Here is a 57,671-nt window from a genome sequence, read left to right as displayed (position 1 = left end):
TAGGTTATAAAATTAAACTTATAGGCCAAGGTAAATTCGAAGATGGTCAAGTTGTAGCAAGCGTAAAACCGACTTTATTACCGAACAGCCATCAAATGTCTCATGTAGAAGACGAGTATAATGCTATTTACGTTATTGGTGATGCAGTAGGAGATACTATGTTCTATGGTAAAGGTGCAGGCAGTTTAGCAACTGGAAGTGCAGTTGTATCTGACTTATTGAATGTTTCGCTACAGTTTGAATCAGACTTACACACATTGCCACCACACTTTGAACTAAAAACTGAGGCAACTAAAGAGATTGTAGAAGATGATGTCGTGAAATTCCCTCTGAAAAATAGTCACTTTATCATTGTAGAAAGTAATAAAGATGAAGATCAATTAAGAGAAGATATTAAATCAATAATAGATTTCCATAGAAGTGTTAAAGTAGAACAAAGAACTGAAAATACTTATGGCATTGTTATTAGAGGTATAGATGAATTACCAACTGAAAAACTTAAAGAAAATGGGTTAAATATTTTAAAATATTATCCAATCGAAGGAGACCAATAGTATGGGAAGATGGCAAGGACTTATTCATAAATATAAAGAATATTTACCAGTAAATGAAAATACACCAGAATTAACATTAAATGAAGGTAATACACCATTAATTCATTTACCTTATTTATCAGAGCAATTAAACATTAATCTATATGCTAAATTCGAAGGCTTGAATCCAACTGGCTCGTTTAAAGACAGAGGTATGGTTATGGCAGTTGCTAAGGCTAAAGAAGAAGGTAAGAAAATTGTTATTTGTGCTTCTACTGGAAATACTTCTGCTTCAGCTGCTGCGTATGCAGCAAGAGCTGGTATGAAAGCGATTGTTGTAATACCTGAAGGCAAAATAGCTTTAGGTAAGCTAGCACAAGCAGTTATGTATGGTGCAGAAATCGTTTCAATTAAAGGAAACTTTGACGAAGCTTTAAATATCGTAAAAAAGGTTGCGGAAAAAGGCGAAATTGCTTTAGTTAACTCGGTTAATCCATATAGAATTGAAGGTCAAAAAACAAGTGCGTTTGAAATCGTAGAACAGTTAGATGGTAAAGCGCCAGATACTTTTGCTATTCCAGTTGGAAACGCGGGAAATATCACTGCATATTGGAAAGGTTTCAAAGAATTTGATAATTTGAATCAATCTGGATTACCGGTAATGTGTGGTTTCCAAGCAGAGGGTGCATCACCGATAGTTCAAGGTAAAGTTGTTAAAAATCCTGAAACTGTCGCTACTGCTATCAGAATTGGAAATCCTGCAAGTTGGAAAATGGCAGAAGAGGCGAGAGATGAGTCAAATGGTTTGATTGATAGTGTTACAGATGAAGAAATTTTAAAAGCTTATAAATTAATGACTAGTAAAGAAGGCGTGTTTAGCGAACCAGCAAGTAACGCATCAATTGCAGGTTTATTGAAATTACATGAACAAGGAAAATTAAAACCAAATCAAACTGTAGTTGCCATATTAACTGGTAATGGATTGAAAGATCCAGATACAGCGATTGATTTATTGGATTCACCAATCACACCACTAGAGAATGACGAACAATCTATTATTGATTATATCGAGAGTGCTTTACGATGAAGAAATTACAACTCAAAGTACCAGCATCAACAGCAAATTTAGGAGTTGGGTTTGATTCTATAGGGATGGCTTTAGATAAATACTTAGAAGTTGAAGCAAGCGTATCAGTAGATCAGCAATGGCACTTTGAGCACATTGGACCTCATTTAACAGGTTTACCTGAAGATGAAACACATTATATTACTCAAATTGCACAACAAGCAGCAAATAAATTCAATCAAAAAGTACCTCCACTTCGATTGAAAATGTATAGTGATATACCATTAGCAAGAGGTTTAGGGAGTTCCGCTTCAGCATTAGTAACAGGTCTCTTTTTGGCGAACCATTTTGCAAACTTAAAACTATCTAAATATGAATTGCTTCAATTGGCAACAGAAATCGAAGGACATCCTGATAATGTTGCACCGACTATATATGGTGGCTTAGTCTTAGGTGTTTATGATCCAGAAGAAAACCAAACCGATGTATCTTATATTGATATTCCAAAAGTGGATGTCATAGCGACGATACCGTCTTATGAATTATCTACCGAAAAAGCTAGAAAAGTATTACCAGAGAATTTAGCATTAAAAGATGCAGTAAAATATAGTGCAATTAGTAATACAATGATTAGTGCTTTAATTCAACATAATTATGAACTAGCTGGAAAAATGATGATGAAAGATGGTTTTCATGAGCCTTATAGACAATATTTAATTCCGGACTTTGAAGATATTAAGACAATAGCATTAGAACACGGAGCTTATGCCACAGTTATTAGTGGTGCGGGCCCAACAGTATTAACACTTATTAAAAAAGAACTCAGTGGTAAATTAGTGCGTACATTACAAGAAAAATTTAAAGATTGTGAGTCAGAGCTTGTAACAATCAATAGATTTGGCGTAAAACAAACAACAATTAATTTATAAAATAAAGATGATGCTTACATTCTTCTTATGGTAGAATGTAAGCATCATTGCATTTAAGGAGATAGTTATGACATATAAATACATAGTTATGGATATGGATGATACATTGTTAACTTCAGAAAATAAAATTAGTGAAGAAACACATGCATATTTATTAAAAAAACAACAAGAAGGCATGAAAATTATACTTGCTTCTGGTAGACCAACAGCAGGTATGACAAAGCATGCAGAATCTTTAAATTTGAAACAAAATGGTGGATATATTGTAAGTTATAATGGTGCAATTATTACAGATGCAGCAACAAATGAAGTTGTCTTTAAACAGACGATAGATAAAGAAAATGCACATAAAATTATAGATTTTTGTAGAGAAAATAATTTCTTCAGTTTAACATATATCAATGATGAAATCGTTTATGATTCTACACATGAATATATGAATATTGAAAGTGAATTAACAGGCTTGCCGATGGTATCGGTATCAGATTTAAAAGAAGTCATTACTGAAGATGTACCTAAAGTTATGGGAATAGATTACGAAGAAAATATCTCAAAAGCTAATCAGTCTCTAAATGGACAATTTAACGATCATATTTCTTCAACTACAAGTAAACCTTATTTCTTAGAGTTTATGAATAATGAAGTATCTAAAGGAAAATCACTTCAAAAGCTTTTTGATAAAATAGAAGCGGATTTTTCAGAAGTTATTGCATTCGGAGATAGTTTAAATGACTCAGATATGTTAGAGAAAGCAGCTATTGGTGTTGCTATGGGTAATGCTAATTATACAATTAAAGAACTTGCAGACGTTGTAACTGATGACCATGATAATAATGGTATCGTGACAGCTTTAGAAAAATTACTTAAGTCATAAGCATAATTAAAAGCCGTGAAATAGGATGGAATATCCACACTTCACGGCTTTTTTATGTCTAATAAAGTCTATCCTCGTTAAAAGCAATAGAAGTCATTTCAATAACTAAAATTGATTTTGCACCTAGTATTTTCAACTGTTGAACTAAATCATCTATTTCTGTTTTGTGTCTCAATCTCTCAACTAATACAATGATTTGATCATATTGATCTATTTCTAAGTTATATAAATAATGAGTGATTGATCTCTCTAAAGGAGACATGAAGCTAATTTTTTTGTTTGAATGGTTCAGTGTACTTGAATCAAAATTAAAACGTGTTGTACCTTGAACTTTTACTTCCTTCCCAGGTAAATATCTAGCAATTTGCAGAGGTACATATAGAAATTCTCCAATGCCGATAATCATTTTAGATGAATCATCTAATAAATCACCGAGTAACTCGCCCATACGTTGGAATAATTCTTCAGAAATTTGTTGTTCTCTACCGTTTAAAGTAAATCTACCTGTTGAAATAAAGTATGGATTATCATGGATTGTTCCATTACGTAACATATTTTGAGCTTTAACGATAAAGTAATCATTTATAATATGTCTTAACGAATAATATTGTACTTTTGTTTCATGGTGGTTATTTTTTAATAGTTCATTATGAGTAAGTTGATGCGTAACATTTTGTATATCTTGGACTTCTACATCGAAAGACATTAATGAAATGATATTAATCTTGATATTTAAAGATTTTTCCAAACTAGAAAATGATTCTTTAACACTTTGTGATCTTAAATCGATAGGTGTTAATACCGTAAACATTTGTCTAGATGGATATTTTTTATGAATTTTCATAATTAGATTAATTACTGAATGACCATTTAACAAATGATTATCTATAATGGCAATCCTCTCATCATTATCAAAAAAGTCTTTATCTTTAGTATAGAAAAACAGTCTTTCTTGTGTATCAACAATATCACTATGATCAAGTAAAGGTGGGTGAGAGATCACTTTATCTCTTGTAGAAGCCAAGAACATAACATCATCTTCAAATAAACTAAATATAGAATGTCCGAGATTAACTGCACGCTCACTCAACCCTAAAAATCGAGTAGGTGGGTAATGTCCAAGTTTGTTCGTTTCTACTAAATTTAATGCTTGAATCATCTTACCTCTGTTTTGACTATTAATAGCACTTGCAACAGTCTCCATCCTTTCATCAGTTTCACCGGTTAAGGCTTCATGATATAAAAATCCTAATAATAAACCGACTAATAATGGATGTTCTGGATACAATGCTCTTGAATATCCTAAACAGGGAGATACAGGGATATAAGGAAACTCTGAATGTTCTTCTTGGGTCATGGCTAGCATTTCATCTATTTCGAACTGAAATCGATTATCTATTACTTTAACCTCTACTTGCTTTTCGTTATCTAGAGGGAAAACTTTACTCTGTTGAGACATGAAATAACTCCTTTATTTGCTCGTATGCGTCCATTCACGACTAAATTTTTTTCTTTTTATATGTGCATAAACTTGATCGGCAGCATAATCTTGATTTGTATAAACTGTAATATCATAGAAAACTTGATTTTCTTCAAAAGGTTCATTTAAGTATAAATCTTTTAAATGATCGAATAAGGACTGCATTTGTTCTCTTGTCAAACTCGTATATTCTCTTAAAGTCTTTTTTATGAGTTGAGAATCAGAATCAAATGCACTTTGCACCACAATAACAAAGCGTTCATCTTGTTTAAGTACATCATCAAATAAATTAGTTTGTCCAGTCATTGTTTCACCTTCTTAATGAGTTATTAATTATTTATGTTTATTATACTATATATAATGGAATAAGAAAAAGTTACAATTGTTTTTGTATAAAAAAATACTACCAACAATGTAAATACATTGTTGGTAGTATTAACTCATTATTTATCATAGTTGTGTTTTGATAAATCGATATCTTCTAATTTAATAACTTTAGTTTTTGTTATGAATTTATGGATGAAATAAACAACAACGCCAAGTATGATAGGTAAGAATGATTCAATTAAAATAGGGATATTTAAATTGATGATACTATCAAATGATTGTCCAATTAGTAAGAATGCAATAACTGAAATAACAATAATAGGGCCTAAAGGATATAAAGGTGCTTTATATTCTAAAGTTTCAGTTTCTGATTTACCTTGTTTTCGTATAGCCATTCTTAAACGAACGTGACTGATGATGCTCATTAACCAAACTAATGTAACAAGTGCACCAAGCATATTTAATAATCTATAGTAACCGTCAGCATTTAACGTTGCATATACGATTGATAAGAATATTAAAACGATTGTGACACATAGTGACACAAATGGCATGTTATGTTTATTTAATTTACTAAATACTTTTGGTGCTTGTTTATGTTTTGATAAAGAATAAAGCAAACGACTTGTAGCATATAATCCTGAATTACCAGCTGATATTAAAGCAGTTAGTATGACAGCATTAATAATAGAAGCGGCAAATGCGATACCAACTCTATCAAATACAATTGTAAAAGGACTTTGTGTTACTGTATTATCTTTGTTTAATAACAATGGATCTGTATAAGGTATTATTGCTGCTATTACTGCAATTGCTAGAATATAGAATAATAATATTCTCCAGAACACTTGTCTAATAGCTTTAGGCATAGATTCTTTAGGATTTTCAGACTCACCAGCAGTAACTGCAACAACTTCAGTACCACCAAAGCTGAATCCAGCAACAAGTAATACGCCTAAGAAACCAGATATACCATTAACAAAAGGTGCTTCTTTGTATGTGTAGTTCGTTAAACCTAAAGGCTCATTACCACCTAAAATACCAAAGATGATTAGCACACCGACAATTAAGAAGATGATTATTGTTGCAACTTTGATAAAACTTAACCAATATTCAGCTTCACCAAATGCTTTAACAGTAAATATATTTAATAAGAACAATATAACTATAAAAATCATACTCCATACAAATGGATCAATACTGTCAAATATATTCCAATATGTAATAATTTTAGCAGCTGTTAATATATCCACACTAGACACTAGTGCCCAAATAATCCAATATAACCAACCAACTGTAAAACCTGCAGAAGGGTCTATGAATCTACTAGAATAAGCACTAAACGATCCTGAAACTGGATAAAATGTAGCAAGCTCCCCAATAGCAGTCATTAAGAAATATAGCATCACACCTATAATTGCATATGCTATTAACGCACCGGCAGGACCAGCTTGTGTAATGACAGCACCACTAGCCATAAATAGACCTGTACCGATAGAACCACCGATAGCTATCATTGAAATGTGTCTAGTCTTTAAACCACGTTTCATTTCTTCCATATAAATCACCATACTTTCTACTTCACTATTAACTTATTTTAAATATAAGTAATATTTTATTATCTATTCAGAAAATAAGCAATGAAAATTTTATTACATAAATGCTTTAAAGCATTAAATTAAAGGAATAATAAAAAAGTCACTCCAAATTAATGAAGTGACTTTTAATGTCGTATATCTTATTATAAATAAGAAATTATTTTGTTTCGCGATGTAAAGTATGACGACCTAATCTTGGACTATATTTTTTTAATTCAATACGTTCTGGATTTGTACGTTTATTTTTAGTAGAAATATAGTTTCTGTCGCCTGTTTCAGTACATGCTAACGTGATATTTACACGCATGTTCATCAGCCTTTCTGTATAGTAATCATTACGTTTTATAATAATATCATAAAATATAATGCTTAGCAATAGAATTACTCTATGAAATAGGGACATCAGATTGTTATAATAAAATAAATATAAATAAGGAGACTTTTATGAAAAATAAATCGAAAATAGCAATAGTATTATGTGTTACTGTCTTATTTCTAGCAGCTTGTGGATCTAAATCAAACAGTAATGATAAATTAAAAATTTATGCGACTAACTTTCCTTACGAGAGTTTTACTAAACAAATAGGTGGAGAATATGTAGATGTTGAGTCTATCTATCCAAGTGGTACTGATTTACATAATTACGAACCCACTCAAAAAGAAATGTTAAATATCGCAAAAAGTGATTTATTTGTATATTCTTCAGATGAGTTGGATCCAGTAGCTAAAAAAATTAGCTCTACAATAAAACAAGGCGACCACAAATTACAAACTATTCCTAATTTAGAGGAAAGTGAAATATTAGAACACCATCATGAAGATGGAGAAGAACATGAGCATGAACATGATGCAACACATAATGAAGAAAATGAACATGACCCGCATATATGGCTTGATCCAATTGCCAATAAAGAAGCGGCTAAATCTATTAAAGATAAATTAGTTAAAATAGATGCATCGCACAAAGAAACTTATGAAAAGAATTACAAGAAGCTAATAACAGATATCGATAAAATCGATAAAGAAATGAAAGAAATCACAAAAGATACGAAGCGAGATACTGTATTTATTTCTCATGACTCTCTTGGATATTTAGCAAATCGTTATCATTTTAAACAAACAGGTGTAACTGGAATGAATAATGAAGAACCTAGTCAAAAAGAACTTCTAAATATAATAAAAGAGATTAATAAATCAAAATCTCCATATATATTATATGAACAAAATGTAAGTTCTAAAGTAACAGATATTATAAAGAAAGATACTGATAGTAAACCACTTAAGTTTCATAATTTAGAAGTATTAACTAAAGAAGAAGCAAAAGATAAAAACATCACTTATCAATCTTTAATGGAAGAAAATATCAAGAATTTAGATAAAGCTCTTAATAATTAATAAATATAATCTTATTTCGTTTACTTTTTCATGTTAACCATGTATAGTAACTAATGGATTATTATTAATAGTTTTGAAAGAGGTCATTGATATGAAAATTTTTGATTATGAAGACGTACAATTAATACCAAACAAATGTATAGTAGAAAGTCGCTCTGAATGTGATACTACTGTTAAATTTGGGCCGAAAACATTTAAACTACCAGTTGTACCTGCTAATATGCAAACAGTGATGAATGAAGAACTAGCTGAATGGTTTGCTAGTAATGATTATTTTTATATCATGCATCGCTTTGATGAAAAAGCACGTATTCCATTTATTAAAAAAATGCAAAGTAAAAACTTATTTGCATCTATCTCAGTAGGTGTTAAAAAAGATGAGTATGATTTTATAGAAGAATTAGCAAATGAAAATTTAATTCCTGAATATATGACAATAGATATTGCACACGGTCACTCTGAGCAAGTTATTAGAATGATTAAGCACATTAAACAACATATTCCAGAAACATTTGTAATTGCTGGTAATGTTGGAACGCCAGAAGGTGTTCGTGAACTAGAAAATGCTGGAGCAGATGCAACTAAAGTTGGTATCGGGCCTGGTAGAGTCTGTATAACAAAAATTAAAACTGGATTTGGAACTGGTGGCTGGCAATTAGCTGCTATTAACCATTGTAGTAAAGCTGCAAGAAAACCAATTATTGCTGATGGTGGAATCAGAACAAATGGTGATATTGCAAAATCAATTAGATTTGGTGCTAGTATGGTTATGGTAGGTTCACTATTTGCTGCACACGAAGAATCTCCAGGTGAAACTGTTGAACTTGAAGGCAAATTATACAAAGAATACTTTGGAAGTGCTTCAGAATTCCAAAAAGGTGAGCGTAAAAACGTAGAAGGTAAAAAAATGTTTGTCGAGCATAAAGGATCATTAAAAGATACTTTAATTGAAATCGAACAAGATTTACAAAGTTCTATCTCGTATGCAGGTGGCAAAGACTTACAATCTATCACTAAAGTAGACTATGTGATTGTACGAAATTCAATATTCAACGGTGACCGCGACTAAAAATAGGCGAGGTGGACTACTTGAAAAAAGTATTTTACTTATTCATATTGTTATTGATTATAACCTTAATCAAGCCAGTCCCTGAATCAGATTTATCAAAACAAATTCAACAAAAAGTGATGAATGTTCAACAAGGACTTGAAGATGAACAAACTACTAAGAAAGTTGAACTAAAGACGCCGAAAGAACAAGAATTTGCGATTAATAATATTCAAATCAATCAAACGAAAAGCGAAGTTGAAAAGAAACTTGGCAAACCAAAACGGGTAACCGTTAATGAATATAATGAGAAATGGCATGCATATCATGACCAATACAATGGATTTGTGATGGTCAGTTATGACGATGACAAAGTAACAGGATTATATACAAACCAAGACTTAATAACATCTCAAAAAGGTATAACGAGTAAAATGAAAAAGAATAAAGTTCGTTCAATTCTCGGTGAACCTTTAGATGAGATTCAAAAAGATAAAGTTAAGTTAGTTCAAAATGATCCTGATTATGATGTTTTCAAATTTGATAACATTTATACGACCATATTTTATGATAAGCATCAAGACAATCAAATTAAAGGAATAATGCAAGTAGCTTCGTCAACTGAAGATAAGCGTACAAATCAGTATCATACTGCTTCAGATGAATATAAGGGTGCATTAGAACTACAAAATTTTGATATAGTCAATGCAGAGCGCGTTCAATTTGATTTACCGACATTATCTTATAATGAAAATGTAAGTCATACTGCTCGTAAGCATAGTACAGATATGGTGGATAACGACTATTTTGATCATACGAATAAACAAGGTTTATCTCCATTTGATAGATTAGACAATGATGGTTTTGATTATGTAACTGCAGGTGAAAACTTAGCATATGGTCAAATAAGCAGTGTTTATGCCCATCATGGACTAATGAACTCATTGGGACACAGAAAGAACATTTTAAATAAAGATTATAAAGAGTTAGGAGTAGGTGTCGATATTGGCGAAGATTTACAGCCTTATTGGACTGAAAACTATATTACTCAACAGTAGAAAATAGATAAGCAAAGTGCATTGTCTAAACAACTTTGATATAATAACGATATAAAAATTATTTCATATTTCCTTAAATGTTTTACACATGTTGTTTCTAATAATTTGATTGGTGGAATAACATATAAAGGGGAAGTTTAACATGGAAAATAAAGAAATAAATAATAAAGATATTGACGTTTTAGATCGTGTCAAAGAATTATTAAATAAAAAAGATGTTTCATAAAAAGATTTTTATAATAAAAATAAAAGCTCAAATAATCAAATAAAGGGAATATGATATAAAAAAAGCTGTGATGCAAGTGCATCACAGCTTTTTTACATTTCTCTAAACAATCCTACTACTTTACCTAAGACACTTACATTGTCTAAGTAAATTGGTTCCATTGTACTGTTCTCAGGTTGAAGTCTATAACGTGATTCTTCTTTGTAGAAGCGTTTAACGGTAGCTTCATCATCTTCAGTCATCGCGACGATGATATCCCCATTCTCAGCAATTGTTTGGCTTCGCACGATTACTTTATCTCCATCAAGAATACCTGCTTCTATCATACTGTCCCCAATAACATCTAATATAAAGATATTGCTATTATGTGTTGATGTAAAGTGAGCAGGTAGCGGGAAATATTCTTCAACGTTCTCAACTGCTGTAATAGGTATACCAGCAGTTACTTTACCTATGACCGGAACATGAATGGTGTTCTCTTGGTTAATGTTCTCTCCTACAGTCTCGGTAATCTCGATTGCACGAGGTTTAGTAGGGTCACGTTTAATATATCCCTTTTCTTCTAATCTAGATAAATGGCCATGTACAGTGGAACTTGAAGCAAGTCCGACAGCTAAACCAATTTCACGAACACTAGGCGGATAACCTTTTGTTTGTACTATATGTTTAATGAATTGATATATTTCAGATTGACGTTTAGTTAATTCTTTCATAGTCGCACGCTCCTAATATTGATTTAAATTTATTATAGCACATACGTTTCCTTCGAACAAACATTTGTTCGTATTTTCATTGACTACGAACAGTTGTTCTGTTAATATAAAAATACAAACAAACGTTCTAGGAGGAAGTAGTTATGACAGTAACAATTAAGAAGACAGTTTTAGTATATTTAGCAGTGTTCTTGATGACTCTATTAATAGGATATTTATACTTAGCTCAGTCTAATGCTGTTTATTCAACAGAACAGACGTACGAAATGACTGATCACAAAATCAAACAACAAGATAACCAACAACCAAATAATATAGATGCAGAACCAAATCATATAAGTAAATCTAAAGCTATGGTAGGTTCGATAGATTAATCGTTAAAATATGAGCAAATCCATTTGGATTTGCTCGTTTTTTTTGTTATCTTTTAATTAAATGGAAAGTGGTGATAAAATGTTAAGTAAAGAAAAGATTGAAAGAATTAATGAGCTAGCAAATAAAAAGAAAACAAGTGGACTTTCTGAACAAGAAGCAAAAGAACAAACAAAACTTCGTGCAGAATATTTACAAGCTTTTAGAGGTAACTTTAAAGATACGATTGAAAGCACAAAAGTTATCGATCCAGAAGGTAAAGATGTAACACCTGAAAAATTAAAAGAAATCCAAAAGAAAAATAATATAAGAAATTAGTTAAAATGAGTAATAATAATTAATATTCCGAATATTATGATGTATAATGATAATGGATAACAGAATAAAGGAGACTATAATATATGTTTAATGAAAAAGATCAACTAGCAGTAGATTCAATCCGTGCATTAAGTATCGATGCTATCGAAGCAGCTAACTCAGGACATCCTGGATTACCAATGGGTGCTGCACCAATGGCATATACTTTATGGACAAAGCATTTAAACTTTAATCCACAATCAAAAAACTATTTTAATAGAGACCGCTTTGTATTATCTGCAGGTCACGGTTCAGCGTTACTATATAGTTTATTACATCTTTCTGGTAGCTTAGAACTTGAAGAAGTAAAAAACTTTAGACAATGGGATTCAAAAACACCTGGACACCCAGAGTTTAATCATACAGATGGTGTAGAAGTTACAACTGGACCTCTTGGACAAGGATTTGCAATGAGTGTTGGTATGGCTATGGCTGAAAAACACTTAGCAGGCAAATTCAACCAAGATAATTATGAAGTTGTTGATCACTACACATATGTTTTAGCTAGTGATGGTGACTTAATGGAGGGTATCTCTCACGAGGCAGCTTCATTAGCAGGTCATTTAAACCTTGATAAATTAATCACTTTATACGACTCTAACGATATTTCATTAGATGGTGATTTAGATAAAGCTTTCTCAGAAAATGTTAAAAATAGATTCGAATCTTACGGTTGGAGTTACATCTTAGTTGAAGACGGTAATGACTTAGAAGCTATTGATAAAGCTATAACTGAGTCTAAATCATTAGAAGGTCCTACGTTAATTGAAGTAAAAACTGTAATCGGTTACGGAGCTCCTAACAAAGCAGGTACAAACGGTGCTCACGGTGCGCCACTTGGTGAAGAAGAACGTGAATTGGCATTGAAAGCATACGGTTTAGATCCATCTAAACGTTTCAACGTACCTCAAGAAGTATATGATATTTTCAGCAATACAATGTTAACTCGTGCAAATGAGCATGAAACAAAATGGAATGAATTAGTTGAAGAGTATGCTAAAGCTAACCCAGAATTAGGCGAAGCATTCAAACAAGCAATTTCTAATGAACTTCCAGAAGACTATGCTAAAGACTTACCTGTATATGAAGCTGGAAACAGTAGTGCTACACGTGCTGATTCAGGTGATATCATTCAAGCATTAAGTAAATCTGTACCAGCATTCTTTGGTGGTTCAGCAGATTTAGCGTCATCTAACAAATCAAACGTTAAAGATGAGCCAGACTTTAATGATGAAACACCAGAAGGACGTAACATTTGGTTTGGTGTTCGTGAATTCGGTATGGCAGCAGCAGTAAATGGTATGGCAGCGCATGGCGGTGTTAAACCTTATGGTGCGACATTCTTCGTATTCAGTGACTACTTAAAACCAGCACTTCGTCTATCAGCTATCATGGGTGTTCCTTCAACATTTGTATTTACGCATGATTCAATTGCTGTTGGGGAAGATGGTCCTACACATGAACCAGTTGAACAATTATCAGGTTTAAGAGCTATTCCAAACTTAAATGTTATTCGTCCAGCAGATGGAAATGAAACAAGAGTTGCTTGGAAAATTGCTTTAGAATCTAAATCAACACCTACAGCATTAGTATTAACGCGTCAAAACTTAAAAGCTTTAGATGTTAAAGAAGCTGAAGTAGAAGAAGGCGTTCGTAAAGGTGGATATATTGTTTACCGTTCTGAAATAGAACCTGAATATCTATTATTAGCTTCTGGTTCTGAAGTATCTCTAGCAGTAGATGCAGCTAAAGATATTGAAGCTCAAGGTAAAGGCGTTCAAGTTGTATCATTACCAAACTGGCATGCATTTGATCAACAAGACCCTGAATATAAAGCTACTGTTTTACCTCCAACATTAAGAAAACGTGTTGCAATCGAAATGGCATCATCATTAGGTTGGCACAAATATGTTGGCATAGAAGGTAAAGTAATTAGTATTGATAGATTCGGTGCTAGTGCGCCTGGAGACTTAGTAGTTGAAAAATACGGTTTCACTAAAGAAAACGTATTAAACACAGTATTAAGTTTCTAATTTAAACTGAACAGTCCGAGACATATATAAATGTCTTGGACTGTTTTATTCCTAGTCATCTTTGCCGGGGTGGGCTGTGAAATCTTTTTAGCAAAATGAGATTTCTGTCCCGCTCCCTTTTTAATTTTGAAACATTAAGTTTCATCTTGATAAAATCTTTTTAATTTAGTAAACTTTTAGAGGATACAGAAAGTGGGTGAAATAATGGCAACATGGTTAGCAATACTATTAATCATCGTGGCATTAATCGGTGGGATTGCTCTAGGATTCTTCCTTGCGCGTAAATATATGATGGATTACTTGAAAAAGAATCCACCTATCAATGAGGAAATGTTACGAATGATGATGATGCAAATGGGTCAAAAACCATCTCAAAAGAAAATAAACCAAATGATGACAATGATGAACAAAAACATGGATCAAAAAATCAAGTAGTTTATATACATTGATGTTAAAGGGATTGCGACACTTCTTGAAAGTGATGTGGTCCCTTTTTATTTGTTAAACTTAGTATAATTAAACCTTAGTTTTAATAACTTTTCACTTATTGTTCAAAATAAATCGTTTTAATGACGCATAAATTTGATAAAATGGAAATAATAGTGAGGGGGGATATAATGGAATTAACAGTTTTTGTTGCTTTTGGTGCAGGTATATTAAGTTTTGTTTCTCCTTGCGTTCTACCTATATATCCTGCTTTTGTGTCATACATTACAGGTATGAGTTACGATGATTTAAAAAATAAAGGGCTAAGTCGTAATGCAATATTACATACTATTATCTTTTTGTTAGGATTTAGTTTAATCTATATGATTTTAGGTATGGGCATAGGATACATATCTGGCTTGTTTATAAATTATCAAACATTAATAAGACAAGTAGGAGCAATCATCATTATTGTGTTTGGATTAATCATTTTAGGTGTATTCCAGCCACAATTTTTAATGAAAGATAGAAAAATTAATTTTAAAGCAAAGCCTTCAGGTTTTATTGGTACGTTTTTAATTGGTATGGCTTTTGCAGCTGGGTGGACGCCGTGTAACGGGCCGATTATAGCTGCGATTGGAACGTTAGCAGCAACAAATTCATCCCAAGCGATGTTATATATGCTACTGTATGTACTTGGATTTAGCATTCCATTTTTCGTATTAACTTTCTTTATAACAAAATTACAAATAATTAGGAAGTACAATGTTGCTATCATGAAGTTTGGTGGTATAATTATGATAATTATGGGAATTTTATTGTTCTTTGATTTATTAACTGACATAACAATATTTTTCCAATCTTTGGGTTTGGAATAAACACAAATGATATATAGAACTTAAAGGGGTTTTAATCATGTATTTGCTTTTTTCAGTATTTATAGCAGCTTTAATGAGCTTAGCCGTTATAGTTGTAAGAATGAAAGCACAAAATTATCCAACAAATACTAGAAAGATTATATTACCACCATTTTTTATGGCTACTGGAGCACTTATGTACGTAGTGCCTTATTTCAGACTAACAGGTGCTGAAATAATTGAATCGATCATTGTAGGTCTTTTCTTTTCATTATTTCTCATATTCACATCCAACTTTGAAATTAAACGTTCTGAAATATATATGAAACGTTCAAAATTATTTCCAGTAATTCTTATTTTTTTATTGATTATAAGAACTGTAGGCAAGTTTGTATTGAGTGATTCAATCGATCCGGGCCAATTAGCTGGTATGTTTTTCTTATTGGCATTTAGTATGATTGTTCCTTGGAGAATATCTATGTACTTTAAATATAAGAAATTACGTAATCAAATAAGTGTTGTAAAATAAAAACAACGCACTACTCATTTATTGAGTGTGCGTTGTTTTTGCATTTGAAATTTCTTCTGCATGATCAAATATGGAAAACTTGTTTTTTTCATCGTCTGCTAATTCGAACAATGGCAAATATGGTGTATAATCGATATTAAGTTCTGTTAGCTTTTTCTTCATAAATTTGTGATCTCGTTTAGGTGTAGCAACGATATATCCCCTCATGATATGATCGAGTTCAATCGAAGTAGCATGTTCTTCTAGCGCGATTTTAGATACACGTCCACCGATTTTCTCTTTAGCAACGTCTCTAAAAAGATCTGGTACTGGAGACACTAATTCGTTTAATAATGATCTTGCTTCATCATTCCATAAAGGCAAGGCTTTGTGGATATAGTAATCTTGCCAATCGAGTTCACTCATGCCATCATCTTTAGGCATGCGCTTTAAGAATTTTCGAAACATAAAGAATCCGCCAATAGCAAGTAACGAAATAAAAACTATGCACCATAAGATAATAAAGAATATAAATACGTTACTCAATGAAATCACTCCTTATGACTAGTATAAATGAAGCAAATAAACCTGTCTAACAAATATTTTGAAAGGTGATAGAATATGAAAATTTTACATACAGCTGATTGGCATATAGGGAAAACTATAAACGGCCAGTCATTATTAGAAGACCAAAAATATGTATTAGAACAATTATACGAAGCAGTAAAAGAACATAAACCGGATGTTGTAATCATAAGTGGGGATTTATATGATTTACATTATCCAAGTAAAGATGCAATGGTCGTGTTGGAAGATGCGTTATCTAAGATTAATTTAGAATTAAATACGCCAATAATCGCTATAAGTGGTAACCATGATGGGAAAGAAAGATTGAATTACGGTGAAAAATGGTTTGCTAAGTCAGGATTAAAGATTATGACAGATTATCATGACATGTTTAAACCAGTGGAAATGAATGATATCCATATATACGTTATGCCGTATTTCACGCCTGCTGATATAAGGCAAGCATTTGGCAATAAAGACATACATACACACCAAGAAGCTACTGATTATATCGTTAAACATATGGAAGAAGTGATGGATGACAGTAAAACGAATATACTCGTAGGACATTTATTCGTAGCTGGAGGAGAATCAAGTGATTCTGAAAGACCACTATCAATAGGGACGATTGAAACAGTTAGCGCTCAAACTTTTAAGTCTTTTGATACTGTTATGCTAGGACATTTGCATCATCCATTTGCCATTCAATCAGATTATATATTTTATTCAGGCTCGTTAATGCAATATTCATTCTCTGAACAGAACCAAGCTAAAGGCTATAGGTTGTTTGAATATAGCGAGAGTAGTTTTGAGCAAAACTTTATACCACTAACACCTAAACGTTCTTTTCATGTTGTTCAAGCGTCTTATGAAGATGTTATACATGAAAATATTACAATTCAAAATCAGGAAGACTATTTTCATTTTAAATTGACGAATATGGATCATGTAACGGATCCACTTATGAAGATACGTGCTATATATCCAAATACATTACAAATATCTAGACAAGATTATGAAGTGAAAGAAGATGAAATTCAATTAGATGTTCATGCTTTAAGTGATATAGAAATCATAAAGTCATTTTATAGTCATGTAACAGATGAGGAGTTATCTGGTATTAAAGAAGAAAAGGTTGTTCAATTACTTGAAAAAGCAATCAATAAAGGAGTTGATGAATAATGAGACCCCTTACTTTAAACATGCAATACTTTGGACCGTTTATTAATGAAACGATAGAGTTTAACCATTTATCAAAATCTCAACTCTTTTTAATAAGTGGTAAAACAGGTTCTGGGAAAACGATGATATTTGATGCTATGGTATATGCTTTGTATGGAGAGACATCGACCCAATCAAGAGATAAAGTGGATTTAAGAAGTCACTTTGCAGATCCTAAATTACCGAGTAAAGTGCAATTTGAATTTAAAATTAAAAATGAATCATATTTAGTGGTTAGAACAATTAAATATATAAAAGAAGGAAATAAGAATCCAACAAATTCTACTGTGGAAGTGTATAAAGAAGTAGACGGCGAATGGTCTTTACAGACGAGTACGATAAATGAAAGTAATCAATATTTGAATGATATATTGCATATGAACGTTAAACAATTTAGACAAATTTTAATATTACCTCAAGGGGAGTTTAAGCAATTTTTAATTTCAAATAGTACAGAGAAGAGAAGTATCTTAAGAACATTATTTGATAGTGATCGTTTCGAAGCATTGCAAGAACAATTAGGAGAAGAGATGAAGAAAGAAATTGCTTTAATAGAAAGTCATTATCAGCAAATTTCTCAATGCTTATCTGATTTACATGACTTCGATCATGAAACATTAAAAGAACTAAAAGATATAGAAGGCCATCGCTATAAGAAAGTGGAAAATGCATTAGTACAGTATGAAGAAATAGGTAAAGAAAAATTAGACTATCAGTTGAAAGAATTAAAAGAACAAGAAACAATTGTTAAAAATTTAGAAAAGAAATATGAAGAAAAGAAGATCATTAAACAAAACTTTGATACATTACAAGAAAAACAACATGAGTTAAATATGCTTAACGAACAAGTTGAGCATATTAATAACTTAAGAGAACAATTAAGTTATTTAAAAACAGTACAAAATATTACGCATCAGTATAATCAGTTAAAAGAGAAACAAATTAACAAGAAAGAAACTGAGAAGCAACACGAAGAATTAAAAACTGAAAAGCAAGAAGTTCACAGTCAATTTGAATTTTATAACAACAAGTTAAGTAAAAAGCTTGAAAGCCAAGAGGACATTAATAAGCAAAGAGCATTTATTAATAAGACAAATCATATCTATACAAGCATAGAACAGTATTATGATAGTAAAGAACATTTACCTGAAGCGAAAAAACAACTAGAGAAGTTAAAAAAAGAGATAACTCAGAAGACAAATTCGATTACAACAATGCAAGAATCTTTAAAAAATATAAATGCAGATGATGAAGCAGAACAAAATAAATTAAAACAGCAAGAATCTTTAAAACTTGAATTACAGCAATTAGAAAATATACAAAATCAATTTCAAGAAAAGGAAACACTAATTTCAACTCAGAAAGAAATTAAATCAAAACTAGTTGAGTTAGAACAACAACAAAAGAATATTGAACAAAGTATGAAAGAGTCAGATGCATTTGAAGTGTTAACAGTAGAAGATGAAATACTGAAAATTCAAAAGCATGTGCATGAAGGTGATGCTTGTCCTATATGTGGTTCCAACATAGAGAACTTAAACGGTGATATAGATTTTGATTCATTAAGAAAAGAAAAAGAAGAACAGCATGAAATTAAACTAATGCATCAAAAAATTTCTAATGATATTGTCGTATATAAGGAAAGACAAAACAATACAGAATCACAGCTTAAGAAATTAAATGATATTGAATCAGTTTCGGATAAAATACAATCTGTAAACGATGATTTAGAAAAAATACAAAAAGAAATTGCGGACTTGAGAGATAGTAGACAACGTAGCCAAAAAATGAAACAAGAAATGCACGATTTAGAAAAAGAGTTATCTCAAGATGAAATAAATAGTAATAGTATTCAAAATGAAATCAAGAATTATGAACATAACATGGATTATTTTAATAAAGAAACTCAATTTGAATCTATAGAAGACTTTAGTAAACAATTTAAATCGTTTGAAAATGAAATTAAAAGTTATGATCAAGAATTAGAAACATTACAGTCTCGAGTAAATGAATATAAAGAGAAGTTGTATCAAATAGAGAACAAACTAAGTTCTATTAGCGAAAGAAGGCAAATGCTTGAAGAACAAGTAGCATCTATTAAGTCATATTTAGAAAGTGAAATGGATAAGCAACAAATAGAGTCATACGAACAATTAGATAAACTTATATTAAGTGTGAATAAAATTGATGAGTATGAAGTTGAAGTAACAGAATTTGATAAGAAATATATTAAGTTAGAAGCGGATGTAAAAGAATTAACTGAAAAAGTTAAAGATTGTGATGTACCAAATTTAGAAGACATCATTTCTCAATTAAATGCTGCTAAAGAATTAGAAGCAGAAATGACGAAATTAAACACACAATTACAATTAAAAGTTGATCAAAATAAAGACAAACGAGACGCTATTCAAAAGATAATAGCCAAAATAGAACGAGATTTACAAGAACAAGAAGAAATGATTGAACTATCTAGAGTGATGAACGGTAAGAATAGTGAGAAATTGTCATTAGAAAACTACGTACTCATTTACTATTTAAACCATATATTAGATAGCGCAAATCAACAATTTGTTAAAATGACCAACAATCGTTATCAACTTGTACGTAAAAAAGAAAAGTCTATGGGGTTAAGCGGATTAGAAATAGAAGTGTTCGATAGATTTTCTAATAGAACGAGACATATAACGTCGTTATCAGGTGGAGAAACGTTCCAAGCGTCACTATCTTTAGCAATAGGATTATCTAATATAGTGCAGCAAGAAGCGGGTGCTGTGCACTTAGAATCAATGTTTATAGATGAAGGATTTGGAACGTTAGATGCAGAAACATTAGAAACAGCGCTGGATACACTCGTCAATATACAAATGTCTGGAAGGTTAGTAGGCATCATTTCCCACGTTTCAGAATTAAAAACTAGAATCCCAACCATTTTAAATGTAAATAAAAATGGATTTTTAAGCACAACCTCTTTTACGGTTAACTAAAAGACACAGCAAAGACATAAATTAATGAAAATATGTGTTTAAGTTGTAAATTTAATTTGATATATTTTAATTAATAGCAAATTTTGGGAGTGTTTAGATGAAAAAGGGAATATTTATTGGCTTACTCGCTACCATAATTTTGATAGTTAGTGCTTGTAGTAACAATGCAATAGAACCCGAGAGTCAGTATGGCAACAAATTGCAATCTTTTAACGTCACTGATCAAAATGGCGATAAATTTTCACAAAAAGATATGAAAGGTAAAGTATACATAGCCGATTTTATATTTACTGATTGTGAAACAGTTTGTCCACCAATGACATATAATATGAGTACAGTAATTGACCAATTAGAAAAAGATGGTGTGAAAGATTATGGCGTAATCAGTTTTAGTGTAGATCCTGATAACGATACACCTAAAAAATTAAAAGATTATATTAAACAATATAATGTACCTGATGGAAAATGGACCCTAGTAACGAATTATGACTTTAAATTTATTAAGCAATATGCAGAAGATAATTTTAAATCAATTGTAGCGCCGCCACCAAAAGGTAGTAACCAAGTAACACACGGTACAAGTTTCTATTTAGTTGATCAGAATGGAAAAATTATTAAAACATATAGTGGTCAAGATGCTGGGGATAAGAAATTCCCTAAATCAGAAATCGTAGCTGATGTTAAGACATTAGTTGAAGAAGGCCCAATTGAAGATTAAAGTTCATATTTAAATAAACCCCTAAATCGTTAGTAATATTAAGATTTAGGGGTTTTTATTTTTGGAATCTATAAATTGAAGGATAACGTTATTGACACGTTTTGAGAGAAGTGACAACAAGAGTAGTGTTATTGACACGTTTTGAGAGAACTGACAACAAGGATAGCGTTATTGACACGTTTTGAGAGAACTGACAACAAGGATAGCGTTATTGACACGTTTGAAGAGAAGTGACAACAAGAGTAGTGTTATTGACACGTTTTGTAAGAAAAGGAAATAAAGAAGAGGCTGAGACACAATAAAAATGGTCTCAGCCTCAAATGGTATATGTAAAACTTACTTTTCACGTAAAGCGTCGCGAATTTCTGTAAGTAATACAGTTTGTTCGTCGATTTCTTCCTCTTCTTCACCTTTTCTCATAACAGTATTTGCAATTTTAATAAAGATGAATAAAGCGAATGCCACGATTATAAAATCAATAATCGATTGAATAAATAAACCGTACTTAATACCCATTAATGACCATTTTTCAGCAAAGTCTACTTCACCAAAAATAAGACCAATTAATGGCATGATTACGTTCTCTACTAAAGATGTAACAATTTTGTTAAAGGCTGCACCAATAACAACGGCGATTGCTAAATCTAAAACATTACCTTGTAAAGCAAAATCTTTAAATTCTTTTAATAATGACATATTAAACACCTCCTCGTCGTCATAATAATACCTTAAACACGCAAAAATTGAAATAGTGAATTTGATTTAAAACTTGATATTTGGTAAAGTATTGAAGTTGCTGTTTTGTTAAAATTATTTTTTAAATTTATTAGGTTAAAAATAATTTAAACGGGAATAAACAATTATGAGTTTGTATTTGAAAGGAGTAGTGCGATGTCGAACGTACATAAATATCCAAATGGTAGAAAAATATCAAATGTGTTTACATTTAGTGCAATAGTAGTAGGAATTATCGTAGCACTCGGTGCTATTTTTCCAACTCAATTTGGCGGTATAACTGCTGATATCAGTGCTTGGATATCTAAATACTTTGGTTGGTATTATATGATTATTACTATATTGATGGTATTTTTCTGTGTATTTATTATTTTTAGCCCAATAGGTAAACTGAAATTAGGTAAACCACAAGATAAACCTGAATTTAATACAATTTCATGGTTTACTATGTTATTTAGTGCTGGTATGGGTATCGGTTTAGTATTCTATGGTGCTGCTGAACCTATGTCACACTTTATCTCACCACCAACAGCTAGTCCGGAAAGTAAAGCTGCAATGACAGAATCAATGAGATCTACATTTTTACATTGGGGCTTTCATGCATGGGCAATTTATGGAGTAGTAGCATTAGCGTTAGCTTATGCTCAGTTTAGAAAAGGTGAGCCAGGTCTATTATCTAAAACGCTTAGACCTTTATTAGGTGACAAAGTAGATGGGCCAATCGGAACATTTATAGATGTGTTATCAGTATTCGCTACAGTAGTAGGGGTTGCTGTTTCACTAGGTATGGGTGCTTTACAAATTAATGGTGGTTTAGAATACTTATTCGGTGTTCCAAACAATATCGTAGTGCAAGGTGTTATCATCATTATTGTAACTGTCTTATTCCTTGCAAGTGCATGGAGTGGTCTAAGTAAAGGTATTCAATATTTAAGTAATTTAAACCTTATTTTAGCAAGTATATTACTTATTGTTACTTTAATTATCGGTCCTACTATTTTAATTTTAAATATGTTTACATCATCAACTGGAGCTCTATTTGATAGTTTCTTATTTAATGGTTTCGATATTGCACCATTAAATGAGCAAAAGAGTGCGTGGTTAAATGATTGGACACTTTATTATTGGGGCTGGTGGATGAGTTGGAGTCCATTCGTAGGTATATTCATAGCACGTGTATCTCGTGGACGTTCAATTCGTGAATTTATTTTAGGCGTTATGTTAGTACCAACAATCGTCAGCTTCATTTGGTTCAGTGTATTTGGAGTTACAGGTATTGAAGTTGGTAAGAAAACACCTGAAATATTTAAAATGACAACTGAAACACAATTGTTTGGAGTATTTAATGAATTGCCTATGGGCATGCTTTTGTCGCTTGTTTCCTTGGCATTAATTTGTATATTCTTTATTACTTCAGCCGATTCAGCTACATTCGTTTTAGGTATGCAAACAACTTATGGTTCATTAGAGCCAGCTGGTAGAATTAAAATTGTTTGGGGTGTAGCTCAATCATTAATCGCATTTGTGTTGCTATTCTCTGGTGGTGACACTGGGTTAGGCGCATTGCAATCAGCCGCCATAATATCCGCGTTTCCATTTAGTTTCATCATAATTATGATGATTATAGCGTTTTACAAAGATGCTAACCAAGAACGTAAATACCTTGGTTTATCTATTACACCAAATAAACATCGTATGAAAGAATACGTTGAAAAATCAAAACGTGAATACGAACAAGAGTTAAAAGAACAAAGAAGATTAGAAAGAGAATTAGAAGACTAATCAATTAAAAACGCCTATCAAATTTCACATTAGTGATTATTTGATAGGTGTTTTTTTATTATAAAAATTATATTATTTCTAAAATAAATTTCGTAAAGAGTTGATAATCATTCTCATTTAATAACTAATTTTTATGTATAAACTATTATGCATAAGTAAAACTTATGGTTGCGTATCAAAAACTTGAATGGTAAATATAATGATTTTTAGGGTGAAAGTGTTGTTTTACCTAAGTTTTGATTATACAATTGTATATGAATCATTTTGATGTACAAATTAAAGGGGGAACAAAAAATGAGCTCAAGTTTAAAAGAACAAGCTAAAAAGTCTTTTGAATTGAACGGTAAAAATTATACGTTCTACAGCTTAAATACATTAGATGAATTAGGTCTTACTAATGTTGATAATTTACCATATTCTATCCGCGTATTATTAGAATCAGTTTTAAGACAGTATGACGGACATGTTATTAAAGAAGAACACATTATGAATTTAGCTAAATGGGGTAAATCAAATGATGCAGATGCTGAAGTACCATTCAAACCATCACGTGTAATCCTTCAAGATTTCACTGGTGTTCCAGCAGTTGTAGATTTAGCTTCTTTACGTAAAGCAATGGATGATGTAGGTGGAGATGTATCTAAAATTAATCCAGAAGTTCCTGTTGATTTAGTTATTGACCACTCAGTTCAAGTAGATAGTTACGCTTTACCATCTTCTTTAGAAATGAACATGAAATTAGAATTTGAACGTAACATTGAACGTTACCAATTCTTACATTGGGCTACTAAATCGTTCGATAACTATCGTGCTGTACCACCTGCAACAGGTATTGTTCACCAAGTAAACTTGGAGTACTTAGCAAGCGTCGTGCACATTAGAGAAGAAGAAAATGAATTAGTGACTTACCCAGATACTTTAGTTGGTACTGACTCTCATACAACTATGATCAATGGTATAGGTGTTCTAGGTTGGGGTGTTGGTGGTATTGAAGCTGAAGCTGGTATGCTTGGTCAACCATCTTACTTCCCGGTACCTGACGTTATAGGTGTTAAATTAACGAACGAACTTCCACAAGGAACAACTGCAACTGACTTAGCATTACGTGTTACTGAAGAGTTACGTAAAAAAGGCGTTGTAGGTAAATTCGTTGAATTCTTTGGTCCTGGTGTAGAAAAATTACCACTAGCAGATAGAGCTACTATCGCAAACATGGCGCCTGAATATGGTGCGACTTGTGGTTTCTTCCCAGTAGATGAAGAATCTCTAAGCTATTTACGTTTGACTGGCCGTACAGAAGAACAAGTTCAAGTAGTAGAAAAATACTTAAAAGAAAATAATATGTTCTTCAAAGCTGAAAAAGTTGATCCAACATATACTGATGTTGTTGACTTAGACTTAGCTACAGTTGAAGCTTCATTATCAGGACCTAAACGTCCTCAAGACTTAATTAAATTAAGCGATATGAAAAAATCATTCGTAGATTCAGTAACTGCTCCAGCAGGTAACCAAGGTCACGGCTTTGATGAATCTGAATTTGATAAAACTGTAGATATCGAACTAGATGATGGTACGAAGACTACTATGACAACTGGTGATTTAGCTATTGCTGCTATCACTTCTTGTACAAACACTTCAAACCCATACGTAATGTTAGGTGCTGGACTTGTTGCTAAAAAAGCAATCGAAAAAGGGTTAAAAGTTCCTCCATACGTTAAGACATCTCTAGCTCCAGGTTCAAAAGTAGTTACTGGATACTTAAGAGATGCTGGTTTACAAGATTATCTAAACGAATTAGGATTTAATCTAGTTGGTTACGGTTGTACGACTTGTATCGGTAACTCTGGTCCTTTATTACCTGAAATTGAAAAAGCAATTGCAGATGAAGATTTACTTGTTACTTCAGTATTATCTGGTAACCGTAACTTCGAAGGACGTATTCATCCGTTAGTTAAAGCAAACTACTTAGCATCACCACAATTAGTAGTAGCTTATGCTTTAGCAGGTACTGTGAATATCGATTTACAACATGATCCAATCGGTAAAGATAAAGATAGTAAAGATGTTTACTTAGAAGAAATCTGGCCATCAATTGAAGAAGTAAGAGATACTGTACTTTCAGTTGTAACACCTGAATTATTCCGTGAAGAATATAAAACAGTATTTGAATCAAACGAAGTATGGAATCAAATTGAAACAACAGATCAACCATTGTATGATTTCGATCCAGAATCAACATATATCCAAAACCCAACATTCTTCGAAGGTTTATCAACTGTACCAGCTGATATTAAACCTCTAAAAGATTTAAGGGTTATGGCTAAATTTGGTGATTCAGTAACAACTGACCATATTTCTCCAGCAGGTGCAATCGGTAAAGATACACCAGCAGGTAAATACCTTCAAGATCATGGTGTAGCAATTAGAGACTTCAACTCATACGGTTCTCGTCGTGGTAACCACGAAGTAATGATGAGAGGTACATTTGCTAACATTCGTATCAAGAACCAATTAGCTCCAGGTACTGAAGGTGGCTTTACAACATATTGGCCAACAGAAGAAATCATGCCTATCTATGATGCTTCAATGAAATATCAAGAGAATGGTATCGGCTTATGTGTGTTAGCAGGAAACGACTATGGTATGGGTTCATCACGTGACTGGGCTGCTAAAGGTACTAACTTACTAGGCGTTAAAACAGTTATCGCTCAAAGTTATGAACGTATTCACCGTTCAAACTTAGTTATGATGGGTGTATTACCATTACAATTTAAAGAAGGCGAATCAGCTGATAGCTTAGGTTTAACTGGTAGAGAATCTATTTCAGTAGACTTACACGAAGGTGTAAAACCTCGTGATATCCTGAAAGTAACAGCTACTGATGAAGACGGTAAAGTCACTGAATTTGAAGCGTTAGCTCGTTTCGACTCAGAAGTAGAAATTGACTACTATAGACACGGTGGTATTCTACAAATGGTATTAAGAAATAAATTAGCTTAAACTCAGAAAAACGAGTCTGAGACATTCATTTATGTCTCAGACTCGTTTTATATATGTTATGATATTAGGGATAGCGATTTAGAAAGAGGGATTATACAAAATGATTTATAGTGAAACACCAATAGATGTACGTTATGCAGAAACAGACAAAATGGGCGTCGTATATCATGCAAATTACGCAATTTGGTTAGAAGTTGCACGTACAGATTATATTTACAAAGCTGGCTTCAGCTATGCAGATATGGAAGAGGCAGGTATCATCTCACCAGTAGTCGATTTAAATATTAAATATAAAAAATCTATTACATATCCTGAGAGAGTTATCATTAAAACGTGGATATCGCATTATTCACCAATTAGGTCAATTTATTCATACGAAATATTGAATGAAGATGGGGAAATTGTGAGTACAGGTTCAACAACGCATGTTTGTTTGAAAAAAGGTACAAATAGACCAATTAGATTAGATAAAAGCTTCCCAGAATGGCATGAAGCTTACTTAAAAATTAAAGAAGAAACAGAACAAGGTATTGATCGAAAATTATAAAAAATAAAAGCAGATAAATCGCCTTAAAGCGACGTTTATCTGCTTGTTTTATAGTTTATTTTGAAGTTTTAGCTTCGTATTTAATTTCTTCGTTATCATTTAAATCGATAAGTAAATCATTATCTTCAAAGTACCATAAATCTTTTTCGTCAATAAAGAATGGAAGGTTATCTTTTTCGTCTTTAAACCCAACTTCAGATGAATTTAAAGGTTCTACAGTGAATGCAGGTGAAAAACCTTGCTTGAGTTGAAATTCACCGCCATAACGCACGAATATTCTTAACGCTTGGTCTTCATTGAATTCTAATTCATTTTTAAACCATTCAACTGCTTTATCTGTAATTTCTAAATTCATAGTGCATTCTCCTTTACATCCATTTGATTTTTGGTTCATCCCCTTTAAATATGCGCACGATATTTGATCGATGTCTTACAAATAATATGATGAATATCGCGATTGAAATAACTAAAAATGGTATATCGCCTATTATAATTGCACCTATAACACAAAACGTCGCTGCAACCATACTAGATAATGATACATATTTAGTTAGGAATAATATAGCAAAGAATATAATTGCAAGCACGATGAGTAATATCGGATGAACACCCAATACTGCACCAGCACTTGTTGCTACTGCTTTACCACCACGGAATTTCAAGAACACTGGGAATACGTGACCGACAACGGCACACATTCCTATAAAAATACTAGGAATATCTAAATTAAACCATATTGGGAAGAAAACTACAATGAATCCCTTGAAAATATCTAAAAACATTACGATAAATCCAGCTTTTTTACCTAATACTCTAAAAGTATTAGTAGCACCTAAATTGCCACTTCCAAAATTTCTGATATCTTTTTTATAAAATAATTTACCTAACACGAGGCCACTTGGGAAACATCCAATCAAGTAGCTAAGTATAATAACAACAAATGTCATTATAAAACACTCCTTTGTTAGCAGGTACTAATAGTTTACCATAACTAGAAATAGGTTACTATTTAAAATATGATTTTACCATAAGATATAAAGTGAAATTGTACTACTATTAGCGATAGGACTTGCATTTTCCGGAGATTTATAACAAAATAACTAATGTATAGTAAAAAAACGAACGTACGTTTGTAGGAGGAGAAATATTGAATAAACAAGCAAAAGTTCAATATGGTGAAGATTCAATTCAAGTACTCGAAGGTCTTGAAGCTGTTAGAAAAAGACCTGGTATGTACATCGGTTCAACAGATGTTCGCGGACTTCACCATTTAGTTTATGAAATTGTAGATAACTCTGTTGACGAAATTTTAAATGGGTATGGTACTGAAATAGAAGTAACAATACATAAAGATAATAGTATTTCTGTTTCTGATAACGGTAGAGGTATGCCAACAGGATTGCACAAAACCGGCAAACCAACACCTGAAGTTATTTTCACAGTTTTACACGCTGGTGGTAAATTTGGCCAAGGAGGCTATAAGACATCAGGTGGATTACATGGTGTAGGTGCATCTGTAGTGAACGCACTTAGTGAATGGTTAGAAGTAACGATTCACAGAGAAGGCCATACGTATAAACAAAGATTTGAAAAAGGCGGTAGACCAGTTACAACATTAGAGAAAAAGGGGAAGACGAGAAAAACTGGAACAACTGTACATTTCAAACCAGATCCAACAATATTTAAAAATTCTACTCATTATAATTTTGAAACATTGTGTGAAAGACTACAAGAATCTGCGTTTCTATTAAAAGCGCTCAAAATTAAAATAAAAGACTTAAGAGGCGAAGAGCCTAATGAAGTTTTTTATCATTATGAAGATGGTATTAAAGAGTTTGTTAAATATTTGAATGAAGGCAAAGATGTGCTACATGATGTTGCAATGTTTACTGGCACTTCTAATCAAATTGAAGTGGATATTAGTTTTCAGTTTAACGATCAGTATTCAGAAACTATTTTAAGTTTTGTGAATAATGTTCGTACTAAAGATGGTGGAACACATGAAACGGCACTAAAAGCTTCTTTTACAAGAGTATTTAATGAATATGCTCGAAAAATTGGAGAATTAAAAGCAAAAGATAAAAACTTAGATGGTAGCGATATTCGTGAAGGTTTAACAGCTATTATTTCAGTGCGTATTCCAGAGGATTTACTACAATTTGAAGGACAAACTAAATCTAAATTAGGTACGACTGAAGCAAGAGCTGCCGTAGATTCAGTAATATCTGATCAATTACCTTTCTATTTAGAAGAGAAAGGACAATTATCTAAGTCATTATTAAAGAAAGCTGTAAAAGCATCTCAAGCGCGTGAAGCTGCACGTAAAGCTAGAGAAGAAGCGAGAAATGGTAAGAAGAATAAAAGGAAAGAAACGTTGCTCTCAGGTAAGCTAACGCCTGCTCAAAGTAAAAATACTGAGAAAAATGAACTATACTTAGTAGAGGGTGACTCTGCAGGTGGTTCAGCTAAATTAGGAAGAGATCGTAAATTCCAAGCGATCTTACCTTTAAGAGGTAAAGTTATTAATACTGAAAAAGCTAAACTTGAAGATATATTTAAAAATGAAGAAATCAATACGATTATTCATACTATTGGTGCGGGTGTAGGTGCTGACTTTAGTTTAGAAGACAGTAATTACAAAAAAGTTATCATCATGACAGATGCCGATACAGATGGTGCTCACATTCAAGTATTACTTTTAACATTCTTCTTTAAATATATGAGACCTTTATTAGAAGCAGGTCGCGTGTATATTGCATTACCACCTTTATATAAAGTAGAAAAAGGTAAAGGTAAAAAGAAACAAGTTGAATATGCATGGACAGATGAAGATTTAGAAGTATTAATGAAAAAGCTCGGTAAAGGTTTCACACTGCAAAGATATAAAGGTTTAGGTGAAATGAATGCTGACCAACTATGGGAAACAACTATGGATCCAGAAACAAGAACATTAATTAGAGTAAGCATAGATGACGAAGTACGTTCACAAAGACGTGTGACAACATTAATGGGTGACAAAGTTGAGCCGCGTAGAGAATGGATTGAAAGACACGTCCAATTTGGTATGCAAGAAGATCAAAGCATACTTGAAAGTGATGATATTCAGCTGCTTGATGATGAAATAGAAACAGAGGGGGAAGTTAATTAATGGTTGAACAAATACAAAACCTTCCTTTAGAAGATGTTATAGGGGATAGATTCGGTCGGTATAGTAAATATATTATCCAAGACCGAGCACTTCCTGATGTACGTGATGGTTTGAAGCCAGTACAACGGAGAATTTTATTTGCAATGTACAAAGATGGTAACACTTATGAGCGAAACTTTAGAAAAAGTGCGAAAACAGTAGGTAACGTAATCGGTAATTACCACCCTCATGGTGACTCATCGGTATATGATGCAATGGTTCGTATGAGCCAAGATTGGAAACTAAGACATGTATTGATTGAAATGCATGGTAACAATGGTAGTATCGATAATGATCCTCCAGCAGCAATGCGTTATACAGAGGCTAAACTTAGTAAATTAGCAGAAATACTGCTTCAAGATATAGATAAAGAAACAGTAGAACATGTTCAAAACTTTGATGATACAGCAATGGAGCCTATGGTTTTACCAGCGAGATATCCGAATTTATTAGTAAATGGTTCTACTGGTATTTCTGCGGGTTATGCGACTGATATTCCACCACATAATTTAGGTGAAGTTATTGATGCGACACTAAAATTAATAGATAAACCTACTACAACAATAGATGAACTTATTAAATTTATTAAAGGACCTGATTTCCCTACCGGTGGTATTATTCAAGGTTTAGATGGTATTAAAAAGGCTTACAAAACTGGTAAAGGTAAAATAGTTGTAAGAAGTAAAGTAGAAATAGAACAAATACGTGGCGGAAGAGAACAAATTATCGTTTCAGAAGTTCCTTTTGAAGTGAACAAAGGTAGTTTAGTTAAAAAAATTGATGAACTACGAGCTGACAAAAAAATAGAAGGCATCGTTGAAGTTCGTGATGAAACTGATAGAGAAGGTTTAAGAATAGCAATTGAGCTTAAAAAAGATATAAATAGTGAAGGCGTTCTAAATTATTTATATAAAAATACTGATCTACAAGTTTTATATCATTTCAATATGGTTGCAATTAATAAGAGAAGACCAGAGTTATTAGGACTTAAAGAGATTTTAGAGAGCTATATTGAACATCAAAAAGAAGTTGTTACTAAACGTTCTCAATATGAACTCTCTCAAGCTGAAAAGCGTATGCATATCGTTGAAGGTTTGATAAAAGCTTTATCTATACTTGATGAGGTAATAGAAACAATTAGAGCTTCTAACAATAAACGTGATGCTAAAGAAAACTTAATTGCAAAATATAAATTTACTGAAGAACAAGCAGAAGCAATCGTAATGCTACAATTATATCGTTTAACAAATACAGATATTGTATCTCTAGAAGAAGAATTCGATGAATTAAAGAAAACAATAGAGCGTCTGAAAGATATTTTAAATAATGAAAGTTCATTGTTAAAAGTGATTAAATCAGAATTAAGATCTGTGAAAAAAGAATTTAGTGATGAAAGAAAAACAGACATAGAAGAAAAAATCTCTGAAATTAAAATTGAAAAAGAAATTCTTGTACCAAGTGAAGAAACGATTGTTTCTATGACACGCGATGGATATGTTAAAAGAACTTCAAATAGAAGCTATCAAGCAAGTGGTGTTGAAGAAGTTGGCTTAAAAGATGGAGATTATTTGTTAAAACATCAAAAAGTAAACACACAAGATACGCTAATTGCTTTTACTTCGAAAGGTCATTATTTATTCATTCCTGTACATGAAATAGCCGATTTAAAGTGGAAAGAATTAGGTAAACATGTTTCACAGATGATTCCTATCGGTGATGACGAAAGAATTATAGATATATTCTTTGAAACTGATTTCAAACCAGAATCTAATTATATTATTGCTACAAAAAACGGCATGATTAAGAAATCGACAAATGATAAATTTAAAGCATCTAGAATTACAAGACCGTTAGTTGCAATGAAACTAAAAGATGATGATGAAGTTATTTCAGTATTGAAAATAACAGAAGATGAACTTTTAACAGTGATAACTGAAAAAGGTATGAGCTTAACATATGATACAGATGAACTATCAGACATAGGATTAAAAGCTGCTGGTGTTAAATCCATTAACTTAAAAGATAATGATAATGTGGTCATGACAGAAACTTTACCAAGTAACAAATCAGTATTCATTGTCACAGATCGTGGTTCAGTAAAACATATGAAAGCAGACCAATTTGTTCCCGCGAAAAGATCTCAACGTGGTTTAATGATATTAAAAGAATTAAAATCAAAATCACATAAAATTATAAAAGCTTTAACTCTTTCTGAAAATGAAACTTGTATAATTTTATCTGAAAAAGACGTCATTAAAGTAGACACTAAAGACTTTAATTACAGCGAAAGATATACAAATGGTAGATTTATTGTTGATGAAAGTGAGTTTGGTCAAGTCATAGATGCATACTTCGATGAAAAAGCACTTGAATAAAAAAATATAGTCATATACTAATTGTCATGGTAAAATCATGATAATGATTTATTAGACTAATTTTATTTAGAATTGAGGGATTTGTTTGAAAGACTTTGATAGTTATATCCCAAGATGGTTTCATGACTTTGTTCAATGGGGTAATGATTTAATTTGGACGCAAAACTTAATTTTCTTACTTTTACTGGCAGGAGTATTCTTCACAATTAGTTCTAGAGTTGTACAACTTAGATGGCTGCCAGAAATGTTTAGAATTATTTTTGAAAAGCCAGAAACACTTGAAGATGGGAAAAAAGGTATATCATCTTTCCAAGCATTTGCAATTAGTGCGGCTTCACGCGTAGGTACTGGTAATATTGCCGGTGTAGCTACAGCTATCGTTCTTGGTGGACCTGGTGCTGTATTCTGGATGTGGGTTATTGCATTTATCGGTGCAGCCAGCGCATTCTTTGAAGCTACTTTAGCTCAAGTATATAAAGTAAAAGATGAAGAGGGCGGTTTTAGAGGCGGCCCAGCATACTACATAGAACGTGGACTTGGTCAAAAATGGCTAGGTGTTATCTTTGCAGTATTAATTACAGTTACTTTTGCATTTGTATTTAATACTGTGCAATCTAATACAATTGCTGCATCTTTAAATGAGCAATATGAATTTTCTAATATTATAACAGGTGTTATTTTAGCTATTATAACTGGGATTGTTATTTTTGGTGGTGTTAGAAGTATTGCAACAGTATCTTCTTTCATCGTTCCAATTATGGCAGTCGGTTACATTATATTAGTAGGCTACATCTTAGCGATGAATGTTGATCAAATTATTCCAATGTTACAAAACATCGTAAAAAGTGCTTTTGGATTACACCCAGCATTTGGTGGTGCAATTGGTTTTGCATTAATGCAAGGTATTAAACGTGGGTTATTCTCAAACGAAGCTGGTATGGGTTCTGCAGCAAACGCCGCAGCAACTGCAGCCGTAAGTCACCCAGTAAAACAAGGTTTAATTCAATCATTAGGTGTATTTTTTGATACATTAATTATTTGTTCAGCTACTGCAATTATGTTACTGCTATATACTGACTTACAATTTGGAGCAGATGCAGAACAAGGTGTAGCAGTTACACAACAAGCTTTAACAACACATGTAGGTGAGTTTGGTGGTATATTCTTAACTATTGCAGTATTTATGTTTGCATTCTCATCTATTATTGGTAACTATTACTATGGACAAGCTAATATTGAATATTTAACGAAAAATAAATTTATAATGTTTATTTTTAGATTATTAGTTGTTGGAATGGTATTCGTTGGTTCAGTTGTACAAGTACAAACTGTTTGGGATACTGCAGATTTATTTATGGGATTAATGGCGGTTATTAATATCGTAGCATTATTCGGTCTAGCTACAGTCGTGTTTGAAGTAGCGAAAGACTATCGAGACCAAAGAAAACGTAAATTAAATCCAGTATTTAAAATAGAAAACTTAAAAGCAAACTTCAGTAATATTGAAGCTTGGGGCAATAACCCATATAGTAGAAATGAAGATACAGCAGTGAAAAAGAAAAATAAGCCAACTGTAGATTCAGAAGAAGAAAATGTTTCAGAAAATAAAGATGAAACTTTAAATGATGATAAGAAAGATCAATAATTATCATTTATAAAAAATGAATGAAAATGTTACTTAGGACTGCCGAGAAAATCGGCAGTCTTTTTTATGTTTTGAATGTAAAAATGAGGCTGAGACATGTATTTATGTCCCAGCCTCATTATTTTGTATATTCACTAAAATTATTTAAATAAATTAGCGATTGAATTAAAGATATCTTTAATTGCGTTGACGATTTTATCCCATAGTCCTTCGTCTTGTAATTTATCTTTAATGTTATTTCCTAAGTCTTCTGCTTTTTTCTTAGCATTTTTGAAATCATCTGACTTAACTATGTCATTAACATAATCTTTAGAGTTCTTAATAAAGTCTTTAGCATTTTCTCCATCGAAAATACCGTCTTTTTGAGCACTATCGATTACATTAACAATTTTGTTAACTTGATTTTCATTAATGATGTTTGTTAATCCGTTATCTTCAATTTTTTGATTTACGATATTTGTAATTTCAGTTACTGAAACATTCCCGGATTTTTCAGCAACTGCTTGTTTAGATTCTGCCACTGTCTTGTTAAGTTGTGATTGAGAGAATCCTTCTTGACCTTTATTCTCTTCAGATATCTCGTTTATTGTAGATAGCTCTTCTTGTGCTACTTGTGTTCTGTTTGAATCTATAGATTCACCTTGTGCTTCGAAGGCTTTATAAACCCCTGCAAGTGCACTTTCTCCTGTAACATCTTCACTTGACGCGATTGTAACGTCAGCATCTTTAATACCAGCTGTCATTAGAGCATTTTTGTAAGTATCTTCTGTAACTTTAGTGATTTGACCTTGATCTTGGTTGATTGTTAAATTCAAGCCACTACCTTTAGAAGTTTTCGTTATACGAATGCTAGATTTGAGTACATCGTTTGATGACTGCATATTCAAGTATTTATTTAAATCTTCAGCATTAACATATGTTGTTTTATCACTGTTTTTTGTACCTAAAAGATTTGAAGTTGTTTCTTTAGATGAAGGGTTATTCTCTAAAGCTGCTCCATAAACAGTAACTGCGTTATCCCAAGCTTCTTCAGTTACTGCTTGAGCTTGTTGCTTCGGATAAAAAATAGTAGCAATAACTAAAACGGATAGTATAGAAATAATGTATGTTTTTAAGTTTCTCACATGACTCACGTCCTATAAATTTATTGATATATTATATCTATCATTATATTAGCATCAATTGTATAATATGTAATAGGTCTTCAGAATGAGGTTTTTATATGGGAAAATATATTATCGAAAAAACACTCAATAATAATGTGTTAGTTGCTAACTATTATCAAAAAGAAGTAATTTTAATAGGCAAGGGGATTAGTTTTGGTAAAAAACAAGGTGAAGAAATTGATACAGATTTAATAGAGAAAGTTTACTTATTAGAATCTGAGAGAGATAAAGATAGATATACACAGTTATTAAACGGAACGAGTGAACACGTATTTAATACAATATTAGAAGTAGTAAATGGAATTGATAAACAGTTGGGCGGTAGTGTAAGTGAAAAAACGCTCATTTCATTAACTGATCATATTGTATTTGCAATAAAGCGAATAGAAGAAGGCATTCATGTTCATAATCCATTTTTAAAAGAGACAGAAGTGCTTTATCCAAGGGAATATCAAATTGCTGAAAACGCTGTTAAAGCTTTAAATGAAAAGTTAGATTTACAGTTTATTGAGTCAGAAGCTGGATTTATAGCATTACATATCCATTCAGCTGAAGAAAATCATTCACTTAACGACATAAATAATATAAAACAAATTATACAGAAGTCAATTATTATAATAGAAGAGGGCCTTGAAGTTAATATAGATAAGAATAGTATTAATTATAGTCGTTTTGTAAGACACTTACATTTTGCGATTCAAAGAGTCTTAGCAGATGAAAGAATTCCGGATGCAACTGATATTGAATTGTTATTGAAAGCGCAATATCCACTGTGCTATAATATTGCTGTAAAGATAGTGAAGATGATGCAAACACAGTTAAAGAGGCCAGTTTATGAATCTGAATTAGCATATTTAACAATGCACATCCAACGCTTTAATAATAACTTATAAATTGCGTGTTACTGTTTCGTCAGGCATGAGCAAATAAACATTACCTTATGGTAGGTTTCTTGCTCATGCCTTTTTTGTGCTGTAATTTATTGAGTTAAACAATGGGAGGGTTTTACAATGTTTAAGAAATTTTTTGGTCAATTACAACGTATTGGGAAAGCTTTAATGTTACCAGTTGCAATATTACCAGCAGCGGGAATTTTACTTGCGTTTGGTAACGCAATGAAAAACGCTCAATTTATTGAAATTGCACCTTGGTTAAAAACAGATATTATTGTAATGATTGCATCTGTTATGGAGTCTTCAGGTCAAATTATATTTGATAATTTACCTTTACTCTTTGCTATTGGTACTGCTTTAGGTTTAGCTGGAGGAGATGGCGTAGCAGGTTTAGCAGCGTTAGTAGGTTATCTTATTATGAATACTACAATGGGTGTTATAAAAGGCATTACAATAGATAACATATACTCTTATAGTAAAGGGGCTGAAACACTTAGCCAAGCTGCTAGAGAGCCATCACATGCATTAGTTCTAGGTATACCAACACTACAAACAGGGGTATTTGGTGGTATTATAATGGGAGCTTTAGCAGCCTGGTGCTATAACAAATATTTCAACATAAATTTACCACCATTTTTAGGGTTTTTCGCAGGTAAACGATTTGTTCCAATTATTACATCTGTAGTAGCCATCGTTACAGGTATTGTTTTGTCATTTGCTTGGCCACCGATACAAGAAGCTTTAAATAACTTATCTACATTTTTATTAGGTAAAAATTTAGCTTTAACGACATTTATATTTGGAATTATTGAGAGATCTTTAATTCCATTTGGACTACATCATATTTTTTATTCGCCGTTTTGGTTTGAATTCGGAAGTTATGTAAATAAAGCTGGAGAATTAGTTCGTGGAGATCAAAGTATATTTATGGCACAAGTTAAAGATAAAGTACCATTTACAGCTGGGGCATTTACTACTGGTAAATATCCATTTATGATGTTTGGTTTACCAGCGGCTGCATATGCAATATATCGTCAAGCTCGTCCAGAACGCAAAAAAGTTGTCGGTGGATTAATGTTGTCTGCAGGGCTTACTTCATTCTTAACGGGTATTACAGAGCCATTAGAATTCTCATTCCTATTCGTTGCACCAGTTTTATATGGAATACATGTTATATTAGCAGGTACTTCATTTTTAGTGATGCATTTATTACATATTCAAATAGGTATGACGTTCTCTGGTGGATTTATTGATTACGTATTATATGGTTTATTAAACTGGGATCGCACCAACGCAATATTGGTTATTCCAGTAGGTATCATTTATGCATTAGTTTATTATTTCTTATTTACGTTCGCAATTAAGAAATTCAATTTGAAAACACCCGGAAGAGAAGATAAAGAAACAGAATCACGTAAAAGTTCAGTATCAGAATTACCATTTGATGTGTTAGAAGCAATGGGTGGTCAAAATAACATCAAACATTTAGATGCTTGTATTACAAGATTACGTGTAGAAGTTTTAGATAAAACGAAAGTTGATAAATCAGAACTTAGAAGTTTAGGTGCTTCAGGTGTACTTGAAGTAGGTAATAATATTCAAGCGATATTTGGGCCTAAATCTGATCAAATAAAACATGATATGGGACGTATTATTTCAGGCGAAATTACGAAACCTAGTGAAACGACAGTTACGGAAGAAGGAGATAAAGAAAGTTTAGCTATTTTAGCTGAAGGCGGTGCAACAATTTATTCTCCTATTAAAGGTGAAATCATAGATATTAGTGAAGTGCCAGATAAAGTGTTTTCCGAGAAAATGATGGGTGATGGCATAGCAATTATTCCAGAAACAGGTGAAGTTGTAGCACCATTTGACGGTAAACTAAAAATGACATTCCCTACTAAACACGCTATTGGACTAGAATCAAAAGAAGGTATTGAGCTGTTAATTCATTTTGGTCTAGAAACTGTTCAGTTAGAAGGTCAAGGATTTGAAATATTAGCAGAAGCTAATACTGATATTATTAAAGGCCAACCTCTAATGAAAGTTGATTTAGATTATATTAAAAAACATGCAGATAGCACAGTAACACCGATTGTTGTAACAAACCTTAATGATTCTAAGTTAGAAACATTAGTTAAAGGAAAAGTAGAACAAGGCGATAAAATCTTTATTGTTAAATAGAATATATAAAGAGAAGAATCTTCAAATAGATTCTTCTCTTTTTTATTTTTTTATGATAAATCATAAAATTATTATGTAAACAATTGATGTAAAATTTTACTGTTAAACTTCGTCGATTAGGGTATAATAGACTATAAATTAATACAAGGAGGGCTATTCTTGGAAAAAGAATCACGAAGTCGAGGTTCGAACGGTAAAGAAACAAGATTTATGAGATTTTTTGGAGGCCGAGATATTTATTTTATTTTAGGTCTGCTTATACTCATTGGTTTAACGGTATTTATATTCCAAAAAGTTTCATTTATCTTCGAACCATTAATCACAGTAACGACAACTTTAATTGGCCCAATTATTGTTGCGTTTATAGCATTTTATTTATTTAACCCAATAGTAAACTTTATGGAAAGAATGAATATTTCACGATTATGGGGAATCCTTATTTTACTACTTATTATCATTGCTGGTATTACGTTTATAGTTACTTTATTGATTCCAGTCGTACAGCATCAAATAGAAAGTTTTTCAAAAAACTTACCTACTTATATAGATGAGTTTAGCGATAAAATTAAACAGTTATCCAAAAATTCGTTTATAGCGGATTATTACACTCAAGCTCAAAATTGGTTACAACAAAACTTTAGTGATATTCCTAAAAAAATATCAAATTCAGTAGGTAGTTTCGGAGACAAATTCCAATCATTTGTTTCTACTATTACGCATGTTGTTGTTATTATAGCGACATTCCCATTTGTGTTATTTTTCTTATTGAAAGATGGAGAAAAATTTAGAAACTATTTCATTAGTTTAATGCCTCCTAAATTTAGAAGAGATACACATGATTTAATTGATAAAATGAACCTTCAAGTTGGTTCATATATTCAAGGACAAATGATTGTAGCATTCTGTATTGGTGTATTACTATTTATTGGCTATTCAATCATTGGACTTGATTACGCATTAACATTAGCAAGTATTGCTGCTGTGACAAGTGTAGTGCCTTATCTAGGGCCTATGATAGCTATTTCACCAGCAATCGTATTGGCAGCGATTGATTCACCATTTATGCTACTTAAACTTGCAATCGTTTGGGCAGCAGTACAATTTTTAGAAGGGCATTTCATTTCGCCAAATATTATGGGTAAAACGATGAAAATTCATCCACTTACAATTATATTTGTATTGTTATGTGCAGGTAATTTAGCTGGCATAATAGGTGTTATTCTGGGAATCCCAGCATATGCTATTATTAAAGTAGCTGTAACACACGTATTTACTTTATTTAAACGCAGATATAATAAATATTATAAAGATGATTCAGGGCCATATGAAATAGAAGATAATAAGGTAATAAAAGAAAATTAATGATCTTCTACCATAAATCTAATTAAGAATAAATAAGACTAGCAGTGAAGAATTCTAATACAATAGAATTCTTCACTGCTTTTTTATATGTAATAGCTTTCAATCTATATATAAATACAAATTTATTGAAATTTATGGTATTATTTGGTAGAAGAAATGATTAAGAGGTCGAAATATGAAATTATTAAATAGTAAGAGCATTATTTCGTTTTTAAAAATTCCATTTATATGTCTAGTGTTTATAGTTGTCATTTATATTCTACATAATGAAATATCTAAAATTAACTTTAAAAAGACATTTGTGTTATTTAGAGAAATGGATACATTTATATTTGTCGGTATTGTTATTTTAGGTGTACTATCTGTCCTAATATTATCTTTATATGACGTGATGTTAAAGCAATCATTAAAAATTAAACTACCGCTACATAAAATTTTATCAATTAGTTTCATCATTAATACTTTTAATAGCATTTTAGGATTTGGCGGATTAATAGGTGCTGGAATTAGAATTTATTCATATAGAAATGAAGTCCAAGATAGAAAGGTGCTCATCAAGAGTGTGTCTTTATTATTACTTTCTATGTTAAGTGGGCTGAGTTTATTATGTTTATTAATTGTTCTGCATTTATTTAAAGTCGATGCATTATTAGATAATATTTCATGGGCTAAAATTGTTTTATACATCGGCAGTGCTTTTTTACCGATATTTATAATTTTTTCAATTTTAAAGCCTTCCACTGATAGATTATTAGGTGTTAAGTTCACAATAGTTTCAGCTTTCGAATGGTTAGCGGCGAGCTTTTTACTATATGTTATTTTACAGGCTCTAAATGTTCATGTAGATTATTCACATTTAGTAGGTATATTCGTTATTGCAGCTTTATCAGGACTAATGAGTATGATTCCAGGTGGATTTGGTGCTTTTGATTTAGTAATATTATTAGGCATTAAATCGTTAGGCGTACCAGAAGAACAAGTTCTATTGGCTTTATTACTGTATAGAATTGTTTATTATTTCTTTCCATTTATTATTGCTCTTGGACTGTCTACATTCGAGTTTGGGAGTATTATTAGAAAGTATATCGAAGAAAGCAAATTCTATACGCCTGCAATGGATACAACTTCATTTATTAAAGCTATTCAGAGAGATTTATTGACGAAAATTCCTTCTATCGCATTAGGATTATTAGTCGGAATAACTGGGTTTGTTTTATATTTTAATCATGTATTTATTTTATATGATGCTATTTATTCTCATCATTATACGTTTTATTCTATTTTACTAGCTTTACATACCGCTGCGACACTGCTTTTACTTATTTGTTCTAAAGGTGTAATGTCCGGGACAATGCGATCCACATTAATGAGTATTATATCAACGCTAGTATTAATGTTCGTGTCGATTTTAACGAACGGTACAATTATTGCATTTTTATGGTTAGCAATATTATTAATATTGTTATTTATAGGTTATAAGAATGCAAATGTCGTTAAAAAAATCGTTACACCTATAAAAATTTTGCTAAGTGGCTTACTCATTCTTGTCATGTTTATTTTCAACAGAATAATCACAGTGAATTATTTAAATTTATATCCACATGAAGTTACAAAATTTGATAAATATGCCGTATTTAGTCTGTTTATAGTTGTACTCGTATTATTATTACTTCTAGGAACAGTCATAACATTTATACTTTCTAAAAATAATCAAAGAAATTTAACTAAAGATTTTAATTTTGAAACGATTGAAAATATCATTCAAAAATATGAAGGTTCTTACGTGAGTCATCTAGCATTTACAGGCGATAAACAATTTTTTGTAAACGAAGATGAAGATGTATTTATTATGTATCGTCAAACAATGAATGCCGTCATTGTATTAGGTGATCCTATCGGAAATGAAGATAAATTTTCTGAAGTGTTAACTAAATTTTATGATCAAATGTATTTTTTAGGTAGAGACATCATTTTTTATCAAGTACAAACTAAATTACTTTCTTTATACCATGAATATGGAAATGTATTCTTTAAACTTGGTGAAGAAGCACTCATTAACCTAGATACATTTACCTTATCTGGAAAAAAGAAAAGAGGTATGCGCGCAACATATAATAAACTTGAAACTGAAGGTTATCGTTTTGAAATTTTAGAGGCGCCATATAGTGAAGAAGATATTCAAATGATGAAAACTATAAGTGATAATTGGTTAAATGGTAAAAAAGAAATGAACTTTTCAGTAGGCGCTTTTAATTTAAATTATTTAAATAAAGCTCCAATTGCTGTTATACGTCATGAAGCATATGGTATCGTAGGATTTTGTTCATTAATGTATACAAATTATAATCAGTCGATATCGATTGATTTAATTAGATGGAATAAAGATATTGATATAGCAGTGATGGATGCACTATATATTCACATGTTGCTTTGGGCTAAAGAACAAGGCTATAAACAATTTAATATGGGTATGGCTACATTATCAAATTTAGGTTATAACAAATATGCATACTTAAGAGAGAAATTTGCTGCTAAAGTTTTTGAAAATATGAACGGTATATATAGCTTCCAAGGTTTAAGAAATTACAAACAAAAATACCACCCAGATTGGGAACCAAGATTTCTAGTCTATAAAAAGTATAGTTCATTATTATGGAATTTAATAAGAGTGAGTTTAACGATAAATTATAAAATAAAAAATAACGATAACACCAAATAGCGAGGTGTTATCGTTATTTTTTAATCTGCACGTGTTTCTTTTATACGTTTAAACCAACGATATAGAACATATAATACAATAATCGCAATAATGATGATAAATAATTTAGAATATATACCTGCGAATTCAATTATTTTATGCCAATGACTTCCTAATGTCATGCCTAATACAATCAGTAGTATATTCCACATACCGGTACCGATTGCTGTTAATACAATGAATAAAGGTATATTCATTTTTGTGATTCCTGCAGGTAAAGATATCAAAGTTCTTACTATAGGAATAAATCTTCCGATAAATATAGCCCAATTTCCGTACTTATTTAGCCAAGTAATTGTTTTATCTAAATCTTTAGTTTTAATTCCTATATACTTACCATGCTTATGTATTAAACGATATATACGTTCTTCGCCAATCCAAGTACCGATGCCATATAATACTAACGCACCAAGCACCGCTCCAACAACTGCTAATATACATACGACGACAATACTTAAATTAGATTGTGTTGTCATAAATCCTGCAAATGTTAATACAATTTCAGAAGGGAAGGGATGTATAATATATTCTAAAAACACGAGTATAAAGATACCTACGTATCCATATTGGGTCATAAAATCAGTAATCCATTGTTCCATAATTAACTCCTTATGTAATGATTCATGTCAAAAATATAATTAACTTTAAACAGAAAAATAACAGTACAGTATACTATTGTACATACTTTACTGCTATTTAACTAAAGGTATATTTATTTTTTAAAACGACTTCTTTCTAATTGCTCTTCTTTATATCTTTCAGGATTTTTCTTATAAAAATCTTGGTGATGATCTTCTGCTTCATAAAATGTTTGATATGGTAATAATTTTGTTACAACTGTTTGATTTTCAGGTAATTTATCGTTTAACTGTGCGATATATTCTTCAGCTAATTTCTTTTGGTCATCATTTGTATAAAAGATAGCTGTTTGATATTGGGAGCCACGATCTTGAAATTGCCCATGAGCATCAGTAGGATCTATAATTGCAAAAAATATTTCTAATAATCTATTGTATGAGAATAATGCAACATCGTATTGGATTTCAACAACTTCGAGATGCCCTGTTTCTCCTGTCTTTACTTCTTCATAAGTTGGATTTTCTGTTGTTCCACCCATGTAACCTGAAGTGACTTTATCAATACCTTCATACTCATCGAATGGTTTAACCATGCACCAAAAGCATCCACCTGCGAAATACGCTTTATTCATATTCATTATAATTTTACCATCCTTTATTCAGTCTCAAGTCTTATTTTCCGATTGTTTCACAATTTTTTCTTGATTTTTAAACCATAAATTGGTTAACTTAGTGTATGATATTAATTATAATATAATTAATATCAATTTTGAAGATAAAAGGTTGGTAACAATGACTTCGCAAAATCAATCAGAAACAGATGACAATCGTCAAACAGATATACCACGAAGAACGAAAAAGCGTAGAATTAAAAAAGGGCCTTTTATTCTTTTAGGTATCATTTTGCTATTAATCGGGTTAGTATTCTATATAACTGCTTCATATAAGTCTGGCTTGAAAGTTTCAACTGAGAATGGTAAGGACCATCAATTACATAAGTTCCATAGTTCTACCAGAAATGATGGTAAGGTTAATGTGCTTGTGTTAGGGGAAGATCGTAAAGTTGATAACTCACAGCCTAGAACCGATTCAATTATGGTTGTTCAATATGATTACTTAAAGAAAGATTTAAAAATCGTTTCGGTCATGAGAGATATTTATTCTGAAATACCTGGTGGTTATAGAAATTACAAAATCAATACTGCATACTCACTTGGTGGACCAGAATTATTGCGTAAAACATTGAAGAAAAACCTTGGTCTTGATCCAGAGTACTATGCCATCATAGACTTTGATGGATTCGAGCAAATGGTTGATGAAATTGCACCAGACGGTGTTCCAATCAATGTTGAAAAGGACATGTCTGAAAAAATTGGTGTTTCTCTGAAAAAAGGTCAACATAACTTAAACGGGAAAGAATTATTAGGTTATGCGCGTTATAGAAATGACGAAGAAGGCGACTTTGGACGAGTAAGAAGACAACAACAAGTTATGACAGGACTGAAATCAGAACTATTAAGTGTAAATTCAGTTCTGAAAGCACCTAAAATTGCAGGTATTGCAAGAGGTTATGTTAATACAAATTTAGATGATCAAACAATTTATAAAACGGGAGCTAGCTTTATAGCTAGAGGCGATAAAGATATTAAGACTTTAACAGTGCCAGTAAAAGGCTCTTATACAAATGAAAATGATATTGAAAATGGTGCTGTTTTAAGTATTGATAAAGAACAGAATAAAAAAGCAATAAAAGAATTTCTTGATGAATAGTAGATGAGTATGGCATTTTATCCGTATTCAAAGTGAGAGGGAGCGAGACAGAAATCGTATTTTTTAAAGATTTCATAGTCTCGCTCCCTTTTTTTAATATATTTAAAAATTAAGAATCTGATTTACGAACGCCTGCTACACCATAGTGTTCAGGTTTCATTTCTTCAATGATAACGTGTATATTTTCTTTTGGAGCTTTAGCATTCTTATGTACTGCTTCGGTAACATCATTAACTAGACCTCTTAACTGTTCATCTGATCTACCTTCAATTAATTTAACATTTACGATTGGCATTATTTTCTCTCCTCATTATATTGTATATTTGCTGAAGGACCTGTATCACCGCGCCAGTCTTGCTGGCCATCATCTTCAATGAATTCGATATTAACATCCTCAACATGTGATAAGTCTAACAACTTTAATATAATCCGTTTTCTGATATCTGACAACTCTTTTAACGTAAAGTTCTTGTTTAACTCTAATAATGCTTCAATATGCAATGCTTCTCCTTCTTTAATGACAGCTAATCGTTTAATATCGGATACAGCTTTTTCATCTAGAATGATACGTGAAGCATGTATTTCTGATTCGTGATCAGCGATACCAAGAACACCTTGGGCATTTTCAACAAATATAATACCGACAATAATAAACATCATGATACCGATTATGACTGAAGCAATACCTTCAAGCATACCTAAGCCAGTTAATCGAGCAATGATAATGGATAATACAGCGATTATACCGCCACCAGCTGCTACTGTATCTTCCATAAATACAAGTTTTGTAGCGGGCTTTGCTTTGCTGATATTTAAATAACTTTTAGTGAAAGGTGTTAATAAACCTTTGCTAGATTCTCCAGCTTCTTCTAAAATTTCTTTGCCAGCTTTTCTTAACACTGTACCTTCTAAAACAATACCGATAACGAGTACGCCGATATTAATCCAGAAAAATAAAAGTGGGCCATCAGTATCATTAGGATGAATAATATGGTGAAAACCTTCTTTTACTGTTTCGTATGAAAGAATCCCAACAATTATAACTGCTATTAAACATACTAGATTAATAAGTCGACCATATCCAAGTGGGAATTTCTCATTAGGACTGCGTTTTGAAAAAGCAGAACCGAGAAACACGAATAATTGATTAGCTGCATCCCCAAAGGAATGCATCATTTCAGCAAACATAGCGATGTTGCCTGTAAAAATAAAAGCGAAGAGCTTTAAAAAACCAAGAATGAAGTTAACGATAGCAGCAGATAAAGAAGACATGCTACCTTTTTTAAGTAAATTGAAAAATCTGCTCATAACAAGCTCCTTTGCATATTAAATTTTTATAATGATAACATCTTAATTCCCATAATTTAATATTGCTAATCATTTTAGATACTTATAATTTTATTATGTAAACTATAAGTGTTGTTTGAAATTTCTTAAGACCATTAGCTAGGGAATATGTTATACTATAAATGTATAATGTTTGAATATGTCATACTATTTGATTACTATATTAATGTAGCTTAATACATTAAATGTCTTATTACACCTTATCTATGAGTTGACACTTTTTTAATATAGATATTAGGTTTATAATAGAGTTAATACATAAAATTATGTAAACAAATTTAATAACTGAAATTCTGTATATTTGTTATGGGCATATATAGATGAGTAAATTAATATTGAAAGGGGCTCTGTAGTTAATTATGAATTCAATACATAAGAAAACAGATGTAATATTAATTGGTGGTGGCATAATGAGTGCGACTTTAGGCACAATGCTTAAAGAATTATCACCAAACTTAGAAATTAAATTATTCGAAAAATTATCTAAACCAGCTGAAGAGAGTTCTAATGAATGGAACAACGCAGGTACAGGACATTCTGCTTTATGTGAATTGAATTACACTAAAGAAGAGGCGGATGGTTCCGTTAATATTGATAAAGCAATCCAAATCAATGAACAGTTTCAGTTATCAAAACAATTTTGGACTTATCTTGTAAATCAAGGTAAGTTAGCTGATCCAAAATCATTTATTCGTCCTGTTCCACATATGAGTTTTGTTTATGGAAAGAAAAACATAGAATTTTTGAGAAAACGTTGTGATGCTTTATCGAATAATCCTTTATTCACAGGTATGACATTTACTGATGATTTTGAAACATTAAAACATTGGATGCCATTAATGATGGAGGGACGTCCGACTACTGAAGAAATTGCAGCAACTAAAATAGAATCTGGTACAGATGTAAACTTCGGTAATTTAACACGTTCACTTTTAAGTAATTTAAAAGATGAAGGTGTAGAGTTATATTACAATCATTCTGTTCAGAATATTCGAAGAAATCAAGATAACACATGGCAGTTAAAAATTTATAATAGTGAAACGAAGAAAACTGAATATCATAACACTAAATTTGTATTCATTGGTGCTGGTGGCGGCAGTTTACCGCTGTTACAGAAGACAGGTATTAAAGAATCTACAAATATAGGTGGCTTCCCGGTTAGTGGTTTATTCATGGTATGTAATAATGAAGACGTTATTGCTAAACATGAAGCCAAAGTTTATGGTAAAGCTAAAGTCGGCGCGCCACCAATGTCAGTACCACATTTAGATACAAGATACATTGAAGGTAAACGAACATTATTATTTGGACCTTTTGCTGGATTTTCACCTAAGTTCTTGAAAACAGGTTCAAATTTAGATTTAATTGAATCTGTTAAACCTAATAATGTTTTAACAATGCTTTCTGCTGGATTAAAAGAAATGGGATTAACGAAATATTTAGTGGAGCAAGTACTTTTATCTGATGAAAAACGATTAGAAGAGTTAAAAGAATTTATTCCAACTGCAAAATTAGAGGATTGGGACATTGTAATTGCTGGCCAACGTGTGCAAGTAATTAAAGACACAGATGAAGGCGGGAAAGGGACACTTCAATTTGGTACTGAGCTTGTCACAAGTGAAGACGGTTCAATATCAGCTTTACTAGGTGCTTCTCCAGGTGCTTCTACAGCAGTACATGTTATGTTGCAGTTATTAGAAAAAAGTTTCCCAGAACAATTCCCAGAATGGAAACAAAGAATTAAACAAATGATACCTTCATATGAAGTACAATTGTCTGAAAATCCTGAAGTATTTGATGAAATTAATACATCAACTTCAAAAGCATTAGGATTATATAAATAATAGAACTATAAAATTTTGATATGCTTCTTTCAAAGCACACTCTAAAAAGTGAAATCTTTGAAGGGAGCTTTTTTGGTAATATAATGTGAAAGTATCGAAATACATGCACATTAGCGTATAATTTTCATGTATTTATAATCAGTATATTTAAGCGTATGTAACAAATTTACAAATTTCTTTAACTCTAAAATAAAAATTGATTTTATTCTCTTTAACTTTTAACCCAATCGCGTTAAACTATTCTTAATGAAGATTAAGGGGGGGTTCACTCTATGTTTGAAAAATTACTAACTTCTATTGGTATCGGTAATTTAAAAATTGATACGAGACTAGAAAAATTAACTTTTAATGAAGAAGAACCAATTAAAGGTAAAGTGATTTTTTATGGTGGTTCATGTGACATTAAAGTAGAATATATTATGTTATCTTTAATTGAAAGAGTTAACAACAAAGATGAAGATAGTGATTTTGCTGAATTTGATAATGTATTGCATAAATACAAAGTTAATAAATCTTTCGTTATTAAAAAAGGTGCACAACAAGAATATGAATTTGAATTCAAATTAGAACAGATTGATTTTAAAGGTGAACCTGAAGAAATCTTCTTAAAAACACATGTTCATATTGATCAATCTGTCGGTGCAGATGACGAAGAACGATTAATTATAGTAAGATAGTGTTCACTATTAGTTTATAAAAATATTGTTATTTTAGTATTGTAACGTTCATGCTTAAATTCTTAAAAACACACCACAAAAGTAGGGTAATCCTTAGCTTTTGTGGTGTGTTTTATTTTTATTTTGGAATAACAGGGATTAATAAGGGAAACCTTCTTTTGAACATCAACACATATAACGTTTCAGTAGATTAAAAACATTATTTATACAAAAATAAACGTATTAACGTTGAAATAGAACATATGTTCGTATATAATAAAAATATATTCAGTCGATTGAGGGAAGGTGACATTATGTATGATTATCATTTATGTGAGGACCGAGATATCTTATGTATAGATCAGAAAAGCTTCTTTGCGAGTGTGTCTTGTATTATGAAAGGGCTGGATCCGTTAACAACAAAATTAGCAGTAATAGCAGATACTAAACGACAAGGTTCTATCGTGTTAGCAGCTACGGAGCCTTTGAAAGAGTTAGGTGTAAAAACTGGATCAAGATTGTTTGAAATACCTCATAGAAATGACATTTACATTATTAATCCAAGTATGAAACGATATTTAGAATATTCTGTAGCAATTACTAAGATAGCTTTACGTTACGTCGCACCTGAAGATTTTCATCAATATAGTATTGATGAATTTTTTATAGATATTACGGATAGTTACAAACAGTTTAGTTCTACACCAAGAGCATTTGCTCAACGTTTAATGAGAGAAATCAAAGAAGAAACCCAAATTCAGTGCGCAATTGGCATAGGCTCTAATATGTTATTGAGTAAAGTTTCATTGGATATGGAGTCAAAGACAAATGAAGATTTCATTGCTGAGTGGAGATATCAAGATGTACCGACAAAGTTATGGCCCATAAATCCGCTTAGTAAATTTTGGGGGATTAATCATAGAACTGAGAAGAAATTAAATGCTAAAGGTATTTTCACAATTGGAGATTTAGCGCACTATCCACAGCAATATTTAAAGAGAGAGTATGGTGTAATTGGCACGGATTTACATTTGCATGCAAATGGTATAGATTTAAGCAAAATTAAAGAAAAACATCGTATTATGAATCCGACGATATGTAAGAGCCAAATACTGATGAGAGATTACTACTATCATGAAACGAAAGTTGTATTATTAGAATTAGTAGAAGAAGTTGCGATGCGTTTAAGATCAAGAGATTTATTAGTTAAGACCATATCTTTTTCAATGGGATATAGTGGAGAAGGTGGCGTCAATAAACAATACACTTTAAAAGATGGCACGAATTTAACGATGGATATATTTAGAGTGATTTGGAGCTTTGCAGAACAATTGTGCGATAAACAAGCAAAATATCGAACATTAAGCGTCACTTTAAATAACTTTGTGCCAGAAAGAGCAAGACAACTTAATTTATTTATTGATGAATTTGAAAGACAACGAGATGAAGCACTTGAGAAGACAATCGATAAACTTAAAAGAAAATACGGTCCTAATGTTGTATCTAGAGCTGTGTCATATACACCAGCAGCTACAGCAAGAGAAAGAGCAGGACTCATAGCAGGACATAAAAAGTAATTTATATAATAAATCTATAAACATAATATAAATGTGTGTAAAAATATAATATTTGACAAACTATACACACATTTATATACTTAATTTTGACCGATAATCAAATATGGGGAGTGGTGCATGTGATTAAACAAGTTACACCTTATCTTTACTTTAACGGAACTTGCGAAGAAGCATTGGCATTTTATAGTGAAGCGCTAGACGGAAGTGTAAGAGAATCGCAAACATATGGAGATGCTGGCATAACAGCAGAAGATCCTAAGAGAATTTTGCATGCACAATTAGAGGTAAATGGTCATATATTAATGTTTTCAGATGTTCCTAATAATGACGAGTCTCTCAATAAGAACCATAATATATATGTTGTTTTAGATTTTGAACAAGAAGAGCAAATTAAAGAAGTTTATGAAATATTTAAAAAAGAAGGTCAAGTACAAGTAGAACTTGATAAAATGTTTTGGGGTCAAACCTATGCTAAAGTTATTGATAAATTTGGAATAGGTTGGGATTTTTCATATACCCATCAAGAATAAATAATATAAAAAAGCACATCGGCTATAAAGTCGGTGTGCTTTTTAGTTATTCCTCTAAAGTCTCAGCTATCTCTTCCCAAGCTCTATTTCTATGTGATTGCATAGCAAATCTAGCCGCATTTTTATCTTTAGCTTCCATACAAGCTATAATAGCACGATGTTCCACAATAGATTGGTAAGGTATAGGGCGGTTATTGATTGTATATAATCTAGCTCTGTATAATTGATCAGAATGTATATTAATTACACTGCTTAGTCTAGTATTTTGTGCAAAACTAATTAAATCAGCATGAAATTGGTCATCTAGAATAGACCAATTATATAAATCATTTCGATCAAGACTTTCTTGTTGGAGAGATACAAGATGTTTTAAATGATTAATGTTTTCTTGAGTTATTTTTGAGGTAGCTAATTCTACTGCTAATCCATCTAAACTTTCAGTAATTTCATAAATCTCTTTTAAATCTTGCTTTTTTATCGGGTTGATAATAAATCCTTTTCTAGGAACGAGTGTGAGTAAACCTTCAGTCTGTAATCTAACTAATGCTTCTCTAACAGGAGTACGACTCATCTCTAGAACTTCAGCAATTTCTCGTTCTAATAATGTTTGACCAGGTTTTAATTTCAATTGTTTTATAGCAATCCGAATAATATGATAAGCACGAATAGGTAAGCGTTGTTCTTCAATCTGCTCAGCTATTTGATTTAATGTGACTTTCAATTTTTGATATTCAATTAGTTCGTCGTTTGACATAAAATCTCCTCCAAAATTAAACAATAAAAAAACGTCTATCTCGTATATTAGTTAAGTATATTATACCAGAAAGACGCTTTATCAAATATGAATAGAAGTTATTTATCTAATCTATTATTTTACAATTTTGGAATTTAAATTTTGTATGATAGCATTAGTCATTTCTTCAGTTGTAGTGTCTCCTCCTATATCTTGAGTAAGTGCGCCAGAATCAGTTGCTTTTTTTATAGCGTTATTTAATTGCATTGCTTCATCTTTGAGACCGAAATTATCTAACATTAATGCCGCACTTCCAATAGCACCAATAGGGTTTGCAATTCCCTGTCCAGCAATATCTGGCGCAGAGCCATGAACTGATTCAAACATACTAGGATATCTTCCGTCAGGATTTAAGTTAGCACTAGCTGCAATACCTAAACTACCAGCTAAAGCACTACCTAAATCAGATAAAATATCTGCTAATAAGTTTGATGCTACAACCACTTCTAAATCTTCGGGGTGAAGCACAAAGTTTGCTGCCATAGCATCTACTAACCATTGATCAGTTTCAACATCAGGGTATTCTTTACTTGCACGTTCAAAGACTTCATCCCATAGCACCATACCATATTGTTGAGCATTACTTTTAGTTACGCTTGTTACTTTCTTACGCTTTCTCTTTTTAGCAGTTTCAAAAGCAAATCTGATAATACGTTCACAGCCTTTTTCAGTAAATAATGAAGATTGTACTGCTACTTCATTACCGGGACCTCTACCAGTAAAGTTTCTTCCACCAATACCTGAATATTCTCCTTCCGAATTTTCGCGTATTAATACCCAGTTTAATGATTCAACATTGGGGTGATTAAGTTTACTTTTTACTCCAGGTAAAAATTCAACTGGTCGAATGTTTGCCCATTGGTCAAAGCCTTGACAAATCGCTATGCGAAGCCCCCACAAACTAATATGATCCGGAACATTAGGAAAACCCACTGCTCCAAAATAAATTGCATCATGATTTTTTATTTGTTCTAAACCATCTTCGGCCATCATTTTCTCATGTTCTAAATAATATTCACATCCCCAAGGAAAATAATCATACTCAAATGAAAATTTACCGTTTGATTGTTCTGATAAGTGATTTAAAACACGAATACCTTCATTAATAACTTCTTTACCAATTCCATCGCCAGGTATTACTGCAATCTTAAATGTATTTTTCGTATTCATATTATCTCTCCTTTTCCTTTGTTATAAACTTATTATTAAACAATGTATACATTAAAGTCAAGTTATAATGAATTTAATCGTATATTAAATAAATTAATTGACTTAATGTATACGTTAATGTAAGATTAGAAAAAAGAAAACGCTAACATAAATTTGAAGGGGGATTTTATTTATGGATGCATCAATAATCACGCTAATATTTTTAGTATTTGCAATTATCATGTTTGCTTGGGAGAAAATACCCTTGTCTATTACTGCTATGATTGTTGCAGTAGGTTTAGTTTTAACAGATGTTCTAACAGCAGAAGAGGCGTTTGCAGGATTTGTAGATAGTAATGTACTTTTATTTATGGCGATGTTTATAGTAGGGGGAGCATTTTTTGAAACTGGGATGGCTCAGCAAATAGGAGGCATCGTTACAAAATTCGCCAAAACAGAAAAGCAATTAATTGTAGCAGTAATGTTAATAACAGGTTTAATGTCAGGGGTATTATCTAATACTGGAACAGCAGCAGTGTTGATTCCTGTTGTTATTGGAATTGCAGCTAAAGCTGGATTTTCGCGTTCTACCTTATTACTACCTCTAGTATTCGCAGCAGCGATGGGAGGAAATTTAAGTTTGATTGGTGCTCCAGGTAATATGATTGCTCAGTCGTCATTAAAAAAAATAGGGGAAGGCTTTGGCTTTTTTGAATATGCAAAAGTAGGATTACCAATATTAATAATTGGTATTTTATATTTCGCAATAATTGGTCGTAAGTTACTTCCAAAAAGAGAAGAGACAGATCTGGATGAAGATTCTATATATGCACAACAAGTTGACTATTCAAATGTACCTAAATGGAAGCAAATTGTAGCATTAGATGTATTAATTTTAACTGTTATTGCAATGATATTTGAAAAACAAATTGGTATACCATTATATATATCAGCATGGATTGGAGCATTAATACTTGTAGCAACGAGAGTTATAACAGAGAAAAAAGCAATGAAAACTATAGATATGAATACAATACTTCTATTTGTTGGATCACTTGCTTTAGCAAAAGGAATAGATGTATCAGGAGCAGGTAAAGAAATAGCTAATGTATTAATAAATACACTTGGTAAAAATCCTTCCCCCTATGTATTGTTATTTGTAATTTTAGTATTATCTGCAGTGATGACAAACTTTATGTCGAATACTGCTACAACTGCTTTGTTAGTACCAATTAGTTTATCTATAGCAAATGGTATGGGAGCAGATCCAAGTGCTGTAGTAATGGCAACAGTTATTGGTGGATCTTTAGCATTTGCAACACCAATTGGTATGCCAGCAAATACAATGGTGTATGGTCTCGGTGGATTTAAATTTAAAGATTATGCTATCGCAGGTATTCCTTTAATCATATTATCTATTATTATTTCAATGATATTACTGCCAATTTTCTTCCCGTTTTATTAAACAAAGTTACAATTTTAATTATTTTATGTATCATAAGATATAAAGTGAATATAAATGAGGTGCGAAAATGAAAGTTTTAATTTCACCTGATTCTTTCAAAGGAAGTATTGATGCTTTAAATGCTGCTAAAGCAATTGAGTCGGGTATTCATAAAGTTGATTCTACAGTAGAAACTGAATTACTACCTATGGCTGATGGTGGAGAAGGTACTATGATAAACCTTGTGCAGGCAACAAATGGCACAATAAAGACTATTAATAGTAGAGATCCCTTGAATAGAGAAATAAAAGCTGATTATGGTATTACAGGTGATGGGCAAACGGCGATAATTGAATTAGCGACAAGTTCTGGTATTGATTTGCTTTCGGCTGATGAATTAAATCCGTATGTGACAACGACTTACGGTACAGGATTACTCATTAAAGATGCTCTTAAAAAAGGAATAAAGCACTTTATCATATGTTTAGGTGGAAGTGCTACGAATGATGCAGGTGTGGGGATATTACAAGCATTAGGTTATCGATTTTTAGATAAAAACAAACAAGAAATTAAATATGGAGGCATACATTTAAAAGATATTGAATCGATAGATGAGTCTCAAGTATTAACAAATTTAAAAGATGCACATTTTGATATTGCTTGTGATGTAACGAATGTTTTTGTCGGCAAACAAGGTGCAAGCCATATTTTTGGACCGCAAAAAGGTGCTACATACGAACAAGTAATGGAATTAGATCATGCTTTGAATCATTTTGCTAATGTCGTTGAAAAAGATAAAAATATTTTTATTAAAGAAATAGAAGGTGCTGGTGCAGCAGGAGGAACAGCTGGTGGATTAATGGCTTTCTTGAATACAAATATTGAAAGAGGTATCGAACTTGTAATAGATTTTGTGAATTTTCACGACCTTATAAGAACGCAAAACTTTGACTATATATTTACAGGAGAAGGTAAAATTGACGGTCAAACAGCAGGAGGAAAAGTTATTTCAGGTATTTGTAAAGTAGCCTCTGATTATAATATTCCAGTTATTGCAATAGGAGGTTCTGTAGAAAGTGATTTATCAGAATTACATAATCAAGGTTTAACAGCAGCATTCAGTATTACTTCAAAACCAGTTAGTTTAGAATATGCTATTAAAAATGCACAAAGTTTAATAGAACAACAGTCAGAACAAATATTCCGACTGATTTATCGCAAGTAATAAAATGAAAATGTTAGATATAAGGATAGTAATAGTTTTTTATTGTAGTTGGATTAACGAGGAAGAAAATCCAATAAGAGTATGGTTAGTTGGATTAATGTCATAGAAAATCCAATAAGAGTATAGTTAGTTGGATTAATGAGTAAGAAAATCCAATAAAAGTATGGTTAGTTGGATTAATGAGTAAGAAAATCCAATAAGAGTATGGTTAGTTGGATTAATGAGTAAGAAAATCCAATAAGAGTGTAGTTAGTTGGATTAATGAGTAAGAAAATCCAATAAGAGTGTAGTTAGTTGGATTAATGAGTAAGAAAATCCAATAAGAGTATGGTTAGTTGGATTAATGAGTAAGAAAATCCAATAAGAGTATGGTTAGTTGGATTAATGAGTAAGAAAATCCAATAAGAGTTGAAAGGGTGAGACATCTTTATGTCCTACCCTCTTTTTGTATATAAAATTGGTCATTTTGACTAATATAATTGTCAAAATGACTATAATAATGTATATTAGATGTCGTAGGTAGGTGGTTTAATGAAGAATAGAGTAAAAGAATTAAGAGCACGTGAGGGTTATAACCAGACGGAGCTTGCTAAAAAAGCAGGTATTTCTAGACAAACTGTTTCATTAATAGAACGTAATAATTTTATGCCATCAATACTGACTGCTGTGAGAATAGCTAGAATACTGAAAGAAAACGTTGAAGAAGTTTTCATATTCGAGGAGGAAGAACTATGAAAAAGAGTAAAATCATGTTATTTGGTAACTTGTTATTATATTTAATAATAGGCGGTATTATAGGTGGATTAACATCGGTTGTACTAAGCAATAATTATGAACTGTTTGAATTTAAATTATCAAAAACGCAAACAGATATAACGAGTGTAGTGTTGGCTATTATATATATTATTCTAGTAATCGCTCTAGTTAATGTATATAAAAAAGCACAAAGATTAAGAGAGACAGAAACAAATATTGATAATGAAGATGAAATAGAAATTCAGATTGAGCGAACGTTAATTTTAGCTCCAGTCATTTTAGGTATTAATACTGCAATTGCTTTATCTATTTTAAATATAACGATAAATGTGGCAGAAGAAGTAAGTATTTTATCTACGTTAATGGTAGTAGTAACACTATTTGTAACAGCACCATTAACATATATGCACATGTCTGCCATGAGAAAATTATATCCAGAACGTAATTATCCAAAGCCAGGTGATAAAAAGTTAAACGAAAAACTTATAAATATGATGGATAGTGGTGAACAGTATATTACATTGCTAGCATTACAAAAAACATATTCACTGAATCAACAAATCATCATTGCGATTATCGCTTTAGCATCTATATATTCATTGGCTTCACATGATAATCAATTTTTCTCAGTAACACTTATGATTCTGCTGTATCTTGTTAATACAATGTATTACACTAAACAAGTTTCACAAACTTTGTAGTAAATAAGAAGAGGACAGATACTCTAACGTGCAAGAAATTTTAAACAAGCTCGTTACATTTTCTAACGAGCAAGTGATTATAAACAAGCCCGTTAGCGCTATTAAAATCTTTGATTTTTATTAGTTTGTCTTAAATTTTATATGATATCAACGGCTAACGTGCAAGAAATTTCAAACAAGCTCGTTACATTTTCTAATGAGCAAGTGATTATAAACAAGCCCGTTAGCACTATTAAAAGCTTTGATTTTTATTAGTTTGCCTTAAATTTTATACGACATCAGAATATGTCCATATAATTGTGTAATAAAAAAAGAGCCAAATATAGCTCACTTTAGTACAATGTAATCGACTAAGAAAATATTGTAGAGGTGACCTA

At 31.7% G+C, this 57,671-nt stretch carries 51 protein-coding genes (1 of these 51 running past the window's edge); 35 read left to right on the top strand and 16 right to left on the bottom strand.

All coding sequences use genetic code 11. The features are described from left to right. From CD135_RS07710 to CD135_RS07695, 4 genes are all read left to right on the top strand, one after another. Positions 1–554 carry the end of a homoserine dehydrogenase gene (locus tag CD135_RS07710; protein WP_026023654.1) on the top strand. The gene continues 724 nt to the left of window position 1, outside the view, so only the last 554 of its 1,278 coding nucleotides appear in the window; its start codon lies beyond the left edge, outside the window; it ends in the stop codon at positions 552–554. A 1-nt stretch (position 555) separates the two neighbouring features. Beyond that, on the top strand, positions 556–1,620 hold the full coding sequence (thrC, locus tag CD135_RS07705; RefSeq protein WP_016999609.1) for a threonine synthase: 1,065 nt from the start codon (positions 556–558) through the stop codon (positions 1,618–1,620). Continuing rightward, positions 1,617–2,528 (top strand): homoserine kinase, encoded by a 912-nt coding sequence (gene thrB, locus CD135_RS07700; RefSeq protein ID WP_016999608.1) that lies wholly within the window; start codon positions 1,617–1,619, stop codon positions 2,526–2,528. The genes thrC and thrB overlap by 4 nt, the downstream gene beginning before the upstream one ends. 67 nt (positions 2,529–2,595) lie before the next feature. Next, positions 2,596–3,402 carry a Cof-type HAD-IIB family hydrolase gene (locus CD135_RS07695; protein WP_103269161.1) on the top strand — a complete coding sequence of 269 codons (807 nt, stop codon included), beginning with the start codon at positions 2,596–2,598 and terminating at the stop codon, positions 3,400–3,402. A gap of 58 nt (positions 3,403–3,460) precedes the next feature. Here the strand turns inward: CD135_RS07695 and CD135_RS07690 are convergent, their stop codons facing one another. From CD135_RS07690 to rpmG, 4 genes are all read right to left on the bottom strand, one after another. Then, positions 3,461–4,861 (bottom strand): phosphoribosyltransferase domain-containing protein, encoded by a 1,401-nt coding sequence (locus CD135_RS07690; protein WP_064204998.1) that lies wholly within the window; start codon positions 4,859–4,861, stop codon positions 3,461–3,463. Positions 4,862–4,873: 12 nt separating this feature from the next. Next, a complete protein-coding gene (locus CD135_RS07685) occupies positions 4,874–5,188 on the bottom strand; it encodes a hypothetical protein (RefSeq protein ID WP_016999604.1) in 315 nt (104 codons plus the stop codon). 137 nt (positions 5,189–5,325) lie between these two features. Further along, entirely contained in the window at positions 5,326–6,768 is a 1,443-nt protein-coding gene (locus CD135_RS07680) for an amino acid permease (protein ID WP_016999603.1), read from the bottom strand. A gap of 196 nt (positions 6,769–6,964) precedes the next feature. Continuing rightward, the gene (gene rpmG, locus CD135_RS07675) at positions 6,965–7,114 is read right to left on the bottom strand and encodes a 50S ribosomal protein L33 (protein ID WP_026023653.1); all 150 of its coding nucleotides are present in this window, start codon (positions 7,112–7,114) and stop codon (positions 6,965–6,967) included. Between the two features lie 137 nt (positions 7,115–7,251). Here rpmG and CD135_RS07670 point away from each other — a divergent pair, with 137 nt between their 5' ends. The 3 genes from CD135_RS07670 to CD135_RS07660 all read left to right on the top strand — a co-directional run bounded on the left by CD135_RS07670 (position 7,252) and on the right by CD135_RS07660 (position 10,308). Further along, a complete protein-coding gene (locus tag CD135_RS07670) occupies positions 7,252–8,202 on the top strand; it encodes a metal ABC transporter solute-binding protein, Zn/Mn family (RefSeq protein WP_103269160.1) in 951 nt (316 codons plus the stop codon). 91 nt (positions 8,203–8,293) lie between these two features. Further along, a complete protein-coding gene (gene guaC, locus CD135_RS07665) occupies positions 8,294–9,271 on the top strand; it encodes a GMP reductase (protein ID WP_064204995.1) in 978 nt (325 codons plus the stop codon). Positions 9,272–9,291: 20 nt separating this feature from the next. After that, positions 9,292–10,308: a CAP domain-containing protein gene (locus CD135_RS07660; RefSeq protein WP_174700877.1), complete on the top strand. Its 1,017-nt coding sequence runs from the start codon at positions 9,292–9,294 to the stop codon at positions 10,306–10,308. A gap of 318 nt (positions 10,309–10,626) precedes the next feature. Here the strand turns inward: CD135_RS07660 and lexA are convergent, their stop codons facing one another. Continuing rightward, entirely contained in the window at positions 10,627–11,247 is a 621-nt protein-coding gene (gene lexA, locus CD135_RS07655; protein WP_016999600.1) for a transcriptional repressor LexA, read from the bottom strand. 143 nt (positions 11,248–11,390) lie between these two features. Between lexA and sosA the strand changes: the two genes are divergently transcribed. The 6 genes from sosA to CD135_RS07625 all read left to right on the top strand — a co-directional run bounded on the left by sosA (position 11,391) and on the right by CD135_RS07625 (position 15,821). Continuing rightward, the gene (sosA, locus tag CD135_RS07650; RefSeq protein WP_016999599.1) at positions 11,391–11,621 is read left to right on the top strand and encodes a DNA damage-induced cell division inhibitor SosA; all 231 of its coding nucleotides are present in this window, start codon (positions 11,391–11,393) and stop codon (positions 11,619–11,621) included. A gap of 79 nt (positions 11,622–11,700) precedes the next feature. Then, positions 11,701–11,937: a DUF896 domain-containing protein gene (locus CD135_RS07645; protein ID WP_016999598.1), complete on the top strand. Its 237-nt coding sequence runs from the start codon at positions 11,701–11,703 to the stop codon at positions 11,935–11,937. Between the two features lie 83 nt (positions 11,938–12,020). Continuing rightward, positions 12,021–14,009, top strand: a complete 1,989-nt coding sequence (gene tkt / locus CD135_RS07640) for a transketolase (protein ID WP_103269158.1) — start codon at positions 12,021–12,023, stop codon at positions 14,007–14,009. Positions 14,010–14,213: 204 nt separating this feature from the next. Beyond that, positions 14,214–14,444: a YneF family protein gene (locus tag CD135_RS07635; RefSeq protein ID WP_016999596.1), complete on the top strand. Its 231-nt coding sequence runs from the start codon at positions 14,214–14,216 to the stop codon at positions 14,442–14,444. 182 nt (positions 14,445–14,626) lie between these two features. After that, on the top strand, positions 14,627–15,313 hold the full coding sequence (locus CD135_RS07630) for a cytochrome c biogenesis CcdA family protein (RefSeq protein ID WP_016999595.1): 687 nt from the start codon (positions 14,627–14,629) through the stop codon (positions 15,311–15,313). A gap of 34 nt (positions 15,314–15,347) precedes the next feature. Then, a complete protein-coding gene (locus CD135_RS07625; protein ID WP_103269157.1) occupies positions 15,348–15,821 on the top strand; it encodes a CcdC family protein in 474 nt (157 codons plus the stop codon). An 18-nt stretch (positions 15,822–15,839) separates the two neighbouring features. Here the strand turns inward: CD135_RS07625 and CD135_RS07620 are convergent, their stop codons facing one another. Continuing rightward, positions 15,840–16,352, bottom strand: coding sequence for a DUF2621 family protein (locus CD135_RS07620; protein WP_276330058.1), 513 nt, complete (start codon positions 16,350–16,352; stop codon positions 15,840–15,842). Positions 16,353–16,421: 69 nt separating this feature from the next. Between CD135_RS07620 and sbcD the strand changes: the two genes are divergently transcribed. The 3 genes from sbcD to CD135_RS07605 all read left to right on the top strand — a co-directional run bounded on the left by sbcD (position 16,422) and on the right by CD135_RS07605 (position 21,290). After that, a complete protein-coding gene (gene sbcD, locus CD135_RS07615) occupies positions 16,422–17,549 on the top strand; it encodes an exonuclease subunit SbcD (protein ID WP_103269155.1) in 1,128 nt (375 codons plus the stop codon). Further along, positions 17,549–20,572 (top strand): exonuclease subunit SbcC, encoded by a 3,024-nt coding sequence (gene sbcC, locus CD135_RS07610; RefSeq protein ID WP_103269154.1) that lies wholly within the window; start codon positions 17,549–17,551, stop codon positions 20,570–20,572. Before sbcD ends, sbcC begins: the two co-directional genes overlap by 1 nt. Positions 20,573–20,669: 97 nt before the next feature. Continuing rightward, positions 20,670–21,290 carry an SCO family protein gene (locus CD135_RS07605; RefSeq protein ID WP_016999590.1) on the top strand — a complete coding sequence of 207 codons (621 nt, stop codon included), beginning with the start codon at positions 20,670–20,672 and terminating at the stop codon, positions 21,288–21,290. Positions 21,291–21,626: 336 nt separating this feature from the next. Here the strand turns inward: CD135_RS07605 and mscL are convergent, their stop codons facing one another. Beyond that, complete coding sequence (gene mscL / locus CD135_RS07600; protein WP_016999589.1) at positions 21,627–21,986, bottom strand: large conductance mechanosensitive channel protein MscL; 360 nt, start codon at positions 21,984–21,986, stop codon at positions 21,627–21,629. Between the two features lie 195 nt (positions 21,987–22,181). Between mscL and CD135_RS07595 the strand changes: the two genes are divergently transcribed. The 3 genes from CD135_RS07595 (at position 22,182) to menI (ending at position 27,354) form a co-directional block, all read left to right on the top strand. Next, complete coding sequence (locus CD135_RS07595; RefSeq protein ID WP_103269153.1) at positions 22,182–23,807, top strand: BCCT family transporter; 1,626 nt, start codon at positions 22,182–22,184, stop codon at positions 23,805–23,807. Positions 23,808–24,101: 294 nt separating this feature from the next. Next, entirely contained in the window at positions 24,102–26,807 is a 2,706-nt protein-coding gene (gene acnA / locus CD135_RS07590) for an aconitate hydratase AcnA (protein WP_103269152.1), read from the top strand. A gap of 100 nt (positions 26,808–26,907) precedes the next feature. Then, positions 26,908–27,354 carry a 1,4-dihydroxy-2-naphthoyl-CoA hydrolase MenI gene (gene menI, locus CD135_RS07585; RefSeq protein WP_016999586.1) on the top strand — a complete coding sequence of 149 codons (447 nt, stop codon included), beginning with the start codon at positions 26,908–26,910 and terminating at the stop codon, positions 27,352–27,354. Positions 27,355–27,409: 55 nt separating this feature from the next. Here menI and CD135_RS07580 read toward each other — a convergent pair whose 3' ends face one another. Both CD135_RS07580 and plsY read right to left on the bottom strand, forming a co-directional pair. Then, positions 27,410–27,709: a HesB/YadR/YfhF family protein gene (locus CD135_RS07580; protein WP_016999585.1), complete on the bottom strand. Its 300-nt coding sequence runs from the start codon at positions 27,707–27,709 to the stop codon at positions 27,410–27,412. A gap of 13 nt (positions 27,710–27,722) precedes the next feature. Further along, complete coding sequence (gene plsY / locus CD135_RS07575; RefSeq protein ID WP_103269151.1) at positions 27,723–28,301, bottom strand: glycerol-3-phosphate 1-O-acyltransferase PlsY; 579 nt, start codon at positions 28,299–28,301, stop codon at positions 27,723–27,725. Positions 28,302–28,501: 200 nt separating this feature from the next. On the opposite strand from plsY, the gene parE reads away from it, so the two are divergent. The 3 genes from parE (at position 28,502) to alsT (ending at position 34,561) form a co-directional block, all read left to right on the top strand. Then, positions 28,502–30,502, top strand: coding sequence for a DNA topoisomerase IV subunit B (gene parE, locus CD135_RS07570; RefSeq protein ID WP_064204987.1), 2,001 nt, complete (start codon positions 28,502–28,504; stop codon positions 30,500–30,502). Next, complete coding sequence (gene parC / locus CD135_RS07565) at positions 30,502–32,916, top strand: DNA topoisomerase IV subunit A (RefSeq protein WP_016999582.1); 2,415 nt, start codon at positions 30,502–30,504, stop codon at positions 32,914–32,916. The genes parE and parC overlap by 1 nt, the downstream gene beginning before the upstream one ends. Positions 32,917–33,001: 85 nt before the next feature. Next, complete coding sequence (gene alsT, locus CD135_RS07560; RefSeq protein ID WP_103269150.1) at positions 33,002–34,561, top strand: glutamine transporter AlsT; 1,560 nt, start codon at positions 33,002–33,004, stop codon at positions 34,559–34,561. Positions 34,562–34,701: 140 nt separating this feature from the next. Here alsT and CD135_RS07555 read toward each other — a convergent pair whose 3' ends face one another. Beyond that, a complete protein-coding gene (locus CD135_RS07555; protein WP_070045235.1) occupies positions 34,702–35,685 on the bottom strand; it encodes a DUF1002 domain-containing protein in 984 nt (327 codons plus the stop codon). 98 nt (positions 35,686–35,783) lie between these two features. Between CD135_RS07555 and glcT the strand changes: the two genes are divergently transcribed. The 4 genes from glcT (at position 35,784) to mprF (ending at position 42,885) form a co-directional block, all read left to right on the top strand. Further along, complete coding sequence (glcT, locus tag CD135_RS07550; RefSeq protein ID WP_064204985.1) at positions 35,784–36,620, top strand: glucose PTS transporter transcription antiterminator GlcT; 837 nt, start codon at positions 35,784–35,786, stop codon at positions 36,618–36,620. A gap of 117 nt (positions 36,621–36,737) precedes the next feature. Then, positions 36,738–38,804 carry a glucose-specific PTS transporter subunit IIBC gene (gene ptsG / locus CD135_RS07545; RefSeq protein ID WP_103269149.1) on the top strand — a complete coding sequence of 689 codons (2,067 nt, stop codon included), beginning with the start codon at positions 36,738–36,740 and terminating at the stop codon, positions 38,802–38,804. 210 nt (positions 38,805–39,014) lie between these two features. Beyond that, the gene (locus tag CD135_RS07540; RefSeq protein ID WP_082892512.1) at positions 39,015–40,166 is read left to right on the top strand and encodes an AI-2E family transporter; all 1,152 of its coding nucleotides are present in this window, start codon (positions 39,015–39,017) and stop codon (positions 40,164–40,166) included. Between the two features lie 175 nt (positions 40,167–40,341). Beyond that, complete coding sequence (gene mprF, locus CD135_RS07535; protein ID WP_103269148.1) at positions 40,342–42,885, top strand: bifunctional lysylphosphatidylglycerol flippase/synthetase MprF; 2,544 nt, start codon at positions 40,342–40,344, stop codon at positions 42,883–42,885. 20 nt (positions 42,886–42,905) lie between these two features. Here mprF and CD135_RS07530 read toward each other — a convergent pair whose 3' ends face one another. Together CD135_RS07530 and msrA are read right to left on the bottom strand one after the other, a co-directional pair. Next, complete coding sequence (locus tag CD135_RS07530) at positions 42,906–43,523, bottom strand: DedA family protein (protein ID WP_103269147.1); 618 nt, start codon at positions 43,521–43,523, stop codon at positions 42,906–42,908. 113 nt (positions 43,524–43,636) lie between these two features. Next, on the bottom strand, positions 43,637–44,140 hold the full coding sequence (gene msrA, locus CD135_RS07525; RefSeq protein ID WP_026023649.1) for a peptide-methionine (S)-S-oxide reductase MsrA: 504 nt from the start codon (positions 44,138–44,140) through the stop codon (positions 43,637–43,639). A gap of 154 nt (positions 44,141–44,294) precedes the next feature. Here msrA and CD135_RS07520 point away from each other — a divergent pair, with 154 nt between their 5' ends. After that, positions 44,295–45,272, top strand: coding sequence for an LCP family protein (locus tag CD135_RS07520; protein ID WP_016999572.1), 978 nt, complete (start codon positions 44,295–44,297; stop codon positions 45,270–45,272). A gap of 109 nt (positions 45,273–45,381) precedes the next feature. Here CD135_RS07520 and CD135_RS07515 read toward each other — a convergent pair whose 3' ends face one another. Together CD135_RS07515 and CD135_RS07510 are read right to left on the bottom strand one after the other, a co-directional pair. After that, positions 45,382–45,567: a 2-hydroxymuconate tautomerase gene (locus CD135_RS07515; protein WP_016999571.1), complete on the bottom strand. Its 186-nt coding sequence runs from the start codon at positions 45,565–45,567 to the stop codon at positions 45,382–45,384. Then, the gene (locus CD135_RS07510) at positions 45,567–46,580 is read right to left on the bottom strand and encodes a cation diffusion facilitator family transporter (RefSeq protein ID WP_103269146.1); all 1,014 of its coding nucleotides are present in this window, start codon (positions 46,578–46,580) and stop codon (positions 45,567–45,569) included. The genes CD135_RS07515 and CD135_RS07510 overlap by 1 nt, the downstream gene beginning before the upstream one ends. Before the next feature lie 398 nt (positions 46,581–46,978). Here CD135_RS07510 and mqo point away from each other — a divergent pair, with 398 nt between their 5' ends. From mqo to CD135_RS07490, 4 genes are all read left to right on the top strand, one after another. Then, positions 46,979–48,463, top strand: coding sequence for a malate dehydrogenase (quinone) (gene mqo / locus CD135_RS07505; protein ID WP_016999569.1), 1,485 nt, complete (start codon positions 46,979–46,981; stop codon positions 48,461–48,463). A gap of 272 nt (positions 48,464–48,735) precedes the next feature. Continuing rightward, the gene (locus tag CD135_RS07500) at positions 48,736–49,140 is read left to right on the top strand and encodes a sporulation protein (protein WP_016999568.1); all 405 of its coding nucleotides are present in this window, start codon (positions 48,736–48,738) and stop codon (positions 49,138–49,140) included. A gap of 293 nt (positions 49,141–49,433) precedes the next feature. Next, positions 49,434–50,696, top strand: a complete 1,263-nt coding sequence (locus CD135_RS07495) for a Y-family DNA polymerase (protein WP_103269145.1) — start codon at positions 49,434–49,436, stop codon at positions 50,694–50,696. 119 nt (positions 50,697–50,815) lie between these two features. Continuing rightward, a complete protein-coding gene (locus CD135_RS07490; RefSeq protein ID WP_016999566.1) occupies positions 50,816–51,226 on the top strand; it encodes a VOC family protein in 411 nt (136 codons plus the stop codon). Positions 51,227–51,272: 46 nt separating this feature from the next. Here CD135_RS07490 and CD135_RS07485 read toward each other — a convergent pair whose 3' ends face one another. Continuing rightward, complete coding sequence (locus CD135_RS07485; RefSeq protein WP_103269144.1) at positions 51,273–51,980, bottom strand: GntR family transcriptional regulator; 708 nt, start codon at positions 51,978–51,980, stop codon at positions 51,273–51,275. 114 nt (positions 51,981–52,094) lie between these two features. After that, positions 52,095–53,189: a tartrate dehydrogenase gene (locus tag CD135_RS07480; RefSeq protein WP_103269143.1), complete on the bottom strand. Its 1,095-nt coding sequence runs from the start codon at positions 53,187–53,189 to the stop codon at positions 52,095–52,097. 172 nt (positions 53,190–53,361) lie between these two features. On the opposite strand from CD135_RS07480, the gene CD135_RS07475 reads away from it, so the two are divergent. From CD135_RS07475 to CD135_RS07460, 4 genes are all read left to right on the top strand, one after another. Continuing rightward, positions 53,362–54,633, top strand: a complete 1,272-nt coding sequence (locus CD135_RS07475; RefSeq protein WP_103269142.1) for an SLC13 family permease — start codon at positions 53,362–53,364, stop codon at positions 54,631–54,633. A gap of 67 nt (positions 54,634–54,700) precedes the next feature. Next, the gene (locus CD135_RS07470; protein WP_103269141.1) at positions 54,701–55,837 is read left to right on the top strand and encodes a glycerate kinase family protein; all 1,137 of its coding nucleotides are present in this window, start codon (positions 54,701–54,703) and stop codon (positions 55,835–55,837) included. A gap of 531 nt (positions 55,838–56,368) precedes the next feature. Further along, positions 56,369–56,572, top strand: coding sequence for a helix-turn-helix transcriptional regulator (locus CD135_RS07465; protein ID WP_016999561.1), 204 nt, complete (start codon positions 56,369–56,371; stop codon positions 56,570–56,572). Next, positions 56,569–57,294, top strand: coding sequence for a DUF3169 family protein (locus CD135_RS07460; protein ID WP_103269140.1), 726 nt, complete (start codon positions 56,569–56,571; stop codon positions 57,292–57,294). Before CD135_RS07465 ends, CD135_RS07460 begins: the two co-directional genes overlap by 4 nt. Positions 57,295–57,671: the final 377 nt, after the last annotated feature.

Source organism: Mammaliicoccus lentus (assembly GCF_002902755.1).
Taxonomy (GTDB): domain Bacteria; phylum Bacillota; class Bacilli; order Staphylococcales; family Staphylococcaceae; genus Mammaliicoccus; species Mammaliicoccus lentus.
The sequence above is the reverse complement of the archived record's forward strand: the minus strand, read 5'-3'. Positions and strand labels throughout refer to the sequence as shown.

Excerpts from the sequence above, each read along its gene's own strand:
- thrC (WP_016999609.1), top strand. The coding sequence starts at position 556 with ATGGGAAGATGGCAAGGACTTATTCATAAATATAAAGAATATTTACCA.
- thrB (WP_016999608.1), top strand. The coding sequence starts at position 1,617 with ATGAAGAAATTACAACTCAAAGTACCAGCATCAACAGCAAATTTAGGA.
- CD135_RS07695 (WP_103269161.1), top strand. The coding sequence starts at position 2,596 with ATGACATATAAATACATAGTTATGGATATGGATGATACATTGTTAACT.
- CD135_RS07690 (WP_064204998.1), bottom strand. The coding sequence starts at position 4,861 with ATGTCTCAACAGAGTAAAGTTTTCCCTCTAGATAACGAAAAGCAAGTA.
- CD135_RS07685 (WP_016999604.1), bottom strand. The coding sequence starts at position 5,188 with ATGACTGGACAAACTAATTTATTTGATGATGTACTTAAACAAGATGAA.
- CD135_RS07680 (WP_016999603.1), bottom strand. The coding sequence starts at position 6,768 with ATGGAAGAAATGAAACGTGGTTTAAAGACTAGACACATTTCAATGATA.
- rpmG (WP_026023653.1), bottom strand. The coding sequence starts at position 7,114 with ATGCGTGTAAATATCACGTTAGCATGTACTGAAACAGGCGACAGAAAC.
- CD135_RS07670 (WP_103269160.1), top strand. The coding sequence starts at position 7,252 with ATGAAAAATAAATCGAAAATAGCAATAGTATTATGTGTTACTGTCTTA.
- guaC (WP_064204995.1), top strand. The coding sequence starts at position 8,294 with ATGAAAATTTTTGATTATGAAGACGTACAATTAATACCAAACAAATGT.
- lexA (WP_016999600.1), bottom strand. The coding sequence starts at position 11,247 with ATGAAAGAATTAACTAAACGTCAATCTGAAATATATCAATTCATTAAA.
- sosA (WP_016999599.1), top strand. The coding sequence starts at position 11,391 with ATGACAGTAACAATTAAGAAGACAGTTTTAGTATATTTAGCAGTGTTC.
- CD135_RS07645 (WP_016999598.1), top strand. The coding sequence starts at position 11,701 with ATGTTAAGTAAAGAAAAGATTGAAAGAATTAATGAGCTAGCAAATAAA.
- tkt (WP_103269158.1), top strand. The coding sequence starts at position 12,021 with ATGTTTAATGAAAAAGATCAACTAGCAGTAGATTCAATCCGTGCATTA.
- CD135_RS07635 (WP_016999596.1), top strand. The coding sequence starts at position 14,214 with ATGGCAACATGGTTAGCAATACTATTAATCATCGTGGCATTAATCGGT.
- CD135_RS07630 (WP_016999595.1), top strand. The coding sequence starts at position 14,627 with ATGGAATTAACAGTTTTTGTTGCTTTTGGTGCAGGTATATTAAGTTTT.
- sbcD (WP_103269155.1), top strand. The coding sequence starts at position 16,422 with ATGAAAATTTTACATACAGCTGATTGGCATATAGGGAAAACTATAAAC.
- sbcC (WP_103269154.1), top strand. The coding sequence starts at position 17,549 with ATGAGACCCCTTACTTTAAACATGCAATACTTTGGACCGTTTATTAAT.
- CD135_RS07605 (WP_016999590.1), top strand. The coding sequence starts at position 20,670 with ATGAAAAAGGGAATATTTATTGGCTTACTCGCTACCATAATTTTGATA.
- mscL (WP_016999589.1), bottom strand. The coding sequence starts at position 21,986 with ATGTCATTATTAAAAGAATTTAAAGATTTTGCTTTACAAGGTAATGTT.
- CD135_RS07595 (WP_103269153.1), top strand. The coding sequence starts at position 22,182 with ATGTCGAACGTACATAAATATCCAAATGGTAGAAAAATATCAAATGTG.
- acnA (WP_103269152.1), top strand. The coding sequence starts at position 24,102 with ATGAGCTCAAGTTTAAAAGAACAAGCTAAAAAGTCTTTTGAATTGAAC.
- menI (WP_016999586.1), top strand. The coding sequence starts at position 26,908 with ATGATTTATAGTGAAACACCAATAGATGTACGTTATGCAGAAACAGAC.
- CD135_RS07580 (WP_016999585.1), bottom strand. The coding sequence starts at position 27,709 with ATGAATTTAGAAATTACAGATAAAGCAGTTGAATGGTTTAAAAATGAA.
- plsY (WP_103269151.1), bottom strand. The coding sequence starts at position 28,301 with ATGACATTTGTTGTTATTATACTTAGCTACTTGATTGGATGTTTCCCA.
- parC (WP_016999582.1), top strand. The coding sequence starts at position 30,502 with ATGGTTGAACAAATACAAAACCTTCCTTTAGAAGATGTTATAGGGGAT.
- glcT (WP_064204985.1), top strand. The coding sequence starts at position 35,784 with ATGGGAAAATATATTATCGAAAAAACACTCAATAATAATGTGTTAGTT.
- ptsG (WP_103269149.1), top strand. The coding sequence starts at position 36,738 with ATGTTTAAGAAATTTTTTGGTCAATTACAACGTATTGGGAAAGCTTTA.
- CD135_RS07540 (WP_082892512.1), top strand. The coding sequence starts at position 39,015 with ATGAGATTTTTTGGAGGCCGAGATATTTATTTTATTTTAGGTCTGCTT.
- mprF (WP_103269148.1), top strand. The coding sequence starts at position 40,342 with ATGAAATTATTAAATAGTAAGAGCATTATTTCGTTTTTAAAAATTCCA.
- CD135_RS07530 (WP_103269147.1), bottom strand. The coding sequence starts at position 43,523 with ATGGAACAATGGATTACTGATTTTATGACCCAATATGGATACGTAGGT.
- msrA (WP_026023649.1), bottom strand. The coding sequence starts at position 44,140 with ATGAATATGAATAAAGCGTATTTCGCAGGTGGATGCTTTTGGTGCATG.
- CD135_RS07520 (WP_016999572.1), top strand. The coding sequence starts at position 44,295 with ATGACTTCGCAAAATCAATCAGAAACAGATGACAATCGTCAAACAGAT.
- CD135_RS07515 (WP_016999571.1), bottom strand. The coding sequence starts at position 45,567 with ATGCCAATCGTAAATGTTAAATTAATTGAAGGTAGATCAGATGAACAG.
- CD135_RS07510 (WP_103269146.1), bottom strand. The coding sequence starts at position 46,580 with ATGAGCAGATTTTTCAATTTACTTAAAAAAGGTAGCATGTCTTCTTTA.
- mqo (WP_016999569.1), top strand. The coding sequence starts at position 46,979 with ATGAATTCAATACATAAGAAAACAGATGTAATATTAATTGGTGGTGGC.
- CD135_RS07500 (WP_016999568.1), top strand. The coding sequence starts at position 48,736 with ATGTTTGAAAAATTACTAACTTCTATTGGTATCGGTAATTTAAAAATT.
- CD135_RS07495 (WP_103269145.1), top strand. The coding sequence starts at position 49,434 with ATGTATGATTATCATTTATGTGAGGACCGAGATATCTTATGTATAGAT.
- CD135_RS07485 (WP_103269144.1), bottom strand. The coding sequence starts at position 51,980 with ATGTCAAACGACGAACTAATTGAATATCAAAAATTGAAAGTCACATTA.
- CD135_RS07480 (WP_103269143.1), bottom strand. The coding sequence starts at position 53,189 with ATGAATACGAAAAATACATTTAAGATTGCAGTAATACCTGGCGATGGA.
- CD135_RS07475 (WP_103269142.1), top strand. The coding sequence starts at position 53,362 with ATGGATGCATCAATAATCACGCTAATATTTTTAGTATTTGCAATTATC.
- CD135_RS07470 (WP_103269141.1), top strand. The coding sequence starts at position 54,701 with ATGAAAGTTTTAATTTCACCTGATTCTTTCAAAGGAAGTATTGATGCT.
- CD135_RS07465 (WP_016999561.1), top strand. The coding sequence starts at position 56,369 with ATGAAGAATAGAGTAAAAGAATTAAGAGCACGTGAGGGTTATAACCAG.
- CD135_RS07460 (WP_103269140.1), top strand. The coding sequence starts at position 56,569 with ATGAAAAAGAGTAAAATCATGTTATTTGGTAACTTGTTATTATATTTA.